Consider the following 57,671-nt stretch of genomic DNA (forward strand, 5'->3'; position numbering starts at 1 on the left):
AATCGACACCCCACCACACACCAGATCAACAAACTCCGTGCGGGTGTTCGGGGCAAACAACTTGACCATGAAACGCTCCATCTATCAGAGCGTTGCAACCACCATATGAATTTGCCTCGGAAACATCGACACCTAATGTACTTTCGGCGAAGGTGGATGAGATGGACTCCCCCGACGCGCAGGTGTGGGCCGATGTCAACGAGGAAGCCGGTGCCGCAACCGAGGCCCTTGATACGGCTCGTCGCGCCATTTACAAACTATTGGCCGACTGATCCAACGCTGAAAAGTCAGCGCTGAAACTACGCGCCCTACGAAAACTAAAGGCCCTACGAATCGCCAGAACGGCGAATCGTAGGGCCTTTTCGACGTCCAATCCGCGGTTTTATCCGCGGACGCGAGCTACGAACCGCTCCGTGCGCTCCCGCAGACCTTGGATCTGACGCTCGATCACGGCCTCCGGATCCGGCTCAATCTCGTTGACTGTCGGTTCTTTACGAACGTTGGCCGAACATAAGAACTCCGCACAGATGAGTGTCCCCACGGAGTTTCCGTCACGGCCGGATTGGCCAGCTCGTTTGCTGACCCACAGGTACACGTCCTCTTCCGAGTAGACATCCCGGCACAGTTCGCACAGCACCCTGCGCTTCTGACCGCTGCCGCCTTCCGGCGCCCGGAGCATGATCCCCACGAGCTTTTCGGCAGTGCGAATAACTAGGTAGCCGCGCATGGGCATTTTTTCGTCGCGCCACCCCAGGAAATCCAGTGATTCCCAATCCAGAGTCGCAAAATTTGCCGGCAAGTTCAGCTTTGCAGCTTCTGAACGGCTGGCGTTGATAAAGCAGGAACGAATTTGTTTGTCAGAGATTTTTTCCACAGCAATGTGTCCTCAAGTATGTGGGGGGCGCCTTCTCACCACTGCGATATACAACCGCAGGGCGACTTTTCGGGTGGGTGACTCACCCGAGACGCCAGCTGCCTGTGGCAGGGACGTGTCAGGGAGTGATTCGCGCCGCGAAGCAGGCCATGAGGGCCACCCCGCTTTCCGCAGGGGCGTGGGTCCGATGTGCTGTGGTCATCAGTGTCGCCCCTCATTTCCTCGTGTAAACCTCCTAGAAGTCTACACATTCGCACCCGAGCTAGCGGCCCTGAAATTCCCGCACGGCCATACGCAGGGCCCGTTCGGCGTCGAGCCCGCGCTCCTGCGCAACCCGTACGACGTCGAACAGCACCTTCCCGAGCTCATCCTCGCTCCGGATGTGCTCGCCTATGCTGCCGCGGCGCTCAGCTGGTGCGACGCCGGCCCGTTCCGCGCGCTCCACCGTTTTCTGTGCCATGGCCAACGCCGGCAACGTGGCGGGAATGCCCGAGAAGGGGTTCGTGGTCTTGGGCGCGTGCTGCTCGGCCGCCCGAGTAGCTTCGCCTACCGTTGCACGTTCCGCGGCCTTGACGCGTTCCCAGGTTTCTTCAATCTCGGCGATGGTGGCCGGGAAGGATTCCTGGAGCGTGCCGTCGGCGTGAAAAACGTGGGGGCTGCGGCGGATCATCTTCTCGGACAGTCCACGGGCCACATCAGCCAATTCGAAGCTGCCGTCTTCTTGCGCCAGTTGTGAATGAAGAACCACTTGGAGCAGGATGTCGCCCAGTTCGTTGGCCATCTCGCCTGTGTGCCCGGTCTCGATGGCCTCAATAAATTCGTAGGACTCCTCCAACAGGTACGTGGTGAGGGAATCGTGCGTCAGCGCGGCCGTCCAGGGGCAGTGCTCCCGGAGGGCTGCGATGACGCCAACAAGGCGGGCCATCTCCTCGTGAGAGGAAACGGCCCGCCTCTGCGGATCGTGCGGGGTGTTAGTGGTCAAGCTCGGTAGCGGCTTCGTCTGAATCGTCCGTGTCTTGGATGTCCTCGTGGCCGAAGGTTTCGAATTCCTCGGAGTCCTCGAAATCATCCATTTCTTCCATGGCGTCTTCGTAGTGCTCAATGATGAAGTCGGCCAGCTGCTCACGCGATTCCATCGGCAGGAATGACGCGTGGACAGCGTTCAAGGTCATTTCAAGAACCGTGTCCAGGCCATAGCCGAACGTCTCAACGAGCTGCCCGAACTCACTTGTCAGCGTCACGCCGCTCATGAGGCGGTTGTCGGTGTTGACGGTGACGTTAAAGCCAAGCTGGTGCAGCAGGTCGATGGGGTGTTCGCCCAAGGTGGTGCCATAGGCGGCAATGGCGCCGGTCTGCAGGTTGGAGGACGGGCACAGTTCGAGCGGGATCTGGCGATCGCGCACCCACTGGGCCAGATCGCCCAAGGTGACGGTGCCGACGTCGCGCCCGTCCACTTCCTGAACGTCCAGGTGGATGTCCTCGGCGATACGCACACCGTGGCCAAGGCGCAGGGCCCGGCCGTGGACTAGTGCGTCCTGGATGCTGTCCAGCCCGGCACCTTCGCCCGCATGAACCGTGGTGGGGAAATTGTTCTCGGCCAAGTAGGTGAAGGCCTCGGCGAAGCGGGACGGCAGGAATCCTTCTTCGGCACCGGCGATGTCGAAGCCAACCACGCCGTTGTCACGGTGGCGCACGGCGAGCTGGGCGATTTCGGAACCGCGGTCAGCATGGCGCATGGCTGTGATGATCTGGCCGACCTCGATGTAGCCACCGGCCTCGTCGACGGCATCCATGCCGGCTTCAAGACCTTCCTGAACGGCCTCGACGGCGTCGTCGAGGGAAAGCCCCTTGGTGAGGTGCTGTTCCGGTGCCCAGCGGACTTCACCGTAGACGACGCCGTCCTCGGCCAGGTCTTCGACGAATTCGTGGGCAACACGCACCAGCTCATCATGGGTCTGCATGACAGCAATGGTGTGCTCAAATGTTTCCAGGTAGCGCTCTAGGGATCCCGAGTCGGCCGATTCGAGGAACCAGTTGCGCAGTTCCTCGGGATCGGTGGCCGGCAGCTCATGGCCGGAAGCGGCCGCCAACTCGATGATGGTTTCCGGACGCAAACCGCCGTCCAAGTGGTCGTGTAGGGATACCTTTGGCAACGATTGCAGGTCCACAACGGGAATGGACGCAGCTTCGTACTCTTCAGTTGGGTTAGTCACATGCAACACTCTAGGGAGCTAGGCCCCGCTCGCGCCAGTCTTTTGGGTCTCGTGCGCTGTCGGCGTAGTCGAGACCGAAATGGGTGCATCCAGCTCCGATTCCACCAGCGGCTCCGCTAAAGTTCCCGACAACGGTCCCACCAGCGGCATAACAAGAGAACCGGCGGCCACGGCGGCGGCAAACTTCGCCTCTTCCTCAGCCAAGGCTTGGGCACGGACCCTGGCCGCGGCGGTGGCCGCAGCCAATCCTGGCTCCGGACGTGGTGCCAGCTTTCCGCGCTTTTCCAGAAGGTGGTGCACGTATTTCATGGCATGGTCCACCACGAATCCGATGACGATGGCAAAGGCCACCGCGATGCCGACTCCAAGCAAGGGGTTGTCATGTACCCAGCGTCCGGCAAAGGTGCCGACCGCCACCGAGTAGCTGGCCCACGTCAGGACGGCAACGCCGTCGAGCAGGACAAAACGGCGCCACGGGAAGTACGTGGCGCCGGCCGTAAAGTTCACGGCAACCCGGCCCACGGGAATGTAACGGGCCGTGAAGATCAGGATGGCGCCGCGTTTCTCCAGTTCCTTGCCGGCCCAGGCAAAAGCCTTGGCGCCTCGTGGACGGCGCATCCAGTTGAAACGCGTCGTGCCGAGTTTGCGGCCAAGGAAGTAGGCAATATTGTCGCCAATGATGGCGCCCGCGGACGCCCCCAGGATGAGGAACCAAATATTGGGGTCACCGGTCTTGGCCGAAATGGAGGCCAAAGCTACGATGGCTGTCTCGCTCGGAAGGAACAAGAAGAAGCCATCGATCAGACAAAACAGGCTGACCAACGGAATAATCCACCACTGGGCGGCAGAGTGCTCGATCAGGACATTGATTTGACCGATGAGATGCATAAAATCCACAGTGGAAGGTTCCTCTCCTGTGGTGGATGTCTGCTCCCAAGTCTCCCACCTCGCATGGCCGGCTGGTATCCACCTGCAGGACTACATTTCTGGGTCATGCTAGGGCAAAAGGACTAGGTCCGGGCGTCATCTCAATCGGCCGCACCTAGCTGATGCGGTCGATAATCAACTTGATGGCCGGGCGGGAGCCTTCCGGCGCAATCGTGACAGCACCTTCGAGCGCTTCCTTGGCCCGGCCAAACTTCTCCGGGGTATCGGTCAACAGGGTCATGAGCGGCTCACCGGCACGCACCAATGCACCGGGCTTGGCATGCATGCGGACGCCGGCTCCAGCCTGAACAATGTCTTCCTTGCGGGCCCGACCGGCGCCGAGGCGCCACGCGGCGACACCCACGGCCATCGCGTCAAGGCCCACCAGCACGCCGTCGGCCGGCGCGTAAATTACCTCAGATTCGCGGGCCACGGGCAGGGCAGCATCCGGATCTCCACCCTGGGCGGAAATCATCCGACGCCACACATCCATGGCCCGGCCATCTTTGAGCGCCGCGGCCGGATCGGCTCCGCGGACGCCTGCGGCTTCGAGCATTTCCTCGGCCAACTTCACGGTAAGTTCGACGACGTCTTCCGGACCGCCGCCGGCAAGCACCTCCACGGATTCCTCGACCTCGATGGCGTTGCCCGCCGTCAAGCCCAGCGGCGTGGACATGTCCGTCAAGAGCGCCACGGTGTTGACGCCGGCATCCTTGCCCAACGCCACCATGGTCTCGGCCAGTTCCCGGGCCATCTCCACACTCTTCATGAAGGCGCCCGAGCCAACCTTGACATCCAGTACCAGCGCACCGGTGCCTTCGGCAATTTTCTTGCTCATGATGGAGGAAGCAATCAACGGAATGGCTTCAACGGTTCCGGTGACATCACGCAGGGCGTAGAGCTTCTTATCGGCAGGCGCCAACCCCGCACCGGCGGCGCAGATCACGGCTCCCACCTCGGAGAGCTGGCGCATCATCTCCTCATTGCTGAGGTTCGCGCGCCAGCCGGGGATGGCCTCCAACTTGTCCAGTGTTCCACCCGTGTGTCCCAAACCGCGGCCCGAGAGCTGCGGCACGGCCACGCCGAAAACAGCCACGAGTGGAGCCAATGGCAAGGTTATTTTGTCCCCTACACCACCCGTTGAGTGCTTGTCGGTGGTGAGCATGCTGACTCCCGCAGGAGTGCGCAGGCTGGCGAAGTCCATCCGCTCCCCCGAGTTGATCATGGCGGTGGTCCACTGCGAGATCTCGGCCCGGTCCATGCCATTGAGCAGGATGGCCATATTCAGGGCAGCCATCTGCTCGTCCGCGATGGTTCCACGCGTGTAAGCATCAATGGTCCAGGCGATCTGATCGGCGCTCAGGGTGCCCTTGTCCCGCTTGGTGCGGATGATGTCTACGGCGTCAAAGGTTGGGCCTGCGTACGTTTCGCGGTTCATGGTGCGTCCGTCCAATTCGTCAGTGCTACTAGAGATGCGCTACTAGAGATGCTGGGTGGTGCGGCTAGGGACCTAGGTCAGGTCCCTAGCCTTCGGCTGGAGCAACCGCGAGCCGGCCCAAATCCCGTGGGCCAAAGGCATCGGGCAAAACCTCATCCATGGTCTTCACTCCAGATGAGGTCATCAGGCGCGTTTCAGCCGTGCTGAACTCAAACAGCAGCTGCCGGCAACGGCCGCAGGGCATGAGAATCGCCCCGTTGCCATCAACACAGTAAAACTCGGTGATGAGCCCGCCACCATTCATCCGTAGGGCGCCAACCATTGTGCATTCGGCGCACAAGGTGAGCCCGTAGCTGGCGTTTTCCACGTTGCAGCCGGCAACAATGCTGCCGTCTTCCAGCCGTGCCGCAGCCCCCACCGGGAACTTGGAATACGGCGCGTAAGCGCTGGCGAGTGCCGCGGTGGCGGCCAACCGCAGGGGTTCCCATTCGACGTCGGGCATGTCAGTGGTCATTCCCTATTCCTTTACGTACGGTTCGCCGTCGGCCGCGGGGGCCATGGCCTTACCAACAAAGCCGGAGACGGCCAGGATGGTCAGCGCGTAGGGCAGCATGGCCAGGAACTGCCCGTCGATCGGGGTACCGGCCAATGAGAGGATGCTTTGCAGGTTTCCAGCCACGCCAAACAGCAATGCGGCAAGCGCTGCGCCGATCGGGTTCCAGCGGCCAAAGATCAGCGCGGCCAGGGCAATAAAGCCCAGACCACCTGTCATGTCCTTGCTGAAACTGCTGACAGCAACCAGCGTGAAGTAGGCGCCGCCAATACCGGCCACGGCGCCACCGGCGAGCACATTCAAGACGCGGGTGCGGTTGACGTTGATGCCTACCGTGTCGGCGGCCTTGGGGTGCTCACCTACGGCACGCACGCGCAGACCCCAGCGGGTGCGGAACAAGCCAAACCACAGGGCCACGACCAGAATGATCATGAAGTAGCCAATCAGTGACTGCCTGAAAAAGGTGGGTCCGATGATCGGGATTTCAGACAAGAACGGAATGGGCAGATCCGGGAGGTGGGCCGGCTGGTTGTAGATGGTCTCCCCGTTGACCTTGGTCTTCATGATCTTCTCGAACAGGAAGCCTGTCAGTCCGGCGACCAGGACGTTCAAGACCACACCAACAATGATCTGGTTGACCACGTACTTGATGCTGAACAGGGCCAGCAGCACGGACACCAAAACGCCTGCAATGGCGGCCGCAAACAGTCCGGCAAAGGCGTTGTGGGTAATGGATGAGACTAGGGCGGCCGTAAACGCACCGGCCAACAGCTGACCCTCGATGGCGATGTTGACCACGCCGGCACGCTCGGAAAGAACGCCTGACATGGAACCAAACACCAACGGGGTGGTGATGAGCATGGCGCCGGTGAACAGGCCAACAAGTGTGATGTTTTGCGTTGTGGTTCCGCCAATGATCCACACCATCAAGCCAATAACGAACACCACGGTGAATGTCATGACCACCCATTTGGCGATCTTTCCGGTGGTCTTCGTCTGGCGATAGGCAAGGTAAGCCAGTGCCAGCGTGATGACGGAGACGATGATGCCGACAGCCTTCGCCGGTACCACCAGGTTCGGAACCTGCCAGGCGTCATTGTCCTGGGAGATGCGGAAAGTTGCCGTTCCATTGGGGCCCAGCACAATGAAGACGACGACGGCGAAAAGCGCCAGCACGCCCAACAGGATCGGCGTCTTCCAGCTGCGCACGGCAACGGCGTCAGCGACCTTCAACGGTTCAGTCTTAGCTGTGATGCTCATGCGTCAGACTCCTTCATGGCGAAGTGCCTTGATGCGGAATATGGACCGAATCAAGGGAGGGGCGGCAATGAACAACACAATCAAGGACTGCACCACGGCAACGATGTCGATGGACACATCGGCATTGATGGCCATTGATGTGCCACCTGCCTTGAAGGCACCAAAGAGGATTGCGGCGAAGAACGTGCCCCACGGCTTGGAACGGCCCAGCAGTGCCACGGTGATGGCGTCGAAGCCGATGCTGCCGGCAATGTCTGAATCAAGCAGTTTCTCGGTTCCAGCCAGCTGGGTTACGCCGGCCAGACCAGCCAAAGCGCCGGAGAACAGCATGACAGTGATGTATCCGCGGGACACCAGCATGCCAGCCGTGCGGGCGGCACGGGGGTTAGCGCCAATGGCACGGTATTCAAAGCCGAGCGTTGAACGGTTCAGCAGCCAGGCAACCGCGACAACTGCAAGGACGGCCACAACAAGACCCCAGTGCAGACGGTAGTTGGGGCCAAGCATCAACGGGAACATGGCGGTTTCGTGCATGCGCGGGCTGATCGGGTTGCTGCTGTTGGGATCGCGCAGCTGGTTCTTGAGCAGGTACAAAACCAGCGAGACGGCAATGTAGTTGAGCATGATGGTCACGATGACCTCATGCGCACCGGTCTTGGCCTTGAGGAAGCCGGCAATGCCACCCCAAAGCGCACCGCCGATGGCCCCGGCGAGGACCACTGCAACCAGGTGGATGCCCGGGGGCAGTTCAATCAAGAAACCAACGACGCCGGCAAAGGTGGCACCCAGGATGATCTGGCCCTTGGCGCCAATATTGAACAAGCCAACACGGAAGGCCAACGTCACGGCCAAACCGGAAAGGATCAGAGGTGTGGCAAAGGTCAGGGTTTCAAAAATGCCCAGCCGGCCCTGCCAAGTGCGGGCGCCGGGATCATAGGTGGCCCCTCGTAGCAGGGCTCCGTAGGCTTCCGAAACGGCAGCCCACATGGCCTTGAACGTGGCACTCGGGTCGCCGAAGAAGTAGCCCATTGCGGCTGTCACACGGGCGTCGGTAAAGGCGATGAGAATACCGCCAATGACAAGGGCAACCACAACTGCCAGTACCGAAATCATGGCGTTGCCGCTCATGATTTCACGCACGATCTGGCTGTTGTTGCTTTCCTTCGGAGGCGTAGGCTGCGCTGTCTGTGTTGCAGCTGTTGCTGGGGTGCCGCCTTCCTCGGCGGGCTTGTTCAATTCAGCTCCGCTCATGGCTGCTCCCCCTCGCCCTTGGCGTTCTGTGCATCCGGTGCATTCGGTGCATCTTGTGTAGTCATTTGTTCCTGTGCTTCTTCTGCGGTCAGCCCGGCCATCATCAAGCCCAGCAAGGCGCGGCTCGATTTTCCGGGGACAATGCCCATGAGTCGTCCGGCAAACAGGACGGCAATGCGATCGGCCAATTCAAGTACTTCATCCAACTCGGTCGAGACGATGACCACGGGGGTGCCGGCGTCACGTTCGGCAACGATCCGCTTGTGCAGGAACTCGATGGAACCCACATCCACGCCACGGGTGGGCTGCGAGGCGATAAAGAGTTTCAACGGGCGGGCGAGTTCACGGGCCAAAACCACTTTTTGCTGGTTTCCGCCGGAGAGCGTGTCCGCTGCGTCTTGGGGCGACTGGGCCCGGACATCAAATTCGGCAACCTTGGCCACACTGTTTTTTGCGATCACGGCCCGGTTCATCGTGCCACGGCGAGAATACGGCGCCTTCTTATAGAGGTCAAGGATCAGGTTTTCGGCGATGGACATCTCCCCTACGAGTCCGTCGTCCTGCCTGTCCTCGGGCACAAAGCCAACGCCGGCATCGAGAATCTGGCGGACGCTGCTGCCCAACAGTTCCTTGCCCTGCAAGGTAATGGAACCGTGAGCATGCTTGCGCAGGCCCAGGACAGCTTCTGTCAGTTCGGTCTGACCGTTACCCTGCACACCTGCGATCGCAAGGATCTCACCTTGAGCAACGCTCAAGGTGACGTTGTCGAGGAGCCGCACACCGGCGTCGCTCATGACGGTGAGGTTGGAGACCTTGAAGGTGACCTCGCCGGGTTCGGCGTCGGCCTTGTTCAGGGTCAGGTTGACGGCACGGCCAACCATCAATGCCGCCAGCTCGGTGGTGGAGGCGGTGGGCTCGGCGGAACCGACCACCTTGCCGCGGCGGATCACCGTGATGGTGTCCGAGATGGCCTTGACCTCACGCAATTTGTGGGAGATGAAGACGATCGAGGTGCCGCCGTCTCGCAGCTGGCCCATGATGTCCATGAGTTCGTCGGTCTCCTGGGGTGTGAGCACTGCAGTGGGCTCATCCAAGATCAAGATTTTGGAGTTTCGTACGAGTGCCTTGATGATCTCAACGCGTTGCTGCACGCCCACGGGAAGATCTTCCACGAGCGCGTCAGGGTCAACATCGAAGCCGAACTTGGCGGAGATCTCGCGAATCTTCTTTCGCGTCTCCTCGAGATTAAGTACGCCACCAAAGGAGGTTGATTCGGCACCGAGGGCCACATTTTCTGCCACGGTGAAGACCGGGACCAGCATGAAGTGCTGATGCACCATACCGATGCCGGCTGCCATGGCGTCCGATGGCCCGGAGAACTTCACGGGTTTGTCGTCGACAAGGATTTCGCCGGAGGTGGGTTCGTACAACCCGTAAAGGACATTCATGAGCGTGGATTTGCCGGCACCATTTTCGCCAAGGAGGCTATGGATCTGACCGGATTCCACCACTAGGTCGATGTGGTCGTTCGCCACCAGGGCACCAAAGCTCTTGGTGATGCCCCGAAGTTCTAGTTTCAACGTTTTAACCCGTCCGCGGATTGTTGGATTGTGAGTGTTGCTTGCTGATCTTTGCACGGTTTGCTTTGCCGCCCACCGAATTATATTGGAGGTCGGCGCAACCTTTGCATAGCCTGCGTCAAACTGGAAATGGGAGCATTGCGGTCAGACCGCAATGCTCCCTTCCTTAGTTTTTTGTTACTTGGGGCTGGCCTTGGATTCCACCTTGATGGAACCGTCGATGATGCCCTTCTTGATGTCGTCAAGCTGAGTCTTGGTATCGGCACTCACCGAGGCATCAAGATCGTGGAACGGGGCCAGAGCCACGCCACCATTATCGAGGGTGCCGATGTACGGAGCGGGATCGAACTTGCCGTCAAGATCTTCCTTCATGACGGTTTCCACAGCCGCACCCATGGTCTTGATGACCGAGGTCAGCAGCACGGACTTGTAGGCGGGTGCGGTCAGGAAGCCATCGGAGTCAACCCAAATGAGCTTGACATCCTTGCCACCCTTGTTAGCTGCCAGAACAGCATCTCCGGCACCCTTACCCAACGGGCCGGCAACGGGCATGACCACGTCAGCACCTTCGGAGATCAGGTTGTTGGTGATCTTGGTGCCTTCCTGGACGATCTCGAAGGTGTTGGCAAACGAACCCTGCTGGGTTGCAGCGTCCCAGCCAAGAACCTTCACGTCCTTGCCCTGCTTCTCGTTGAAGTAGTCCACACCAGCGGCGAAGCCATCCATGAAGATCGTGACGGTGGGGATGTTGATACCACCGAAGGTGCCAACCTTGCCGGTCTTCGAGGATGCTGCGGCAGCGTAGCCAGCCATAAACGCGGCCTGGGCGGTGTCATAGACGACCGGCTTGACGTTGTCAGCCTTGATGGAGTTGTCATCGATGATCGCGTAGTGCAGATCGGGGTTGTCCTTGGCCGCGGTGGCCGTGGCCTCGGCCAGCAGGAAGCCAACCGTGATCGTGAGGTTACAGCCTGCACTGGCCATCTGGCTCAGGTTCGGTGCAAAGTCGGCGGTGCTGGCGGACTGTGCTTCCTTCTTCGTGATGCCCAGATCGGCAACAGCCTTCGTCAGGCCTTCGTAGGAGGACTGGTTGAAGGACTGATCGTCGAATCCACCCGAGTCGGAGACGATGCAGCCGAGGAAATCGGCAGCTGCGGCATTCTTGGTGCCATCGCCGGATCCACTGGACGGCGGGGCTTCCCCACAGCCGGTGAGCAGCATCGCCACGGCGCTGACCGTAACGGTACCCACAACGGCACCGCGCTTTACTTTGTTCAAAAGCAGGTTCTTCAAGGTTCCTCCATAAGGTGTGTGGCCGCTTGGAAGGAATGCGTCAACACAAACACGGGCTTGCCTTGGCAACCGGAACAATGATTTCCAGCCATTCAAGACAACCCGCACGTTGTGACGCAGCTCTTACCTCGCGGTGCTACCCATCACACTAGTGGGCCAAAGCTACCCGCCGGTAGTGGAAAAGCGCTTGCGCAGACCATTGTTGAAGAACCGTTATAGAGCCGTGATTCTCTTCGGCAGGAACTTTAGAGAATCCTTATGGCACATGGCGTTAAGGGCTTGACGTTCGGAGCTTATTGAGCTGCTGGTCGCAGGGTGCGCAGGGCTGCCGCGCACAGCACCCGAATTCCTACCGAGAGTGCCCGCTCATCCACTATGTAGTCACCGCGGTGGAGATCGTATTCCTCACCACCGGGGACATGCGTTCCCAATCGCATGAGGGATCCGGGGATGCCCTGCAGGAACCAGGCGAAGTCCTCTCCGCCCATGGATTGGGGAGCAAGCACTACTGAGTCTTCGCCCAGCTCGGCCCGAGCTGAGGCCTCAATCACGGCGGTTTCATGTTCAGAGTTCACAACTGGCGGCACACCGCGGGTGTGCTCAAGGTGCACGTCCACACCAAAAGGTGCTGCGACCTGCTGCACTACATCGTCCAGCAACTCCCCTGCTGCGTGCCATGCTTCGCGGTCAAGGCAGCGCATGGTGCCGCTCATGACGCCGTGGCCTGGAATGGCGTTGGGAGCGGAACCGGCGTTGATTTGCCCCCACACAACGGAAACGCCGCTGCGGACATCCACTCGGCGCGACAGCACCGAGGGGACATTGATGGCGATTTGCGCAAGGGCAAACACCAGATCTTCCGTCAGGTGTGGGCGGGAGGTGTGTCCGCCACGGCCGGACAGCTCAATCTTGATGGTGTCGGAGGCGCTGGTGATGGGCCCGATGCGCGTGCCAATCTTGCCCACGTCAATACGCGGGTCACAATGCAGGGCCATAATGCGCGGCACACCGTCCAAGGCGCCCTGGTCGATGCATGCGAGAGCACCTCCCGGCAGGGTCTCCTCGGCTGGCTGGAAAATTATCCGCACCCGGCCGCCGAGTGGCTTGTGTTCATCCATCTTGGCGAGCACCAGTGCAATGCCGAGCATCGTGGCCGTGTGAAAATCATGGCCGCAGCCGTGAGTGACGCCGTGGTTGCGCGATGTAAAAGGAAGGCCGGTCTCTTCGACGACGGGCAGTGCGTCAATGTCGCCGCGTAGGGCGGTGGCGATCGGCCCTTCGCCTATGTCAACAATGACGCCGGTTCCCTCGAGCCGGCGCGGGGACAGCCCGGCAGCGACCAAACGGTCATAGATTTTGCCGGTGGTGCGGAATTCCTGAAAGGACAGCTCCGGGTGGGCGTGCAGGTCACGACGGAATTCAATGACCTCGTCCAGCAGGGGTTCGAGCCAGGGGCCTACGGGCTCGGTCGGTTCTGTTTCCAGTGAATAATTGCGCACAGCTCAAACTCTAGTCATGTCATTGCCGAGGGACGGCATTGGCGGCGCCGCGTTACTTTCTGCACTTCGTCCCCTTAAAAAACAAGTAGCCCGCAGTAGTGGCTGAAATATCGCGTTTTCGCGACGTTTTTCAACCACTACTGCGGGCTACCTGCAAAAGGACATGGGCCCATGCGCTTGGGCCCACAACTCCGAGGGGCCCGCTGCGAGGTACGAGCAGTGGGAGGAGTTGGGGACTAGAGGACGTCGGTGTTGCCCTGGGCTTTGAGGCCGTCGACGGCCTTTTTGACCAGCTGTGAATGTGCCAGCGTGGTGATCAGAAGGGCGTCGGGGGTGTCGACGACCACTACGTCTTGGATCCCCACGAGGGCGATGACGCGTTTGGTGTCAGAGACAACGATTCCGGTGCTGTCTTCGGTGAAGACGCGGGCACCATCACCAATGACCTTCACGTTCTTACTTTCTGTGGCGCTGCTCAGCCGTGCGATCGCGGCGAAGTCTCCGACATCATCCCAGCTGAAGTCTGCAGGAATCACGGCAACATCACCAGCATCGGCGGCCGGTTCGGCTACCGCGTAATCAATAGCGATCTTGGGCAGGGTGGGCCAGACACGGTTCTTCACGGCAACCCGCTCAGGGGTATCCCAAGCCAGAGCAATCTCCATCAGACCTTCATACAGAGTGGGCTCGTTGGCCTTCAAGTGCTGAAGCATCAATTCCACCGGGGCGACGAACATTCCGGCATTCCAGCTGTATTCACCGCTAGCAAAATACTGCTCGGCGATTTCCTCGTTGGGCTTTTCCACGAACTTTGCCACGGCATGGGCACGCGGGGCACCGGCAACCACTAACGGCTCACCGATACGGATGTACCCGAACCCGGTAGAGGCATGGGTTGGCTTGATACCAATCGTGACGATCTTCCCCGTCGCTGCCGTGTAAATAGCCTCACGCACAGCCTCTTGGAACTTCTCCACCGGGCTAATGACCTGATCGGCAGCAAAGGAACCCATGATCGCCGAGGGATCCCGGGTAAAGAGGATCGCCGCAGCCAAACCAATGGCCGCACCGGAATCCTTAGGTTCAGTCTCCAACACCAGGTTCTCATCAGCGATCTCCGGCAACTGACGACACACAGCCTCGCGGTGCGCATCCCCTGTCACCAACAGGGTACGGCTGCCGCTGAGAGGTTCAAGCCGGTCATACGTGGCACGAATCAAGGTACTGCCACTACCGGTGAGGTCATGCAGGAACTTCGGGGCAGCAGCACGGGACAACGGCCACAACCGCGTACCAACTCCACCAGCCGGGATCACAGCATAAAACCTGTTCAAAGGATCCGCAGCTACAAGCTCGGGCTCAACCATATTTTGCGTATTCATCATGACCACCATAGGCGATGGACATGTGCTACCACCCTCTCTCTCGGGTGATTATCGCCAAAGTTCCACCCACGGTCGTAGGCCGGGAACACGCCGTCGTGCCTTATTAAACGTGATTAAAAGGTGGCTTGAATGGCCTTTACACCATCAGATTGGGACACGCCTGTGATATGTCGCATAGAGCAAGGAGTGCCTAAGTTGAATATGCTGTTAGCGAAGCCTAAATTTAGGCTCAAGTATGAGTGCTTACGCCGTGTGCGTTTCCCCGCGTGGAACCACGCCAGCGCAACGGTGACGCAGGAAGGTTTATTCAGTGCCGACAAAACCAGCTGGCACTCTGTATCGCGGCCGAGAAGGCATGTGGTCCTGGGTGGGACACCGAATTACCGGTGTAGTTATCTTTATTTTCTTGTTGGTGCACGTTCTGGACACCTCTTTGGTGAGAGTCTCTCCAGAGGCGTACACAGCAGTTATTGGGGCGTACAAGAACCCCATCATGGGGTTGGGTGAAGCCGGACTCGTTGCAGCAATCGTGTTCCACGCCTTCAACGGCCTGCGCATCATTGCGATCGACTTCTGGAAGAAGGGTCCCAAGTACCAGCGCCAGCTGCTCTGGGGAGTTCTCGCCCTGTGGGCCGTGACGATGATCCCGTTCCTGATTCGCCACCTCACCATTGTCTTCTCTAATTTCTTCGGGGGGCACTAAATGAGCACCGACGCCATTGCCGCACCACGCTCCAACAGCGCACAGTCACCTAAGTACACGCGCAGCAAGGGATCCAACTCAAGCTTTGAGATGGTCGCCTGGCTGTTCATGCGCCTCTCCGGTGTTGTTCTGCTTGTGCTGATCTTCGGCCACCTCTTCGTCAACCTCATGGTTGGCGACGGCATCCACGCCATCGACTTCGGCTTCGTTGCCGGCAAGTGGGCAAGCCCGTTCTGGCAGATCTGGGACCTGGCCATGCTCTGGTTGGCCATCCTGCACGGCACCAACGGTGTCCGCACCATCATCAATGACTACGCCGAGCGCGCAGGCACCCGCATGACCCTCAAAACGGTCCTGTACGTTGCAAGTGCCGTCATCGTGGTTCTTGGAACCTTGGTCATCTTCACCTTTGACCCGTGCCCTCCCGGCGCCGTCATTGATCTCCCGTCCTTCTGCACCGTTCCTTAACTAGGGAACCTGCCCGGGAATTCTTGCCCGGGCGATGTACGAAGTGAACACCAGTATTTTGCGCAGTAAATGAGAGAAAGAGCATCCAGTATGCAGGTCCACAAATACGACGTCGTAATCGTCGGGGCCGGTGGCGCAGGAATGCGTGCCGCCATTGAATCCGGCCAGCGTGCCCACACCGCTGTCCTGACCAAGCTCTACCCCACCCGCTCGCACACAGGTGCAGCGCAGGGCGGCATGTGTGCCGCACTGGCCAACGTGGAAGAAGACAACTGGGAATGGCACACCTTTGACACCGTCAAGGGTGGCGATTACCTGGTTGACCAGGACGCTGCGGAGGTCATGGCCAAGGAAGCCATCGACGCCGTTATCGACCTGGAAAAGATGGGCTTGCCGTTCAACCGCACGCCCGAGGGCCGCATTGACCAGCGCCGTTTCGGTGGCCACACGCGTGACCACGGTAAGGCTCCGGTTCGCCGTGCATGCTACGCCGCCGACCGCACCGGCCACATGATTCTGCAGACCCTGTACCAAAACTGCGTCAAGCACAACGTTGAGTTCTACAACGAGTACTACGTTTTGGATCTGCTGACGGTTGAAGAGGAAGCCACCCGCGAGGATGGCTCGATCTACTTGCAGAAGAAGACCGCTGGCGTTGTCTCCTACGATCTGGCTACTGGCGAACTTCACATCTTCCAGGCCAAGAGCGTCATTCTTGCCACGGGTGGTGCGGGCAAGGTCTTCAAGACCACCTCCAACGCACACACCTTGACCGGCGACGGCATGGGCATCGCCTTCCGTAAGGGCATCCCCTTGGAAGACATGGAGTTCTTTCAGTTCCATCCGACAGGTCTTGCCGGTTTGGGCATCCTGCTCTCCGAGGCCGCACGTGGCGAAGGCGCCATCCTGCGTAACTCTGAGGGTGAGCGCTTCATGGAGCGCTACGCCCCCACCATCAAGGACTTGGCTCCTCGTGACATCGTGGCCCGTTCCATGGCCAACGAGGTTCGTGAAGGTCGCGGTTGTGGCCCGAACAAGGACTACGTTCTCCTTGACCTGACCCACCTGGAGCCGGCTCACATTGACGCCAAGCTCCCGGACATCACCGAGTTCGCCCGCACCTACCTCGGTGTGGAGCCGTACACGGAGCCCGTCCCCGTGTTCCCCACGGCCCACTACGCCATGGGCGGTGTTCCCACGAACATCACCACCGAAGTTCTGCAGGACAACGACACCGTCATCCCCGGCCTGTACGCCGCCGGCGAGGTTGCCTGCGTTTCGGTCCACGGTTCCAACCGTTTGGGCACCAACTCGCTGCTGGACATCAACGTCTTCGGTAAGCGCGCTGGTATTGCCGCAGCCGAATACGCCAAGACCGCCGACTTTGTTGAACTGCCGGAGAACCCGGAAGCTGACACGGTTGCACTTTTGGAGCATGTCCGCACGTCCGACGGCGGCGAAAAGGTTGCCTTGATCCGCAAGGCTCTGCAGGACACCATGGATGCCAACATGCAGGTATTCCGTACAGCCGAGTCCATCGACAAGGTGCTTGCTGATATCGCTACTTTCGAGGAGCGTTACTCACGCATCACCGTTCAGGACAAGGGCAAGCGTTTCAACCTTGACCTGCTCGAGGCTGTGGAGCTTGGCTTCCTGCTCGAATTGGCTAAGGTCATGACGGTTGCTGCCTTGCACCGCCAGGAATCTCGCGGCGGTCACTACCGCGAAGATTTCCCGGACCGCGACGATGAGAACTTCATGAAGCACTCCATGGCTTACTTGGACAACAAGGTCACCGTGGAAAGCTCCGCCGAGTCCATCGCTGGAATTCGTCTGGAAACCAAGCCTGTTGTTGTTACGCGTTACCAGCCGATGGTGAGGAAGTACTAATGAGCGCCGTAGAAACTGAATTGCCGGAGCCGGCATCAAAGATTGAATTGCCCGCACACCTCGGTGGCGGCGGAGAAATCCCCACGTTCGACGTCACCTTGCGTGTACGCCGCTACGACCCCGAAACCTCGGAAGAGTCGAAGTGGGAAGACTTCACCATGACCATGTACGGCACCGACCGCGTGTTGGATGCCTTGCATAAGGTCAAGTGGGAGCAGGACGGCTCGCTGTCCTTCCGCCGTTCCTGTGCACACGGTGTTTGCGGTTCCGATGCCATGCGCATCAATGGCCGCAACCGCCTGGCCTGCAAGACCCTGTTGAAGGACCTGGACACCTCCAAGCCCATCACGGTTGAGCCCATCAAGGGCCTGCCCGTTGAGAAGGACTTGATCGTGGACATGGAGCCGTTCTTCCAGTCCTTCCGCGAGGTCATGCCGTTCCTGGTGAACCGTGGCCACGAACCGGCCAAGGAGCGCCTGCAGTCCGCCGAGGACCGCGAGCGTTTTGACGACACCACCAAGTGCATCCTGTGCGCCGCGTGCACGTCATCCTGCCCCGTCTTCTGGACCGACGGCCAGTACTTCGGCCCGGCAGCCATTGTGAATGCTCACCGCTTCATCTTTGACTCCCGTGACGATGCCGGCGACATGCGTCTGGAGATCCTCAACGACAAGGAAGGCGTGTGGCGTTGCCGCACCACCTTCAACTGCACCGAAGCATGCCCCCGCGGCATCCAGATCACGCAGGCCATTGCTGAAGTCAAGCAGGCCATCCTGGGTCGCAGCATCTAGCATCTGCTTTACGTAAAAGCGCCGCTCCCCCGTGTGGGGAGCGGCGCTTTTGCGTTCCGCCGTCGATCAGTCCGTGTCGATCACGCCATATCGAACAAGTTATTGAGCTCCGCAAGGGTTGGTGGGTTCGCTCCGGGACGTTGTACAGTGATGGCCGCGGCTGCGGCCGCCGTGTGTCCAAGCTTCTCGAGGACTGCGGGTGTGAAACCGTCAATTCCCCGGCTGAGAAAGCCAAAGATGAGTGCCGACATGTAAGAGTCCCCCGCGCCAATTGTGTCGGCCACTGTGCACTTTACGGCCGGGATGCTGATGCTGGTTGCCCTGGTACTAAATTGGGAGCCGTCGCCACCTCTGGTGATGACCGTCAGTCCGGTACCCAAGCCGAGGATGTGGGCTGCGGTGTCGTCCAGGCTCTTTTGGGGGTAGAGCCACTTGGCGTCCTCGTCGCTGAGCTTGACGACGTCGGTAAGTGGCACGAGGTCCTCGAAAATTGCCTTTGCTTCGGAGTGACTGCCGAGGAGGGCAGGCCTGATATTCGGGTCATAGGTGACCATGCAATCGTCGTGGGCCTGTTCAATCAGGGATCGCACGACGCCGGCCCCGGGGCTTAGGAAGGTCGCGATCGATCCCGTGTGCAAGATTTTCGGAACGTAGGTGGGAACCGACGGGGCAGGGTCCCACGCGATGTCAAAAACGTAACTGGCCGAGCCGTCGGCTTCAATAACTGCCGAAGCCGACGCCGTCCGGGCGAGCGACCTTGCTCCGGGCAGCAGCGTTACGCCGGCCTCGTGGAGATGGCTTTCAATGGAATCTCCACGCGAGTCCGGGCCGATTGCCGTCAAGAGTGCCGTGGATACACCGAGTCGCCCCAGTCCGTAGGCGACGTTGGCGGGCGAGCCGCCGGGGTGTTCAACGATGCTGTCGACCTTAGTGACGACATCGATCAGAGCTTCGCCCACAACCATGACATCGAACTGCAAGTGATCGTCATTCCGGGCAGTATTGAGGTAATCCATGGCCTGTCTCTCGTGAAGGGTATTGTCCGGGCGTTGTTCCGGGGGAACGTTCCCCCGGAGAAGGCAAGGTCAGTCCCCGGACCGGCGGACCGGTCCGGGGACGTTCGTGGTGGCAACCGCTGCTTAGGCCGTGGCTGCACCTGTCATGATCGCGACGGCGTCGGTCATGCTGTGTGATTGCGGAGTGATGGTGGCGGCGCACTTGCCGAGCCGCTGGATGTGGATCCTGTCCGCCACATCAAACACATGCGGCATGTTGTGGCTGATCAGGATAACGGGCAGTCCACGGTCCCGGAGGTCCCGGACCAGCTGCAGAACCTGGTTCGACTCCCGCACACCAAGTGCCGCCGTTGGCTCGTCCAGCACAACCACCTTGGAACCGAACGCTGCCGCGCGGGCCACGGCCACGGCCTGGCGCTGGCCGCCGGACAGGTTCTCCACGGGTACCGTCACGTCCTGAAGCGTTGAGATGCCCAGCCGGGCCAACTCCTCCTTGGCCTTGCGGCGCATACCTTGCGTGTCCAGCATTCTAAAGATGGAACCCAAAGGACCGGGCAGCCGCTCTTCCCTGCCAAGGAACAAGTTAGATGCAACGTCGAGAGCCGGCGAGACGGCAAGGTTCTGGTAGACAGTCTCAATGCCGTGAACCCGGGCGTCCTGAGGGCGCTTGAAGTTGACCGGCACCCCGGAGACCTTGAGCTCACCTGAGTCTGGAATTTCGGCACCGGTCAGGCACTTGATCAAGGTGGACTTACCGGCACCGTTGTCACCGATGATGGCGAGAACTTCGCCCGGGTATAGGTCAAGGCTGACGCCGTCGAGCCCTACAACACGGCCGTAGGTCTTCACGAGGTTCCTGGCCTGCAGGATGGGCTGGCGGACTTCTGTCCCTTCAGACTCCAATTTCGTGTGAGTCATGATTTCGCCTTTCGGATCCACTGGTCGATAGACACAGCGAGAATGATGAGGACGCCCACGGCCAGGGTCTGGTACAGCACGTCAAGGCCTGCGAGCGAGAGTCCATTGCGGAAAACGCCGACAATCAAGGCGCCGAGGAGAGTTCCCCAGACGGAGCCGCGGCCACCAAAGAGGCTGGTTCCGCCAATGACGACGGCGGTGATGGAGTCCAGGTTCAGGTCGACGCCAGCGTTGGGGCTGGCTGCGTTGGTACGGCCGATCTGAATCCATGCGCCAATGGCCAGGACGGCTCCGGCAGCGAGGTAGACGCTCATAAGAACCTTGTTGACGGCGATGCCGGCCAGGCGCGCGGCTTCCTTGTCGTCACCCACGGCATAGACGTGCCTCCCCCAGGCGGTTTTCCCGAGGATGAACGCAACCACAATGTACAGCAGAAGCATCAAGACCACACCGGTGGAGATCCGCACGGGCCCCACCGGGAAGGTTGTTCCGGTGAAGGTGAGCAGGGCCGGCATGGCCGAACCGCGTACAGTCGCTCCGTGCGAGTAGAGCAGTGTCAGGGCGATGAAGATGTTCAGGGTACCCAGCGTCACGATGAAGGGTGGGAGCCGGAATCTGGTGACCAGGAATCCGTTGAGCGCCCCGGCAGCGAGTCCCACGAGCAGGCCTACCAACAACGCAATAGGTGCAGGGACGCCGTCGTCGACGGCGAGCTGGGCGATGACCATGGATGAAAGGATCATCACCGCTCCGACCGAGAGGTCGATGCCGGCGGTGAGGATGATCAGTGTCTGCGCGATGGCCAGTGTGCCGACAACCGCGACCTGCTGGGTGATCAGCGAGAGGTTTTCAATGCGCAGAAATCTGTCGTTCAGAAGGCCGAACACGATCACCGCAACGAGAAGCACGAGGGCCGGGCTGACGGCAGGGTAACGGTGGAGAATATTGCGTACACGGCTCAGCGGGGTCTGACGATCGAGGAATTCCTCTGCCAGATCGGAAGGTCCGGCGCTGGGCGGTCCGGCGCTCTGTTGTTGGGTCACGATTGATCCTGATCTTTGAAAGTGATTGCCAGGGAGGAACTGGCGCGATTGAAACGATGAGAGGAGGCCGATGGGGGCTCTTGGCCCCCATCGGAACTACGTGTTACTAGCCCCAGCAGATGTCCGCGGCAGCGTCGGTGGTGATGCTCTTAACACCGTCGGCCGGCTTGTCGGTCACGAGCTCAACACCGGTGTTGTAGAAGTCCAGACCTTCGGAGTTGGCCGGCTTCGTGCCGGACTTGGCCAGCTCAACGATGGCCTTGACGCCCAGCTCGGCCATCTTGACCGGGTACTGCTGAGCAGTAGCGCCGATGACGCCGGACTTGACGTTGTCCACACCTGCGCAGCCGCCGTCAACGGAGACGATCAGAACGTCCTTTTCCTTGCCCGCTGACTTCAGCGCCTCGAAGGCTCCGGCTGCAGCGGGTTCATTGATCGTGTAGACCACGTTGATGTCCGGGTTCGCGGAGAGGAGTGTCTCCATTGCGGTACGCCCACCGTCTTCGGCACCCTGCGAGGCTTGGCTACCGACGATCTCGTAATCCCCGCCCTTGCCACCGGTGTACTTGCCGGTCTTGGCTTCATCGCCGTTTTTTGTCTTGTCTGCGGTGTCGATTCCCATACCGGTGAGGAATCCTTGATCGCGGTTGTAGTCAACCGAGACGACCTTGTCATCGAAAAGGTCGATCAGGCCGATGGTTGCCTTCTTCCCGTCCAGCTGGGCTGCCGCCCACTTGCCGATGAGCTCGCCCGCTGCGAAGTTGTCAGTGGCAAACGTGATGTCGGCGGCATCGGCCGGGTCCGGAGGCGTGTCAAGTGCAATGACAAACAGGCCGGCATCCTTGGCCTTCTTCAACGCATCAACCACTGACGGGCCGTTCGGGGTGATCAAGATGCCCTTGTCGCCTTTGGAAATGGCGTTTTCAATGGCCTGGATCTGGGTGTCCTCGTCACCATCAGCCTTGCCGGCGGCGAGCTTCAGGTCCACCCCGTCAGCCTCGGCTGCCTTCTTCGCACCGTCCTGCATCGCGACGAAGAAGGGGTTGGTTGTCGTTTTGACGATCAGCGAGACACCGACCTTCTCCCCGTCCCCGCCGTTGGCCGCGGTATCGCCGGAACTGGAGCCACATGCCGAAAGGCTGAGCATTCCCAACGTCAAAGCCGCTCCCGCAGCAAAGAGGCGGATGGCGGTTGAACGGGGTGCCTTGGAATTCAGCATTGAATCTCCTGATGTTTGAGGCCCACAGTGGGCTAGACAACGATGTCAACATCGATGTAACCAGCGTCACATGTACTATGTCAATAGATAATTCGAATTAGGAGAGATGTTTTTGACAACGATGTCCAAAGATGACCGTTCGACCCTTTCCACCCCACGCCCGACAATGCGCCACGTAGCCGCGCTTGCTGGCGTGGGAATTAAGACCGTCTCCCGGGTCATCAATGACGAGTCAGGCGTATCCGAGGCCACCCGGCAAAAAGTGCTGAACGCTTCGCAGCAACTCAACTATCAGCTTGATATGGCGGCCGGGAGCCTTCGCCGTGCAGGCCGGCGAACTCTCTCCGCGGGTCTCTTGCTCCCCAGCGTCTCCAACCCGTTCAGCGGCGAAATAAACCGTGCAATGGAAGATGCGTTGGGCGCGCGAGGCATCGCGGTATTTGCGGCAAGCCTCGATGATGACCCCCAACGCGAGCAAACCATCATTGCGGCGTTTCTTGGTCGGCGTGTCGATGGGCTCATTCTCACGCCGATCGCCAAGAGCCAGGCTTATGCGATCCCGGAGCACTCCCGCGATCTGCCGATGGTCTTCATTGACCGGGAACCTGTTGGCATCGAGGCCGACGCCGTCGTGACCAACAACTCCGCGGGCGGCGCGACGGCGGCCGCGCACCTGCTGAGCCACGGCCATGTCAGGCTTGCCTATCTGGGAGACCGAACGGAGATCCAGACCGCTCGGTTGCGCCGTCAAGGATTCATTGAAGAACTCGGCCGGCAAGGCATTCCCACCTCAACGGTTTCCGTCCGCGAGGATCTTCATGACGAGGAATCCGCGAGGTTGGCGACCCTGGAACTGCTGACCGCAGCGGACCCTCCGACAGCCATTTTCTCCAGCCAGAACCTCGTCACCTTCGGGGCCATGCGGGCCCTGCGAGAACTAGGACTCAGCAAACAGGTGGCCTTAATCGGGTTCGACGACTTTACCCTTGCCGACATGATGGATCCCGGCGTGACGGTCATCGCCCAGCACCCGGAGCGGATCGGCAAGCTGGCAGCAGAGCGCTTGTTGGCCAGGATTGATGGCGATACGAGCGCTCCACACACCTACGTCGTCCCGTCCGAACTGATACAACGAGGATCCGGGGAAATCCGCCCCAGGGCCTGATGCGGCCGCTTCCCCAAAATTTTCCCTGTACCTGAAAACCCGAAGGAGAACACTATGTCCAAAACCCTCTATGCCGAGTTCACCGTCAAGGCCGGCAGTGAAGTCCGAGTGTCCGAAATGATGAACGAACTGACTCAACTCGTCCGCGCGGAACCCGGCAACGAGCTGTTTCTTCCCTACACCCGGGAAGAGAATCCCCGGGAGTACTTCGTTTTTGAGGTTTACCGGGACGAGGCCGCATTCCAGCAGCACATCAGCGCCGATTACGGCGCAAGGTTCAACCAAGAACTGGCCGAGCACATCGAAGGCGAAGGCTCTGAGCTGACCTGGCTCCTACCCGTCGAGTAGCGTGCACAAGCCTGCCGTCCACTGATCCCCCGAATGAACCCGTCAACCGTTAGTTGGCGGGCTTTTTTTGCTGCCCAGCCTCAGTTTGGACGTTGCCCAAAAAGGCGCGCAGGCACCTAGCTTTCCTGTTGCAGGAACCGTTGACTTGTCCAGCGGACATCCTTTAGAGTCCACGTACTGACAACGTTGTCAAAGGAGTTGTCATTGCTATTGATACGCGCAACGAAGGGCGAAAGCAGTCAATGAAGAAAACCACCACCCGCAGAACGCAGGCCATTTCTGCGCTAACAATCGCGGGCCTGACCCTGGCCGCCACCCTGGCTGGATCATTGCCGGCGTCGGCCGCGACAGAGCGCGGGGACGAAAGCTACCGGCCGGCCATCCACTACACGCCCATGAAGAATTGGATGAACGACCCCAACGGGCTCGTTTTCTACAAGGGCGTTTACCACATGTATTACCAGCACAACCCTTCCGGCAATACCTGGGGGAACATGTCATGGGGACACGCTACCTCCAAGGACCTGGTCCATTGGCAAGAGCAGCCCCTGGCGATCTCGACAGACGATCAGGAGGATGTTTTCTCCGGCAGCATCGTTGTCGACAAGGGCAACACCACTGGCTTCGGCACACCAGAGAACCCGGCACTCGTGGCCATCTACACCAGCGCCTACAAGGACGCTTCACCCCACAGAGGGCTGCAGGCACAGTCACTTGCCTACAGCCTCGATGATGGCCAGACCTGGACCAAGTATTCGCAGAATCCAGTCGTGAGCCGCAACACCGCCAACTTCCGTGATCCGAAGGTCTTCTGGTACACCACCCCGGACGGCGGCGGCTACTGGATCATGACGGCTGTCGAAGCCCAGGAACACAAGGTTGTCCTCTACAAGTCCGGCAACCTGAAGGACTGGACGGCGCTGAGTGAATTTGGGCCGGCCAATGCCACCGGCGGACAGTGGGAATGTCCGGACCTTTTCCCATTGGCGGTGGACGGCGACACGGCCAACATCAAGTGGGTCATGGTGGTCAACATCAATCCCGGCGGCGTGGCAGGTGGCTCGGCCGGCCAATACTTTGTGGGCAGCTTTGACGGCACCACCTTCACCTCCGAAACCACCAGACCAGCGGCCACACTTCCTGCCGGTACCGTCTTGGCTGGTTTCAACGACGGAAGCTACAACGGTTGGACCGTGAACAACGAGCCAGGCAACCGCTTCAACGGTCCCTTCGGCACGTCACCAGCTGCCGGAGCTCTCCCCGGGCAGCAAGGAGTATCCGGTTTCTCTGGGGCCGGGCTTGTCAATTCCTTCATCGACCATGACTGGGCCATTGGCACCATGAAGTCCCCGGCGTTCACCGTCTCAGAGGACTACCTCAATTTCCTCGTGGGTGGTGGAAACCACCCACACTCCGGGAGCAGGCTGGATAATTCGCCGCCGCCCGGCGAGCTGCTCTTTGACGGCTTCGAGGTTCCTGCCGGCGCAACATTGGCGGACTCCGGCTGGACCGGCGTTGGGGATCTTGCGCCCCAGTTCCAACCCTTTGGCGGGGGTAGCGATTACGCCATCGGTGCGCACCTGATCAACACTTTCGAGACCAACGGCGGTGGCGACGAGAAACAAGGCAGCCTCACCTCTCCGGAATTCACCATCACGAAAAGCAACCTCAGCATGCTGGTCGGCGGTGGCAAGCGGCTCAACGATCCGACCCAGGTCCTTGCCGTGGAATTGCTCGTCAATGGTGAGGTGAAACGTTCGGTTTCGGGTGAAAATGCCGGTGCCCTGAACTGGAAGTCCTGGGATGTTGCCGAGTTCCAGGGCCAACAGGCACGGATCCGGGTCGTTGACCAGGCCACCGGTGGATGGGGGCACGTCACAGTTGACCACGTCATGCAAACCGATGCTCCTGCCGTGCCCCGATCCGATGAGACTACTGTCAACCTGGAAGTCGACGGGCAAGTGGTCCGGACCGCCACAGGCTCCGACAGCGAAACACTGGATCTGGCCTCCTGGAACGTCAAGGAGTTCGCCGGGCGACAGGCGAGAATCAGCATCATCGACAACAACCGAGCTGGATGGGGCCACATCCTCGCAGATGAATTCATGCTGTCACCAGAGCCGGCCCACTCGACCCTGGAAAGCTATGACTGGCTCGACTACGGCCGTGACTACTATGCTGCCGTTTCCTTCGGCAATATGCCTGAGAATAAGAGGGTCATGCTCGGTTGGATGAACAACTGGGACTACGCCAATGACATCCCGACCAGTCCCTGGCGCAGCGCCACGGCACTGCCGCGCGAGGTGAAACTGACCCAGACCCCTGAGGGGCCGCGCCTGAGCCAAAGCCCTGTCAAGCAGGTAGACAAACTTGCAGCGAAAGCCTCGTACACCGACAAGGTTGGCGGCCCAATTCCCGCCGGGGCACAGCAACTACCTGCTGCAGCTTCAGGCCAGGTTCAGCGGGTGGACATCAAGTTCGCCCCGGGTACGGCGAAGAAATCCGGCATCACAGTGCTGGGCGATGGAAATTCTTCAACCCTGATCGGCTACGACGCCACAACGGGAAAGATCTTCGTTGACCGAACAAGATCCGGAAACACCGCGTTCAATGCCACGTTCGCATCCATCGAGGACGCGCCAGTCACCTTGGACACCAGCGGCAACGTCACCCTGCGGATTTATCTCGACCACTCCTCCGTGGAGGTGTTCACCCAAGACGGTCTGCAAACCATCACCGATCAGGTGTTCCCCACTGCCGGAGCAGACAAGATGGCCTTGTTCTCTGAAGGCGGGACCGCACAGTTGAAATCGTTGACGGTGACACCGCTGGACATGTGAGAGCTAAACACATGAACGTACTTTGTCCGCTTATGGGGTGTTGCCCAACTACCCATAAGCGGACAAAGTACGTTCAAGGGTGGAAGGTACCAGTTGTCAGCGCGGCTCGTGCGGACCTAGATCGGCGGCCCTGACGGCCGCGATGGCTGCCGAGACAAGGTAGACCTGACTGAGAAGGTAGAACCAAACGAACAGGCCAAGGATCACTGCAAAGGGCGCCAAGATCGCGTTGCTCGTGACACCGGCCAAGAGCATGGCGCTGAAAAACCGGAGCACGGTTGCACCGGCGCCGGAGAATGCGGCCGCCAAAAGCAGGACCCGCCGGGGCATGCGCACGCGCGAGGCCATGCTGAACATGATCATGGCCACCGCAACATCCAAGATGAACATCAGCGCCACCGAGCCGAGCTTTGTCACGGTGCCGGCCAGGAAACCGTTCCAACCCAGAAAATCGCTGAATGATCCCATCGCGGCAGTGCTCAGTACGCCCAGAACGCTGGTCAGAACCAGGGCAACGGCAAGCACCAGGAGGGTTCCGCCGTCGCGCATCTTAGAAAGCACAGGATTGGTGCGGTCCCGGGCCAAGCCCAGCACGGAGCGGATTCCCTCGCGAAGGCCATTGATCCATCCCATGGCCGTAATGAGCAAGGCGGCCAGCGAGATGAACAAGGTCAGCCCGAAGCGACCGGTGCCAAGGAGATCATCGGGCGTCGCCAACCCACCGTCGCCGGTGTCGATCAAACCGGGCGTGCTGCTGGCAACGAGGTCAATAACCGCATCGCGAAGCACCTGATTGTCGGAGACAATGATGCCAAAAATGGCAAACCCGGCCACGAGCATGGCACCCACCGAGAAGAACATCAGGTAAGCATTGCCAGCCGCCAGCAAGGGACCGCGACGGCGCGTGTACAAATTCCACACACGCAGAGGGAAGAGCCGGGCGGTCCACGCATTGAGCCATTGCATCAGCGCATTGGCCCGGCCGACCACCGTGCCACTTTGCCGCGCCGTGGTGAACGCCTCTCGCTTCGTGGCTGTCCAGACGGCCAGGGCATTGCGGTCCAAAGGGCTCGGCGGCGGCACAGCCGGGCCCCCGAGCGGCTTTCTGGCGCTCACACCCGGTGCCGTTGACCCATGAAGATGGACCGACTGACTATGGACCGACGCCGCCTTATGACTTTCCGTTTCCCCCAAGTTCAAGCTCCTCACGAAGTGCCCAACCACCAGCTAAAAAGTCAAAAAGACCAATACTGGTGACCTCAAAATCGGCCGTAAAATCAGCCATCTCATCCTTCGCCTGCTCCATGGCATCGGCATCCAGATCGTGCGCCACGGTCAAATGCGGGTGAAAATCGAAGTCCAGCAGATGTTCAACGGGACCCTCCAGCAACGCATCGTGCAACTTCGCACAATTCTCCGCGCCGGACTCCACATTCAGGTACACCACGGGCGACACCGGCTCAAAGGTGCCCGTTCCGCGTAGCGACAGTGTGAACGGCTCCCCTGCCGCCGCAACCTCGCGCACGTAGCTGGCAGCTTCGTCCCAAGAGTCCGCTGCCCGCCCCGACACCAAGGTGATATGGGGAGGTACGACGGCGGCTCCCGGGCCTGCGTAGCGGGCCCGCCTTGCGCCGATCTCGGCTGCAAGCTCGGCTGGGAGGGAGATAATTACGCCCAGACTGTCCTCATGCGGTGCGGGTGAACTCCCGCTTTGACCAATGCCTGGCACCGTTATCCGACCGCCCCAAGGGGAGGAAGGAAACCAACCTTGGCGTATACGTCGGCCAAGGTAAGGGAAGCTATTGCCCGCGCCTTTTCCGCACCGCGGGCCAACAGCCTGTCCAGCTCGGCCGGATCATCGAGGAGCTCGAGGGTGCGCTTGCGGATGGGATCCAGGCGTTCCACAACGGCGTCCGCTACATCCACCTTGAGGTGCCCGTACATTTTGCCTTCGTATTCGGCCACGAGCGTGTCAATGGGCTTCGCCGTCAGTGTCGACAAGATCTCCAGCAGGTTGGTCACGCCGGGCTTGTTCGCCCGGTCGTGGGCAACAACTGTGCCAGCATCCGTGACGGCCGACTTGATGCGCTTGGCCGTGACCTTGGGCTCGTCAAGAATGTTGATCAGACCGTTAGGACCAGACGCGGACTTGGACATCTTCGACGTCGGATTCTGCAGGTCATAAATGCGGGCGCCTTCTTTTTGAATGAAAGCCTCCGGCACCACAAATGTGTCACCAAAACGGAAGTTGAAGCGTTTGGCCAGGTCGCGGGCCAGCTCCACATGCTGACGCTGATCATCACCGACGGGGACGCCCTCGGGACGGTACAGCAAAATATCTGCCGCCATGAGGATCGGGTAGGTGAACAAGCCGACGCTTGCCGCGTCAGCACCACCCTTGGCCGACTTGTCCTTGAACTGCGTCATGCGGGCGGCTTCGCCAAAGCCTGTGATGCAGTTGAGCACCCAAGCCAGCTGGGCATGCTCGGGCACATGAGACTGCAAAAACAACGTTGACTTCTCAATGTCAATGCCGCCTGCGATGTACTGGGCCGCCGTCTTGCGGGTGCGGGCGCGCAGTTCTTCGGGATCTTGTGTCACCGTGATGGCGTGCATATCCGGGATGAAGAACAACGTTTCGTAGTCGTCCTGGCTCTTGACCCAGTTGACCAACGCACCGAGATAATTCCCTAGGTGCAGGGAATCGCCGGAAGGCTGCATGCCGGAAAGCACGCGTGGGCGGGAAGAGATTTCACTCATTGGTTCAAGGGTCCTTTAGAACTTGTAATCGACGACCAGTGGGGCATGGTCTGAGAAGCGGGATTCGTACGATTCGGCTCGGTCCACCACACACGTCAGCGCCTTGGACGCGAGTGCCGGGGTGGCCATGTGGTAGTCAATGCGCCAACCGGTGTCGTTGGTGAATGCCTGGCCACGGTTGGACCACCAGGTGTAGGGGCCATCAACTTCGCCAGCGAGTTCGCGAGCCACATCTTTCCAGCCAATTTCATCGCCAAAGAACCGGTCAAAGTAAGCGCGTTCTTCGGGCAGGAAGCCTGCACGCTTCACGTTGCCCTTCCAGTTCTTGATATCCAAGGTCTTGTGCCCCACGTTGAGATCGCCCACCACGAGTGCGTGATCGCTGGCCGTGGCAAGAGCTGGCAGGCGGCCGATCATGGTGTCAAGGAAGCGGAACTTGTCATCCTGCTTCGGTGTTCCCACCTCGCCCGAATGAACGTAGGCGCTGACAACGCTCAGAGTTGTGGGTGTGCCATCGGCTGCCGTGAGGGCGTAATCTGCCTCGACCCAGCGTCCGGTGGTAGCGAAGTAGTCCTCGCCAATGCCAACCCGTGTTGCAACGGGTTCAATGCGATCCTTGCGCGAAGCGATCAATACCCCTGCCCGGCCCTTTGCCTCGGCCTCGGCATGCAACAGGTGCCATTCCTCGCCAAGGAAACCCTCAACGATGGCATCAGGTGCACGTACCTCCTGCAGGCACAGGATGTCGACATCGCGGTCGGCTAGCCAAGCTGCCATACCGTTCTTGTAGGCGGCACGGATGCCGTTGACGTTGACGCTTGCGATCCTCAATTGACCGTTTTGAATACCGTTGCTCACTTGCTCCACCTTACCTGCATCGGGCTGCCGAATCCTTGTCCCGTGACGCGATTGCCAACCATGTCTTCGAGACGCCGCCAAGGGCGAATCAGTCGATAATGACGCCGCTGACGGGCTCGTCACCGTCGGTCTTGCCATTGGCTGAGCTCTGGGTGCCGTGGGTAGCGGCAGTATCCTGCGCGGCGGCGCGCTCGGCGTTCTTCTTAGCCATGGCGGCATCCATCTTGGCTTCCTGAGCTTCCCAGTCCGGATTGATCATGCCGCGACCGTTGGCTGCGGTGATGTTGATGGTTTCCAGCGCACGGGCCACCATCTCGGGATCCTTGCCAAGGTACTCGTTGACCACGCCAATCTGGACGTTGATGATCTTGAAGGAGTGGTCAAGCTTCAGATCGCGCGCCTTCTCGGCCGAGCGCGAACCGGAGTCCTGCGAGACCAGGCGAGTGCCGCCGTCGGCCGGGGCCTTTGCACTGTTCTGCTGGGCCATTTGGGCCTGCGCCAGCGCTACTTGGCGGGCGCCAAAGGCCGCGGCCTTGTGGACCCCGATATACACCACCGTGGAGAGCGCCAGCCAGCCGAACGCGATGATCGCGATGACCCAGCCGAGCACGGTGCTGTTGTTGGCGGCGAAAACCAGAGCCACCAGGAATACGATCGCCAGCACAATGGTGCCTAGCCCAGAGAATTTGCCAGATTTGGTCATTTTGCCGGTTCCAAGAGAAGTCATGGAACCATTCTCTCAAATGCGCGCGCACCCATTGACCGACTTCCACCAGCGGCGAACGGGACGCCCTCAAGTTCCGCGCCCGCCTCCCACAAACGCGCCCTGTAGACGGGGCTCATTTGTGGGAAGCGGTAGCGGAATCTGGAGGAGCTGACTAGAGCAGGTAGGGGCCCTCGGGAAAGGTGATGAAGTCCTCCGGATGCGTTACCGGGGCCGTCAACATGCCTGAGCACGAGTCGATGAAAAAATAGCCCACGCCACGCCAGTTGGGGATACGCTCACCATTCTGGATCTGCCCTTCATAGGATGCGCAGACGCCGAGGACCATGGGACCGAGGATCAGCGCCCTGCCGCGGACAACTTCCGGGGGAACATGGTCCAACGCTGCCTGCATGCGGTGAATCAGAGCCTCGACCTCGGGATTGGCCGTGAGAGAGCTTTCCAAAACCTCGGCCACTGACGGAACGCTGCGCACTTGGAACAGGAAACGCGCATGCCAGCTCGGCATGGGCCGGCTGGCCAGGTATTCGATCCATGGCAGGATCATGCAGGCAAGAATGTCCCGCACCCCGGCATCGTCAGGCAGCGTGGCGATCAGGTCAAGACGGCGCTTGCCCATCTCCCCGCGATGGCGGCTCAGCAATGCGCGCAGCAACTCGTCGCGATCACCAAAGTGGTACGCGATGGCCGAGTGGTTTGCCGTTCCTGCATGCTCGGTGATTCGACGGTTAGACACCGCGTCGATGCCGTGGAGGGCAAAGAGCTCCTCCGCCGCGTCCAACAGTGTCTCCCGCGCCTTGTCACTGTGTTGTCCCATGGAATGCTTCCCCTTCTTCAGCCTCCCACGGTACCGTGACGGCGTGGATTTCGCGGTGCCAGTCCCTTCATTTCTCATTTTTACGCCACGTGGCGTAAAATCGTTAAGTTGGCTATTCCAACCGCACACCAGGCGACACTTCTTCCACCTCACCGGAGGCGAACACCGCCTGATGTTCAAGCTACACACAGGAGCAGGACTTCAAGACGTTGAGCAGAAAATCTTCCAACCACAGATCAAGTCCCCCGGCCGGGGAGTCAGTGGAGATCGAAAAGGCTGAGCCCACCGAGGCAGAAATCGCGGCCGCCGCCGCAAAGCGTGCCAAGGCCGAGACCATCGGGCGTTACGTGGCCATGTTCTTCATGCCCCTGATCATGGTTGGCATGATGATTAGCGGTTACCTGGGCACCATGCATGCTCCGGCACCGAATAATATGCCGATCGCCATCGTGGCGTCGTCGACTCAGGCCGATGCCTTTGCAACCGCCGTCGAAGCTGCCACACCGGACGCCGTCGACCTGCAGATGGTCGACTCCGAGGCAGCCGCCCGTGAGCTGGTCATGAACCGCGAAGTCACTGCCGCCGTCAGCATTGTTGACGGTAAGGCAACGGTCATCACCGCTAGTGCCGCGGGTTCCACCCAGGCCTCAACCGTCACCGCCGTCCTCGCTCCGCAGGTGCTTGCCCAGGGCATGACCTTCGAAAGTGAGGACCTGGTTCCTCTCCCGAAGAAGGACGCCGCAGGTCTGGGCGCCATGTTTATGGCAACAGCCCTCGTCATGGCCGGCTACCTTCCCTTCAGCATGACGCTCTCCAACTCCCCCGAGCTGCTGCGCTTCCGCAGGGCCGTTCCGCTGCTCGCTGGCTGGTCGGCACTTGTTGCCGGCCTGATCTGGCTGGTTACCGGCCCAATTCTTGGCATGATCGATGGCAGTAATGCCGCCGGCGTTCTTGGCATTGCCTGGCTTGGTGTCTTTGCCATTGGCTCCGTCCAGCTGCTCTTGACGCGTTTCTTGGGCCCGATGGCAGTGATCGTCGGCATGTTCCTGCTCATGGTTCTGGGTATCCCCGCCTCAAATATGAGCTTCTCGGTCTATACGATGCCGAGCTTCTTCACGGTCTTGCACGGCTTCTTGCCCACCCCGGCCATTGGCGAGGCGTTGCGGTCACTGCTGTACTTCCAGGATGGCGACGTTTGGTCCCACCTGTTGGTCTTGATCATTGGCGCCGTCGTTGCCTTGGTCCTGACGTTGTTCGTTGATATTTCCAGGCGTCGGCGCAACCCGGACCACACGGGCCCGAAGGCTACAGTCCCCTCCTTGCACGGTGGACCTCGCCCGAAGACCAAGTTCTGGCGCTACTTCTCCCTGCTGATGTTCCCCCTCGTCATGGTCGGCATGATGATCTCGATCATGCTTGGCGCCATGCATTCCCCCATGCCCAAGGACATGCCCGTGACGATCGTCGGGGCAACTGTCGAGCAGGCACAGCAGGCCGTTGACGGTCTGGAGAAAAACATGCCGGGCATGTTCGATCTCCTCGCCACCGACTCAGCCGATGAGGCCCGGACCCAGGTCCAGGATCGAACCGCCACGGCGGCCTTCATCCTGCCCTCGGCTGAGGCACCCACGGCAACTCTCGTGACGAACCAGGCCGCGGGAACCAGTGCCCAGATGGTCGTCAAGGGCATCTTCGGACAGGTCGCAGCCGGCCAACAGCTTGAAATGCAGACCGAGGAGCTCGCTCCCTTGCACGACAACGACACCATGGGCACGGTGAGCATGTACCTGACGATGGGTTGGATCTTGTCCGGATTCATGATCATCATCGTTGGCGCCAACGCTCAGCCCAAGTCCCGTCCGCTCAAGATGCTGCTCCCCATTGTGGCTGGCTGGTCCGTCTTTATGTCGGCGGTGCTCTACCTGATCGCAGGGCCCTTTACCGGCAGCGTTGATGGAGACTTCTGGCCGCTGTTCGGCGTCGGCATCGTGGCGATCTTCTGTGTCGCAATGTTCTCCGCGGCCATTGAACGACTGATCGGCATGTTCGCCATCCTGCCGGTAGTGGGACTGCTGATCATGCTCGGCGTCCCTTCGTCGGGCGGTGCCCTGTCGGTCTTCATGGAGCCGGAAATCTTCCGCACGCTCCACGACATCATGCCCATGGCGGCCGGTGTGGAGTCCGTCCGCTCGATCCTCTACTTCGGTGGCGATGTAGTGGGCCATCACCTACTCACCTTCGCGATCTGGGGTGCTGTATCCCTGGTTGCGATGGTGATCATCGATGCGATCAAGCCCCCGCGCACCGAATCGCATCCCATCGATGACGACGTCGTCGAAGCTGTTGCTGTCGCGACGGAACCCGTCAAGGAGCTCGCGTCGGTCTAACTCCCACGCCATACTTTTGGGCAAAGTGCCGCCGTTCCCCTATGGGAGCGGCGGCACTTTGCGTTGACGCACTCCCTTGGGCGAATCATAAGCTGATGTTCCTTGCCTGAGGCATCGATCAAGGGCATCATGAAGGGACGGCTCCAAGGGGAGGAAATGGCATGGTCATCCGTCATAACCAAGCGCGTCATAACCGGGTGCATTGCAGGATCGCACCACCAGATCTGTTGGCCAGATTGGCTGTTGAGGGAACACCCAAGCAGCGTGAGGCCGCGGTCAGGGCGCTGGCCACGTCCGCGGCAATCCGGTCCCAGCGCGCCGTCATCGGCCAGCTGGGCCGCCGGCTCAACATGGATACGGGCGCATTGCTGGACGGTGCACGCGAAACGGGCGAACGCCTGAGTGTGTACGACAACCAGAAACAGGGCCGCCCCTTCCTTCCCGGCGTCTTAGTCCGGGCTTGGGGGAAACCGCCGGTGGAGGACAAGGCTGTCAACGAGGCCTATGACGGCAGCAACGCCACCTATGAGTTTTACCGCGACCTGTTCGGCCGGAACTCGCTCGACGGCGCGGGGCTGGAACTCGTCTCCTCCGTCCACTACGGCGTGGCCTTCGACAACGCCTTCTGGGATGGCACCCAAATGGTCTATGGGGATGGCAGCGGGCGCATTTTCCGCGTTGGCGGCCTGACCCAGTCCCTGGATGTGATCGCCCACGAATTGACCCACGGCATCACCGAGTACACCGCCGGGCTGGCCTACAGCAAGCAGTCCGGAGCGCTCAACGAATCCTTTTCCGACGTCTTCGGTTCCCTCGTCAAGCAGTACAGCCTGAAGCAGTCTGCGGCGGAGGCCAACTGGCTCATTGGCGAGGGGATTCTGGTGCCAGGACTCGGCACGGCCCTGCGTTCCATGCTCAATCCCGGCACGGCGTACTCCGGCGACAGGCAGCCAGGGCACATGGACAACTATGTGGATCTGCCGGATAACAACGATCCCCGCAACGACAATGGCGGCGTACACATCAACTCCGGCATCCCCAACCGCGCCTTCGCCCTCGCCGCGCTTGCTCTGGGCGGCAACGCCTGGGAGAAGGCCGGTCGAATCTGGTATCAGGCACTGACAACGCGGCTTCGCCCCACCACGCAATTCGATGCGGCCGCCCATGCCACGGTAGACGTGGCCGGGACGCTTTTCGGCGCAGCCGAACAGGAGGCGGTCCACGGCGCATGGAAAGAGGTCGGAGTCCTGACATGAGGCTCATCATCTTGAGAGGCGGCGGTCTGGCCGGCATCGTAGCCCGTACAGAACTCGATGCTCAGGCGCTGCCCAAATCGGAGGCCAAGGCCTTCGCCAGCGAGGTTGCCCGGGCCAACTTGGACGAACAGCCGCCTCCCCCGCCGGTCAGCCCGAGGCCAGATTCCCAGCTGTATGAAATCAGCCTGGAACGGACGCGGTCCTCAATCAGCGTTCGCTACACCGAGCAGAGCTTGCCCGAGAAGGTCCGGCTCCTGGTGGCCTGGGTGGACGCCCGCCCCGAGCGTGTGGAATCCATCGAAATGTAGCTCACGCGGCGGCTTGCACAACTCTGCACAACAAAAAGGAGGCCGACGGCGGAACTTAAGTTCCGCCGTCGGCCTCCCCACGCTAAGCCACGCGCTAAAAGCTAGACGCGCTCCGCGGCCTCAACCACGTTGGCGAGCAGCATGGCGCGGGTCATGGGACCGACGCCGCCCGGGTTCGGGGAAATCCAGCTGGCCACCTCGGCGGCCGCCGGCTCCACATCACCGGTGACAACGGCCTTGCCGTTGCCGTCGTCCACGCGGCTGACGCCAACATCCAGGACGATGACGCCCGGCTTCAAATCTGCTGCCTTGATCATGTGCGGCACGCCGGCTGCGGCAACCACAACGTCGGCCAGGCGCAATTCAGCGGCCAGATCCTGCGTTCCGGTGTGAGCCAGGACCACGGTGGCGTTGATGTCACGGCGAGTCAGCAGCAAGCCCATGGGCCGGCCGATCGTGACACCGCGGCCAACGACCACAACGCGCTTGCCGTTCAACGAGATGCCGTGACGTTCCAACAACACGATGCAGCCCTTGGGCGTGCACGGCAGCGGAGACGTCATGGGACGGTTCACGTTGGCGACCAGACGACCAAGGTTCATCGGATGCAGGCCGTCAGCGTCCTTGTCCGGGTCAATGGCTTCAAGCACCACGTCCTGGTCAATGTGCTTTGGCAAGGGCAGCTGCACAATGTAACCGGTGCAGGCAGGGTCCTCGTTGAGCTGGCGGACGGCTGCCAGGACTTCATCCTGGGTGGCCGTCTCGGGCAGGTCAATGCGGATGGAGTTGATGCCAACTTCGGCACAGTCCTTATGCTTTCCACCCACGTACCACTGGGAGCCCGGATCCGAGCCAACCAAAATAGTACCCAGGCCCGGCGTGACGCCGCGGGCCGCGAGGGCGGCCACACGTTCGGTCAGCTCGGCTTTGATGGCAGCGGCGGTAGCCTTGCCGTCAAGGATTTGAGCAGTCATGCGATTTACCATTCTTCCTGACCGGGGTAGAGCGGGAAGTTCGCTGCAAGTGCCTTGACGCGGGCGCTGAGGGCGTCAACATCTGCGCCACCCTTCAGTGCTGCGGCGATGATCTCGGCAACCTCGGTGAACTCCGGTGCACCGAAGCCACGGGTGGCCAGTGCCGGGGTACCGATGCGCAGGCCGGAGGTGACCATCGGCGGGCGGGGGTCGAACGGAACGGCGTTGCGGTTCACGGTGATGCCAACGCTGTGCAGGAGGTCCTCGGCCTGCTGGCCGTCCAACACGGAGTTGCGCAGGTCAACGAGGACCAGGTGAACATCGGTGCCACCGGTCAGCACGGACACGCCAGCCTCGGCAACATCGGGAGCGTTCAGGCGCTCGGCAATGATTTTGGCACCTTCCAAGACACGGGCCTGGCGTTCCTTGAATTCTTCGCCTGCGGCAATCTTGAAGGCAACTGCCTTGGCGGCGATGACGTGCATGAGCGGTCCGCCCTGCTGTCCCGGGAACACGGAGGAGTTGAGCTTCTTGGCCCATTCCTTCTTGGCCAGGATCACACCGGAGCGAGGGCCGGAAAGGGTCTTGTGCACCGTGGAGGTGACGACGTCGGAGTACGGCACCGGGTTCGGGTGCAGGCCTGCTGCAACCAAACCGGCAAAGTGGGCCATGTCCGTCCAGAGCAGTGCGCCAACCTCATCGGCGATGGAGCGGAACGCTGCGAAGTCCAGCTGGCGGGGGTAGGCGGACCAGCCGGCGATGATGACCTGCGGCTTCTCGGCGATGGCCTGGGCGCGCAGCTTGTCCATGTCGATGCGGAAGGTATCGGGTTCAACTTCGTAGGCGGCAACCTCGTACAGCTTGCCGGAGAAGTTCAGCTTCATGCCGTGGGTCAGGTGGCCACCATGAGCCAAGGACAGGCCCATGATCTTGTCGCCGGGCTTGATCATGGCAGCAAGGGCGGCGGCGTTGGCCTGAGCACCCGAGTGCGGCTGAACGTTGGCGTACTCTGCGCCGAACAGGTCCTTCACGCGCTCGATGGCCAGGTTTTCAGCGACGTCAACATACTCGCAGCCACCGTAGTAACGGCGTCCCGGGTAGCCCTCGGCGTACTTATTGGTCAGGACGGAGCCCTGAGCTTCAAGCACCGCACGGGGTGCAAAGTTTTCTGAAGCAATCATTTCCAGCGTGTCGCGCTGGCGGCCAAGCTCGTCCTTGAGGACGGCTGCAATTTCCGGGTCAAGCTCGGAGAGCGGGGCATTGGTCACGGACTGGGTGGGGGAAAAAGACACTACAGACTCCTGAGTGGACAGCACGAAAAAACTCTTCTAGGAAAGATTATCGCTAATGAGTTGCTTGCCGTATTCACGGAACCTTGTGGAGGAATGTTGCACAGAATTTGTCTCTGCGGAACATCACGGCTACTGGATTCCTGCTACCACGGCCAATCAACTTCATTGGCAAACGTGTCCTCGCGTCCCAGGCGTACGATCGTGAGGTCTTTGCTCGTGCTGCTCCCCGGTGGTGTCCCACCTCATCGCCAGTCGCAACTCCTCAATTGTAGTACAGGGTTGGAAATGGGCGGTAACGTTAAACGGGTGACTGACTTGAATTCCTCCGCCGTGACCACCCCGGCAGCCGTACATGGATACGTATTGACACTCTCCTGCGCGGATCAGCCCGGCATCGTCCACTCCGTCTCCGGTTCCCTCCTTGAAGCTGGTTGCAATATCACCGACTCCCAGCAGTACGGCAGCCCAGACACTGGCACCTTTTTCATGCGCGTTGCCGTGGAGACGTCCACCTCATTCAGCCGCCTTCGTGAACACCTCGACTCTGTTGCCGAAAAGTTTTCCCTCACGTGGACGCTGCACCGAGCCGGGGCACCCATCCGCACCTTGATCCTTGCTTCCAAGGCCGCCCACTGCCTCAACGACCTGCTGTTCCAACAGCGTTCGGGCACCATGCCGATTGAGATTCCGGCCATTGTCTCCAACCACCTGGATCTGAAGCCGATGGCTGATTTCTATGGGATTCCCTTCTACTACATCCCGGTCACCCCGGATACCAAGGCCGACGCCGAGGCGAAGCTGCTTGCGCTGGTAGCCGAGCTCGACGTCGAACTTGTGGTCCTGGCCCGCTACATGCAGGTGCTTTCGGACAACCTCTGCACCCATCTGGCCGGGCGTGCCATCAACATTCACCATTCCTTCCTGCCGTCTTTCAAGGGCGCCAAGCCGTACCACCAGGCCCATGCGCGCGGCGTGAAGATCATTGGCGCGACGGCGCACTATGTGACGGCCGTGCTGGATGAGGGACCCATCATTGAGCAGGAAGTCATCCGTGTTGATCACGCCCACTCCGTGGAGCAGTTCGTCTCCATGGGCCGCGCTGTCGAAGCACGCACTCTGGCGCAGGCTGTCCAGTGGCATGCCGAGCACCGGGTCCTGTTGGACGGACACCGCACGGTGGTCTTCAACTAACGCACCCTCCCGATTGGCTAGGCTGGGGTCATGCAAACTCACATCCTGGGGAAAACCAACCGATCGGTGTCCGGCGTCGGGCTTGGCACGTGGCAGCTTGGCGCCGATTGGGGCGAGGTCAGCGAAGCCGATGCACTGAACGTCTTGGCCGCGGCCGCGGATTCCGGCGTCACCTGCTTTGACACAGCCGACGTCTACGGCGATGGCCGCAGTGAGCAGGTCATTGGCACGTTCCTCAAGCAGCGCGGCCAGGGCCATGGCATCACGGTGGCCACGAAAATGGGCCGCCGCATGGATCAGCTGCCCGAAAACTACGTCCTGGAAAACTTCCGGGCCTGGACCGACCGTTCGCGCAAAAACCTAGGCGTGGACACCCTTGATTTGGTGCAGCTGCACTGCCCACCAACCTCCGTCGTCACCGCCGATGAGGTTTATGACGCACTGGACACGTTGGTGGCCGACGGCGCCATCGCCAACTACGGGCTCAGCGTGGAAACGTGCGATCAGGCGTTGGCCGCGATTGCCCGCCCCAACGTTGCCACGGTTCAGATCATTCTCAACGCCTTCCGACTCAAGCCCTTGGACGCCGTGCTACCCGCCGCCCTGGCCGCCAAGGTTGGCATCATTGCCCGCGTCCCGCTGGCCAGCGGTCTGCTCGCCGGCAAGTACACCTCGGCCACAACGTTTGCGGAAAACGATCACCGCAACTACAACCGCAGCGGCAGCCACTTTGACGTTGGCGAAACCTTCTCCGGCGTTGACTACGCTGTTGGTCTCGAGGCGGCAGGCCGGTTCACCACGCTGGCAAAGACGGTTGGCGCCGGCGTCACCACGGCGCAGGCCGCGATTGCCTGGGTTTCCCAGCTCGACGGCGTATCCACCGTAATCCCGGGCGCCAGGTCCGCGAAGCAGGCGCAGGCAAATGCCGCCGCTGGCTCGCTGGCGGATTTGGGCAGCGCCTTCGACTCCGGCGTCCACGAAATCTACGATTCCCTGCTGCGGGAAGATATCCACTCCCGCTGGTAGGCCGCCGCTTGCAAGCTGCTCGCCAGCCGATCCCCCAGCACCACTCCCCCACAACCGCAAAGAACGGACCCGCCATGCAGCAATTGATCACCCTCGACGGCCACACTCCCGTTGTCCACGAAAGTGCATTCGTAGCCCACACGGCTGTCCTCATTGGCCAAGCCTCGCTGGGCGCCGACTCCAGCGCCTTTTACGGTGTCGTGATGCGCGGAGACACCAACTCGATTTCCGTGGGACAGGGCAGCAACCTGCAGGACAACGTGGTTCTCCACGCCGACCCGGGGTTCCCCACGTCCGTTGGCAATGGTGTCAGCGTGGGCCACGGCGCCGTTGTGCATGGCTGCACGGTTGAGGACGACTGCTTGATTGGCATGAGCGCCACCATCATGAATGGCGCCGTCATTGGCGCCGGATCCCTTGTTGCTGGCGGTGCAGTGGTCCTTGAGGGTGCCATCATTCCGCCCGGCTCGCTCGTTGCCGGGGTTCCGGCCAAGGTCCGTCGGGAGCTGAGCGCCGAGGAGCTGGAACACGTCCGTGAAAATGCCAGCAACTATGTCCTGTTGGCCCGCAAACACAAGCAGGTCCAGTCCTAGCCGGTACCGAGTGGGTGTGCCCTCAGATAGTTCATAGATTGAATTTAGTGATTAATCTTGTGTTAACTTCTTGACTGCAGGATGAACTTAGGGCACTCTCGTTTGTATGCTCGACGACGAACAGCCCACCACGCCGGCCCACCGGCGAGCCCGTAACCCCGGCTCTCAGTCAGCGCTTCGAAGTCGAAATCAACAGCGGCTCACGCAACAGCTACTCAAGGGCGGCCCGGCAACCCAAGCCGATCTGGCCCGCAGCACAGGGCTCTCCACGGCCACGGTCTCCAATATCGTCAAGAGTATGGCCGCCGCGGATCTAGTGACACTCACTCCCGTCACGAGTTCTGGCCGCCGCGCAATGTCTGTTCGCTACAACGGTGACAGCGCCATCGCCGCGGGAATCGACTTTGGCCGCACCCACGTCCGTGTGGTGCTCGCCAACACTGGCTATCACGTGCTGGCCGAGGAAGAAGCTCCGCTGCCACGCGGGCACCAGGCTGCAGAAGGCATTCAAACTGCCTCACGCCTGCTGGATAAACTCCTGAAAAAAGCCAGCATTTCTCGTTCCCAACTCATCGGTGCCGGTGCCGGTATCCCGGGGCCAATCGATAGCCGCGATGGCAAGGTTATCCGGGGCTCGATCCTGCCCGAATGGGTCGGCATCAATCTGCACGATGAGCTGGAAAAGGCGCTGAAAATCCCCGTCTTTGTTGACAACGACGCGAATCTCGGCGCCCTCGCCCAACTCACCTGGGGCGATCAAGGCAACGTCCAAAACCTGATGTTCATCAAAATTGGTACCGGCATCGGAGCCGGCTTGATCCTCGGCGGCGCGCTCTTCCACGGCAGCTTCGGTGTCACCGGCGAAATTGGTCACGTGACGATCGACGAGCAAGGCCTGATTTGCCGCTGCGGCAATCGAGGCTGCCTGGAAACCGTTGCCTCAACGGCCACCATGGTGGAATTACTGAGCAGGGGGCACGATCGGCCTATTTCCACGGCAGAGATTCTCAGCCAGGCCATGGCAGGAGACCCGGCTACCCTGCGCGTGCTCGACGATGCCGGCATGGCAATCGGCCGCGCCTTGGCCAATATGGCCAACCTGATCAGCCCCGATGTCATTGTCATCGGTGGCCCTCTCACCGAACTGGGTGATCTGTTTCTTTCGCCAATTCGGCGAGGATTGCTCCGCCACGCCGTACCCGTCATTGGCGACAGCATTGGGCTCAAGATGTCTCAATTGACCTCCCGCGCGGAAGCTCTTGGCGCGGCCGCATTGGTGTTCCAGAATGAGCCCGGTTCCATCATTTCTTAAACCGTTACCTTCTCGTAGCGTTAAAGACTTGACCACAAGCGTGTGATCTAGTTTACTTTTCGAGTACCGGTTAATGCCGGTACTCCGCGAAGTCAGCAACTTCCGCGGGCAAAGAAGCCCCGCCGTCCAGTGCGAACCCTGGCGGGACAAAGACAAAGAAGTCAGTTGTGGAAGGCGTAAGCATTATGGTGTCCGCGAACCCCGTCATACTCGAGATGCGATCCATCACCAAGGAATTCCCTGGTGTGAAGGCACTTTCAGAAGTATCAATCACCGTTCGAGCCAGCGAAATCCACTCCATCTGTGGCGAAAATGGCGCCGGCAAGTCAACTCTCATGAAGGTCCTCTCCGGCGTCTACCCCTTCGGTAGCTACGACGGGGACATCGTGTTCCAGAGCTCCGTCTGCGAGTTCAAGGACATCCGCGCCAGTGAAAACGCCGGGATCGTCATCATCCATCAGGAACTTGCCCTGATCCCCGAACTTTCCATCACCGAGAACATTTTCTTGGGCAATGAACCCACCAAGTTTGGTGTCATCAACTGGTCCGAAGCCCGCATGCGAACCATGGAATTGATGGCCCGCGTTGGTCTGAGCGAAGATCCAGATACCCCGGTCAAGGAAATCGGTGTTGGCAAGCAGCAGCTCGTTGAAATTGCCAAGGCCTTGAACAAATCAGTCAAGCTCCTCATCCTCGATGAGCCCACTGCAGCCCTGAACGAGTCCGATTCCCAGCACCTGCTGGACTTGATCCGCGGACTCAAGTCCAAGGGCATCAGCTGCATCATGATCTCGCACAAGCTCAACGAGATCGAGCAGGTCTCGGACTCCATCACCATCATCCGTGACGGCAAGTCCATCGAGACCCTTGATGTGAAGGCCGACGGCGTGGACGAGGACAGGATCATCCGCGGCATGGTGGGACGAACCCTGGAATCCCGATTCCCGGACCACACGCCCAAGATCGGCGAGGTGTTCTTCGAGGTCAAGAACTGGACCGTTGCCCACCCGCAGATTGCGGACCGGCTCGTGTGCAAGAATTCCAGCTTCAATGTCCGGCGCGGTGAAATCGTTGGTATTGCAGGCCTCATGGGTGCTGGCCGCACCGAGCTGGCCCGCTCCATCTTCGGTCGCTCCTACGGCAACTACATCTCCGGGCAGATCATCAAGGACGGCAAGGAAATCACCTTGCGCAACGTTCCGCAGGCTATCAAGCACGGACTTGGCTACGTCACAGAGGACCGCAAGACGCTGGGCCTGAATCTTCTGGACGACATCAAGACAACCACCGTCTCCGCCAATCTTGCCGCCGTCTCCAAACACACAGTGGTGGATCGCGACAAGGAATACTCCGTGGCCGAGGACTACCGCAAGCAATTGCGCACCAAGGCGCCAAGCGTTGACGAAGGTGTCGGGAAACTCTCCGGCGGAAACCAGCAAAAAGTCGTCTTGGCCAAATGGATGTTTACCGATCCGGATCTGCTCATCCTTGATGAGCCGACCCGAGGTATTGACGTCGGCGCCAAATATGAGATCTACGGGATTATCCAAGCACTCGCGAACCAGGGCAAGGGCGTCATCGTCATTTCCTCGGAACTGCCAGAGCTGCTCGGCATCTCCGATCGGATCTACACAATCTTCGAGGGCGCCGTCACCGGTGTCCTGAACAAAAACGAGGCAAGCCAGGAATCGTTGATGAAACGCATGACCGCTGCCGCTAAGTCTGCCTAGATCCCGGGAAGAAAAAGGACATCCTCCAATGAACGCCATCAAACAACTCTTCGGCGGCAATACCCGCCAGTTCGGCATGATTTTTGCCCTGATAGCCCTGGTCGTCTTCTTCCAGATCCGCTCCGGTGGGCTGTTGCTGACCCCTGACAACGTCATTAACTTGATGAACGGCTACTCGTACATCTTGATTCTGGCCGTCGGCATGGTTCTAGTGATCATCGCCGGCCATATTGACCTTTCGGTCGGTTCCGTCGCCGCCTTCGTGGGCATCGTCGTCGCGCTTTCAATGCGGGACTGGGGACTGCCTTGGTACCTAGGCATCGTTGCCGGTCTGGTTCTGGGAGCCCTCATTGGCGCCTGGCAAGGTTTCTTCGTGGCCTATGTGGGCATTCCGGCCTTCATTGTCACGCTGGCGGGCATGCTGATTTTCCGCGGTGCCAACCAATTCTTCGGCAAGTCACTAACCGTTCCGGTGCCCGAAGATTTCCAGTTCATCGGTGCCGGATACCTGCCCGAGATTGGCCCGAACACCGGCTATAACAACCTGACTCTGCTCATCGGCTTCTTGGCCGTTGCTGCGATCATTTGGGGCGAGCTGCGCGGCCGCAGCAAATCACTGTCATTGGGCGCCGGCGTCAAGCCGCTGTGGGTCACCATCGTAAAACTGGTTATCCTGTGCGCCGTCATCCTCTACGTGACGTACCTCTTCGCCACCGGCCGCCCCGGCACCTCCTTCCCGATGCCGGGAATCATTCTCGGTGTTCTGGTCTTGGTCTACGGCTTCATCAGCTCACGGACAACCATTGGCCGCCACGTGTACGCAGTGGGTGGCAACCGCCACGCAGCAGCACTCTCCGGCGTCAAGAGCAAGCGCACTGACTTCTTGGTCATCATGAACATGGCCATCCTTGCCGCACTGGCCGGGATGATCTTCGTGGCCCGCTCCAACGCTTCCGGCCCGTCCGACGGCGTTGGCTGGGAACTCGACGCCATCGCCGCCGTCTTCATCGGTGGAGCAGCAGTCACCGGCGGTGTGGGCACAGTGGTGGGCTCCATGATTGGTGGCCTGGTCATGGCTGTTCTCAGCAGCGGCCTGCAGCTGTTGGGCGTCGGCTCTGACTGGACGCAGATCATCAAGGGCCTGGTCCTGTTGGCCGCAGTCGTCTTCGATGTGTACAACAAGAGCCAAGGCAAGCCCTCCTTCATTGGCTTCATGATGAAGAAACTTGGCGGCAACAACAACCCCGATCTTGAAGTGGCCGAACCGCTCAAGGACACCATCAAGACCGAGGCCTAAAACTTCCTCTCCTTCTTACAAATTTACAAACCAACAGAAAGCGAACCACCATGTTGAAACTCAACAAGACTCTCAAGTCGATGGCCGTTATCTTGGCCGTATCATCGCTGGCCCTTACCGGTTGTGGCCGTGCAGAGACGCCTGCCGCATCCGGGAGTGCCGCTGCAGGCTTCGCCGCAGATTCCCTCATTGGTGTGGCTCTTCCGCAGAAGACCAGTGAAAACTGGGTTCTTGCTGAGAAGCTCTTCAATGACGGTCTGACCGGGGCAGGCTTCAAGGCTGATGTTCAGTTCGCCAACGGTGGCGTTTCCGAACAGCAGAACCAGATCAGTGCCATGGTCACCAAGGGCGCCAAGGTCATCATCGTCGGTGCCATCGACGGCGCCCAGCTGGGAACCCAGCTGAAGCAGGCCAAGGATGCCGGCGCAACCGTTATCGCTTATGACCGCCTCCTGCTTAACACCAAGGATGTGGACTACTACGTGGCCTACGACAACTTCAAGGTTGGCGAACTGCAGGGCCAGGCCCTGCTGGACGGCATGAAGGCCAAGAAGCCCACAGGACCGTACAACATTGAACTCTTCGCCGGCTCCCCCGATGATGCCAACGCGAAGGTCTTCTTTGACGGTGCCATGAAGGTTCTCCAGCCCAAGATCGACGACGGCACTGTAGTTGTTGCCTCGGGCCAGAAGTCCTTCGAGCAGGCTGTTACCCAGGGCTGGAAGGCAGAAAATGCGCAGAAGCGCATGGACTCCCTCCTCGTTGGAAACTACAGCAGCGCCGAACTTGACGGTGTTCTCTCCCCGAACGACACCCTGGCACGCGCCATCCTGACCTCGGTCAAGGCTGCCGGCAAGGCTAACCCCACGGTGACCGGCCAGGATGCAGAAGTTGAGTCGGTCAAGTCCATCATGGCCGGAGTCCAGTACTCCACCATCAACAAGGACACCACCGCACTCGTAGAGCACGCGATCCAGATGGCCAAGGACCTCCAGGGCGGCAAGACCCCCGAGATCAACGACCCCACCTCCTACAACAACGGTGTCAAGGTTGTTCCGGCATTCCTGCTGGTTCCCCAGATCGTCACGAAGGAAAATGCTGCAGAGCAGTTCGCCAATGACAAGGTGCTTGGCCCGCTGACGAAGTAGTCACCAGCCAAGGCGAGTCAATCGCTCAAAGGCCCCGTTCGGCGTCGTACATTACGACGGCGGACGGGGCCTTTCGCATGTCCGGAACCAACAGCGCCAGCTACGCCTCTTTCCGCCGCACCAGTTCCGTGATCCAGATCGGCGCAAACGGAGACGTGCAATTGGGCGGCGTGGGGTAATCCTTGAGGACCTCCAAACGCTCACCGATCTCAATGGCTCGGGCGCGGAGGCCGGCGTCCTCGATCCCGATTTGAGCCAGGGTGTTATTCATGGCCCACTGCAGGCGCTCCTGAGCCGTCTTCATCTCAGCCTCGATGGTGTCCAGCAACGCGGGCAACTCAAGGCCCTCCGGCGACTTGACCACGCGATCGCTGGTCAGACCCCAGCCGGCACTGGCAACGATGGGATCCGGATCGGCAAACCAGGCAATGCGCAGCTCTTCAACGTGCGGGCTCTTCTTCACCACATAATTCACGAGCCAGTCCTGCACCTTGGGAATGCGGGCCTCACGCAGCATGGCGTCCAACTCGTCGCGCCCAAATGCCTTGGGCCGGCAGATTAAAAGCGCCACAAGCCGGGCCGCGGTGTCACCCGTTTCCCACAACTCCAGGGCGAGCTCCTGCTGGGTCTTCAGCCGCTTGGCGATGGCACGCAATTTACCCAGATTTACCCCGTGGTCATCGCCGTGTTTCTCGTTGATAGCACGGGCCTTCGGGTCCTCAAGGGAGGCCAGCTCGGCCAACACCTCGGCCACCGCTGTAGTTGTCTCAGTCATGTTCACCCTGTCATTCTCCCGTTCCAAAGCAGCTGCGATTCATCCTACGGGGCGGTGCCGACAAATTCCTGAGGGCGGAATCATCGAACCGCCTGTCATGTTCGCCGAACGGCGTGGTGATGCTGGCAGAATGTGCCAATGACCATTCCCCGTTTTGTCGGCCGTCCCGACTGGTACTCCACGTTCAACCCCGAAACCCTCGCCGCCACGGGCACTCCCCTGCGCTGGGGTGTTGTTGCCACGGGAGGCATTGCCAACACTGTCACCGCGGACTTGGCGCTCCTCGAAGATGCCGTGCTGCAGGCCGTGAGTTCCCGCAGCGAGAAGAGCGCAGCGGAGTTCGCTGGCAAGTTTGGCTTTGCCACACATTATTACGACGGCGGCCTCGACGGCTCGGGTGCCGCCGGTTACCTCCAGCTGGTTGCGGACCCGGACGTTGACGTGGTCTATGTGGCCACCCCGCACGCCCAGCACTACGACATCGTCAAGGCCGCTCTCGAGGCCGGCAAACATGTCCTCTGCGAGAAGTCCCTGACCATTACGGCTGCCGAGACGCGATCCCTGATCGCCTTGGCTCAGGCCAAGCAGCTGTTCCTCATGGAGGCAGTCTGGGCACGCTTTGTGCCGGGTTTCCAGCGGGCCTTGGAGATCATTGAATCGGGCGAAATTGGCCAGATTAAGTGGGTCCGCGCCGATCTTGGCTTCCCGGCCCCGCTAGATGACTCCGCCCGGCTCTGGGCTCCGGCTGACGGCGGCGGCGCGCTCCTGGACATCAGCGTCTATCCGCTCCTGTGGGCCTGGGGCACTCTTGGCAAGCCGGACGCTGTTGCAGCTACAGCTGAGTTGACGGCATTGGGCGTGGATGCGCAAAACACGCTGACGCTCAGCTACAGCAACGGCGCCCAGGCCCAGCTCATCAGCTACCTGTCCTCGCACGGGCCGCGCGTGGCCACCGTGTCCGGAACTTTGGGTCACATTGAGACCGTCGGATCCGTCAACAACCCCAAGGGCCTGCGGATCAATGTGGGCTGGGACTCCGAGCGTACGGAGATGTTTGGGCACCCCGGCAGCGGCTACACCTACCAGCTGCGTGAGGTGACCCGCTGCATCCAGGGTGGCCTGACCGAGAGCGCCACCATGCCGCTGGATGATTCGCTGGCCATCATGGAATTGTTCGACGACGTCCGCGCCCAGATCGGCGTAACGTACGCCAACGATTCCCGCACCGACCTCTAGCCGCCGCTGCTCGATCAAACGCCGCTGGTCGGCTAAACGCCGCTGGTCGAGCCTGTCGAGACCAACGACAACGGGAGGTCACCTTTTCATGAAAAGGTGACCTCCCGCCGTCGTACTTTGGAGCTGTCGTATCTTGGATCCGCAGTTCCTGGGAAGGCATCAGCCGCCCAGGTAGGCCTCCTTGATGGCCGGATTAGCCAGCAGCTCCTTGCCCGTGCCGCTGTGCGTGATCTCCCCAGTTTCGAGAACGAACGCGCGGTGGGCCCTAGCCAGTGCCTGGTTGGCGTTTTGCTCCACCAACAAGACCGTGGTGCCCTGCCCGTTGATCTCGGTGATGATCTTGAAGATCTGCCGGATGAACTGCGGGGCCAGGCCCATGGAGGGCTCGTCCAGCAGCAGCAGCTTTGGCCGTGACATCAAGGCGCGGCCGATGGACAACATTTGCTGCTCACCACCGCTCATGGTGCCGCCAAATTGCTTCTCACGTTCCTTCAGCCTCGGGAACAAGGTGAAGACACGTTCCAGATCGTCGCTGACACCGCTTCTGTCCTTGCGACCAAAGGTTCCCATGTCCAGATTCTCCAGCACCGTCATGGCCGGGAAAATGCCCCGCCCTTCAGGAGCCTGCGAAATGCCCTGAACCACCCGGATGTGAGCCTTCATCTTCGTGATGTCCTCCCCCATGAACTTGATGGTCCCGTGGGAGGGGTTCAGCAATCCGGAGATGGTACGCATGGTGGTGGTTTTACCGGCACCGTTGGCGCCGATGAGGGAGACAATCTCGCCTTCCTCCACGGTGAAGGACATGTTGTGAATGGCCTGGATCCGCCCATAATGGACGGAAACATCGTCCAGCTCAAGCAAAGTCATCTTCAGGCTCCCCTAGGTAGGCGGAAATGACCTTCGGGTCTTCCCTAATCACGCGCGGAATGTCATCGGCAATCTTCTTACCGAACTCCAAAACCACGATTCTGTCTGTCACTCCCATGACTAGTTTCATGTCGTGCTCAATCAAGAGGACCGTGTAGCCATCGTCCCGGATGGTCCGGATGAGGGCCATGAGGTCCTCCTTTTCGGCCGGGTTGAACCCAGCCGCCGGTTCATCCAGGCACAGCAACTTCGGATCGGTGGCCAAGGCGCGGGCGATCTCCAGCCTGCGCTGACTGCCGTAGGAGAGGTTGCGGGCCAGGGACCCGGCATGCTGGGAAATGCCAACAAATTCCAGCAACGCCATGCCCCGCTCAATGGCCGTCTTCTCCTCGCGCTGGTGCCGAGGAAGGCGCAACAACGCTCCCGGCACCGAGGTCTTATGGCGGGCGTCCAGGCCCACCACAACATTTTCCAAGGCAGTCATTTCACCGAAGAGCCGGATGTTCTGGAACGTCCTGGCCAGCCCGGCACGGGTGATCTTGTGCTGCTTCATGCCATTGAGGACGTTGCCTTCCAACAGGACCTGCCCGCTGGTTGGCTTGTACACGCCGGTCATGGCGTTGAAGCAGGTGGTCTTCCCGGCACCGTTAGGGCCAATGAGCCCCAAAATCTCACCGCGCTTGATGGTGAAGCTGACGTTATCCAAGGCAACCAGACCACCGAACTGAATGGTCAGATTCTTCACCTCAACGAGGTCGTCACCCACGGCAACGTCAATTTCACGTTCCGGCGCTGCCGCCTCAGCAACAGCTTCTGTCACCTCCAAAGCCTCCACCGTCTCGATGGGGGGCTTAGCCGTTCCGTCAACCGAGTCAGAAACAGGAGCCGGAACGGGTACGTCTTCACTATGTGCACCCAAGGCTAAACCTCCTTCTCAGTGACAGTGGCCGGTTTTCTCGAAGTATCGTTCCGCACCCGCGCATAAGCCTGCTGCCCATAGGCCAGCAACCTCTGCCGGGCCGGGATCAATCCCTTGGAACGGTAGATCATGATCAACACGAGTGCCAGACCAAAGATCAGGTACTTGTATTCTGCTATGGCCGTGAAACGCAGCGGGATGTACGCCACCAGCGCGCCACCAAAGACGGCACCAACCTTGTTGCCCACCCCACCAAGAACTACGGCGGCGACGAACAGGATGGAGGTGACGACGTCGAACTTTTGGTTGTTGACGAAGCCAACCTGCCCGGCGAACAGGGCGCCGGACATACCGCCAACACCTGCTCCGAGGGCGAACGCCCAGACCTTGTACTTGAAGGTTGGAACGCCCATGGTCTCGGCGGCGTCCTCGTCCTCGCGGATGGCAATCCACGCGCGGCCAACACGGCTGCGCTCCAGGTTGCCGGCAAGGAACAACACGATGATCAAGATGGTCAGGGTCAGCCAGTACCAGGGCGTGCCGTTGGAGTTGGCGAATAGCGGGATGCCGTCGGCACCTTCACCGGGCGGACGGCCAACGTTTTGGAAGCCGACCTGCCCTTTCATAGCCGGGATGAGCGTTGCCAGAATACGGATAATCTCACCGAAGCCAAGCGTCACAATGGCAAGGTAGTCACCACGCAGACGCAGGGTTGGAATACCCAAAATCACGCCAACACACATGGCCACGATGATCGCCAAGGGAATGGTCCACAGGTACGGAACCTTCACGAACGGTGAGTCCGGGCTGGTCAGCATGGCTGCCGTGTAGGAACCGACCGCGAAGAAAGCGATGTAGCCCAAATCCAAAAGCCCGGCATAGCCGATCACGATGTTCAAACCGACGGCGACGAGCGCGTAGACGGCCATGGAGAACAAAGCCAGCGGGAAGTCGTTGCCAGGTTCGGTGGATAGGATGGGCGGATTGAGCACCGGCAGCAGGTACGCCACGATGACAATGACAATGAGGAACAACCATTGCTTCTGGCGCGGCATGGACTGCCAGTTATCGCTCCATCGCCCGAACCAGCCATGCTTTCGTGTTGCATCGGCGCTGCCGCCGGGAATTTTATCGCCTACCTGACGATTGGCCGCGGCCTGGGCGGCCTTGGCGCCGGGCAGGGGTGTTGGCCCGTCTATTGTGCTCATGCCTTGCTCCTTCCCAGAGACGTACCCAGGATGCCTTGCGGGCGAACCAGCAGAACCAGCACCAGCACCACGAAGGCCACGACGTCGGTCCACTGCGAGCTGCCCAAAAGGATCTGACCGTAGTTGCCGATCAGGCCCAGAAGCAAGCCACCCAGCAGGGCACCGCGGACGTTGCCGATGCCACCGAGGACGGCTGCGGCGAAGGCCTTGATGCCGAGAATGAAACCACCGTTGTACTGAACGCCGGACGGAATCTTCATGACGTAAAAGAGTGCGGCGGCGCCGGCCAGGATACCGCCGATGATGAAGGTGGTGACAATGATCTTTTCCTTGTTCACACCCATCAGCGTTGCAGTATCGGGGTCCTGGGCCACGGCACGAATGCCGCGCCCGGTGCGGGATCGCCGGATGAACTGATCAACGAAGACCATCATGAGGACGGCTGCCACAACAATGATGATCTGCTGTGAGTCGATGATGGTTCCGAAAACCTCAAACACCGGCGAGGGAATGAACATTGTCAGTGCCGGTTCGGGCAACGGTCCACGCCAGAGGAAGATCAGGTACTGGATGACGAAGGAAGCACCGATGGCCGTGATCAAGTAGACCAGGCGGGGTGCATTGCGCTTTCGCAATGGTCTGTAGGCCAGTCGCTCCACAAGGAACGCCGTTATGGCCGATGCAATGATGGCCGCAATCAAGGCCAACACGATATTGACCAATATTTGGCCGAAGTTGAGGTTTGGCGCTGACGGGCCGAATCCCAAAAAGCTGAGGGTGAAGAAGACTGCGTAGCAGCCCATGATGAACACTTCGGAGTGAGCAAAGTTGATCAGGTTCAAAACACCGTAAACAAGTGTGTAGCCGAGGGCCACGAGTGCGTAGATGGCACCGAAGGTCAACCCGTCAAAGGTGGCGCTCCAGAAATTTTGTGCCAAAGCGGCAACATCGAAATTAATCCAGTCGCTGTCCGCGGGAACAGCCGTAAGAACTGTTAGGAGCATAGGTAGGTCCAGTTCCAGCCAGTCTCGGTGGTTTTTTGTGCCAAGACTGGCTCATTGAGCGGATAGGTGGTTCTGCAACCAAAGGGATGCTGCGGAGCACTTGGCTCCACAGCATCCCCCTTGGTGTCCTTACTCGCCGATGGCGCCGATCGGGACGATCTTGCCATCCTTGACGCGGTAGCCGTAGACAGCAGGTGCCTGCAGCTCACCCTTGTCATCCCACTTGTAGTGCTTGCTCAAACCGGATGCATCGTAGCTGTTGACGAATTCGAGCAGCTTCGCGCGATCCTGGTTGCCCTTGTCGATTCCTGACAACAGAACGGTGGCGGCGTCGTAGCCCTCAATGGAGTACGTGCCAGGCTCTGCGTTGGTCAGGGTCTTGTACGCGCTTGCGAAGGTGGGGATCAATTCACCAGGAATGCACGGGCAGGTGAAGAACGCATTGTTGGATGCGTCGCCTGCCTGCTTAATGAACTGGTCATCCTTGACGCCATCGGGACCAACAAAGGCTCCCTTGAAGCCCTTGGCTACGAGCTGCTGGTTGAACGGTGCACCTTCGGCGAAGTAGCCCGAGTAGAACACGGCGTCGGCCTTGGAGTTGATGATCTTGGAAATTGTTGCCGAGAAGTCCTTCTGGCCGGTGGTCACCTTGTCGGATCCAACCATTGCATCGCCCAGGGCCTCGGTGGTGGTGCCACCCAAACCGATTCCGTAATCGGAATCATCCTGAACCAGGTAGACCTGCTTGGCGCCGAGAGTGCCCGTCATGAACTTGGCAGCTGCCGGCCCCTGCACGGCGTCGTTGCCCAGACCGCGGAAGAACGTGGTCCAGCCGTTAGTGGTCAGGCCGGGGTTGGTTGCGGCCGGGGTGATGTGAACCATCTTGACCTGCTCGAAGATGTTACCGGTGGCCTTGGATTCGCCGGAGAACGGCAAACCAATCACGCCGATGATGTTCTCTTCCTTGGTGGCCTGGGTGACAGGGCCGGTTGCCTTGGTCGGATCGCCTTCGGTATCAAACTTCTTGAAGGCTACCTGGCAACCTGGATTTGCCTCGTTGTGCTGGTTGATGGCCAGCTGGACACCGTTGAAGATGTTAATACCGAGTTGGGCGTTGGCACCAGTTTCTGCACCGATGTATGCAAGCGTGGTGGTCGCGGCACAGGTGGCCTTGCCATCGCCGGCCGGAAGAACCGCATCCGCGGGTGTCTCAATGGATGTCAATACTGGGACGTCCAAGTTCAGGCTGGAGCCGCCTGCTCCCGCACTCGTTGATCCAGGTGTTGCAGCCTGGTTTGCACAGGACGTCATCAACAGGGCTACGGTTGCGGCCGTAGCAAGTGCCGTCATTACTTTCTTGCGGTTCATTATTCGCCTTCCGTAGTCAGCATCCATGGTTCGCCGAACCTCGTTGTCCGTCGAAACAATTGGCCTCACGTCAACTGACCCTACTATCCAGTAGTGACGTGGGGCACATTATCTGCGTTAAGATCTGGTAACAGATACGTTTCGCGCACGACGGCGGCACCCCCGGACACCCCTAACCCACCTTGCGCGCGGGGCCCGCGGGTAAGGGTTGCGGTCAATTTGCGGCTTCGGCATCGTCAGTCGAAACTGCTGCTGCATAAGCGCGTGAGAGCTTGCCATAGGAACGGGTGCACAGCGCGCCCAACCCCAGCCCGATTGTTACGAGCCCGGAGACCAAAAAGACGAGTGCAATGCCGCGCGCTTCACCGGTGCCGAGCAGCCATTCCCAGCGCTGAACCCCGGATGGCGACGCCATGTACGGAATGATCCAAAACTCGGCCAGTGGCGCGATCATGAATGCTGTCACCGGGGCTGCTGCCGCCTCGAAGGTCATGGCGAAACCAAAAACCCGGCCCTGGGTTTTCAGCGGAACCACCCGTTGGATCACGGTTTGTTCCGCAGCCTCGACGGCCGGCATAAGAATCATGAAGATCCAGATGCCGACAACAAAGAGCCAGCCCCATTCGCGCACCGCAAACGTTGCGCCCACCGCACCCGTCATGGCCACCAGAATCAGCAAGGTGCGGATCGGGTTGGCCCCCAGTCCGAATTTGGCAACTAAACCACCGCCGATGAGGAACCCGGTGGCGGTGATGCCCAGGACCACTCCCCACATCTCAACGGAGAAGAGGGTCAGACCGTAGGGGTCCATGAGTGCCATGAAGACACCGCCGGCGAGGTTGTTGAAGGTGGTGAACAGGATCAGGGCGAATAGGCCGGACGTGGCACGGACGGCCGCAATGCCCGCCCGCATTTCAGCAAGGCCAGCCCTGTCCTCGTCGCGAACCACGGAGGGTTCGGCAATTGAAATGGTCAGCAGATGCACCAGCACGGCCACACTGGCGCCAAGTGCAATGGCGATGGTCCAACCCATGCCCAACATTCCTACGGACAGTCCACTCAAGACGCTCGTAACAAGGAATGCCAGGCCCTGCACGGCCCCCACCAGACCGTTCGCTTTCGCTCTGTCATCGGGAGGCACCAACAACGTCACGGTGGTGGACAAGGCGATGTTGCGCAGTTGCTCAATCACGGCACCCACGAGCACCACCAAGGCAAACACCCAGAACCACGGCCCAGACAGGCTCAATAGTTGTGACTCCGGGATCAGCAGAAACATGACGCCGGCAATGCCGAAGAACGCCACGGAGCTGAGCGTTGAACCCAACATGACTGCATGCTTGCGGTACCTGTCCACCAGGACGCCGAAGAAGAGGCCAAAGACGGCAACCAAGAGCATGTAAGCACCGCCGATGAGCCCTGTCGCCAACACCGATCGTGTTTCCAGATAGACCCAGAAGGTCAAGGCGAACCAGAGGTAGCTGGTGATGATGTTGGCGAATGCCGTATTGACCAGAACATGCAGGAACGTGCGGTGTCGCCTCTGGGCGGTCGGTGCCAGCTTCGTTCCCATCGCCGTGGGCTCGGCGACATCAACTGCAGGAATGTCCTCTGAAGGCATGACCCCAGCCTAAGACCAGCGCCTGCGCCACGGTAGCTTTAGGGCAACAAAAAACCCGCCCCAAGAATGGGACGGGTTTCTGTTTACTGGGCCCAACGGTACTGGGCCCACGCGCCCGAGGGCCCCAAACGTCAGACGCGCCAGCGGCTGACGTTTGGGAGGGCGTGGGGATTATGCCAGTGTTGCGATGACCTTGTTCAGCGTTGCCGACGGGCGCATGATGTCAGCAACCTTGGCGGTGTCGGGACGGTAGTAGCCGCCCAAGTCAACGGGCGAACCCTGCACGGCAGCCAACTCGTTGATGATGGCATCCTCGTTGCTGGTCAGCTCAGCGGCGACAGCAGCGAAAGCCGCAGCCAGCTCGGCGTCGACCGTTTGAGCGGTCAGTTCCTGGGCCCAGAACTTGGCCAGGTGGAAGTGGCTGCCACGGTTGTCGATCTCGCCAACCTTGCGCTTCGGGGACTTGTTTTCCAACAGGAACGTTCCCGTGGCGCGGTCCAAGGTGTCGGCAAGGATCTGTGCCCGGGCGTTGCCTTCGGTCACTGCGAGGTGTTCGAAGCTAACGGCGATTGCGAGGAATTCACCCAGCGAGTCCCAACGCAGGTGGTTTTCGTTGATCAGCTGCTGGACGTGCTTGGGAGCGGATCCACCGGCACCTGTCTCGAAGAGGCCACCGCCAGCGATCAGCGGAACAACCGAGAGCATCTTGGCGCTGGTACCCAGTTCCAAGATCGGGAACAGGTCCGTGAGGTAGTCGCGGAGGACGTTACCGGTGACGGAGATGGTGTCTTCGCCGCGACGGATGCGCTCCAGGGTGAAGGCGGTTGCCTTTTCCGGGGACAGGATCTGGATGTCCAGGCCGTCGGTGTCATGGTCCTTGAGGTATTCGTTGACCTTGACGATGAGGTTGGCATCGTGCGCGCGGGTCTCGTCCAGCCAGAACACGGCCGGAGTTGCGGAGGCGCGGGCGCGGGTGACGGCAAGCTTGACCCAGTCGCGGACGGGGATGTCCTTGACCTGGCAGGCGCGCCAGATGTCACCTGCGGCAACCGTGTGTTCGATCAGAACGGTACCGGCAGCGTTGACGATCTGAACCGTGCCAGCCTCGGACAGCTCGAACGTCTTGTCGTGGCTGCCGTATTCCTCGGCTGCCTGAGCCATGAGACCAACGTTGGGAACGGTACCCATCGTGGTCGGGTCGAAGGCGCCGTTCTTGCGGCAGTCGTCGATCGTGACCTGGTAAACACCGGCGTAGCTGCTGTCGGGCAGAACTGCCAGGGTGTCAGCCTCGGCGCCATCGGCGCCCCACATGTGACCCGAGGTGCGGATCATGGCAGGCATGGAAGCATCGACAATCACGTCGGAGGGGACGTGGAGGTTGGTGATGCCCTTGTCGGAATCAACCATGGCCAAGGCCGGGCCTTCTTCATAGCCCTTCTTGACGGCCGCTTCAACGCCCGCGCGAACGTCCTCGGGCAGTTCGCCCAAGCCGTTGAGGATGGAGGCCAGACCGTTGGCCGGGCTCAAGCCGGCGGCGGCCAGTGCCTCACCGTAGTTGGCGAACAGTTCGGGGAAGTAAGCCTTCACCACGTGACCGAAGATGATGGGGTCGGAGACCTTCATCATGGTGGCCTTGAGGTGAGCCGAGAGCAGGATGCCCTCTTCCTTGGCGCGAGCAATCTGTGCTGTGAGGAACTCATCGAGAGCTGCTGCGCGCATGACGGTGCCGTCAACGATTTCGTCGGCCAGTACCGGGAAAGAATCCTTCAAGACCGTTACGGCGCCATCTTCGGCGACGAACTGGATCTTGATCTTGTCATCGGCTTCGATGAACACGGACTTCTCGTTGTGGCGGAAATCGCCGTCGTCCATGGTTGCAACGTTGGTCTTGGAATCTGCACTCCAGGCACCCATGCTGTGCGGGTTGGCCTTGGCGTAGTTCTTGACGGACAAGGGTGCGCGGCGGTCCGAGTTACCTTCACGCAGAACCGGGTTGACGGCGCTGCCCTTGATCTTGTCGTAGCGGGCGCGAACGTCTTTTTCCTCATCGGTGGAGGGATCGTCCGGGTAGCTCGGCAGTGCAAAGCCCTGGCCCTGAAGCTCGGCAATGGCTGCCTTCAGCTGCGGGATGGAGGCGCTGATGTTAGGCAGCTTGATGATGTTTGCATCCGGGCTCTTGGCCAGGGCACCCAATTCCGCGAGGGTGTCGGCAACGCGCTGGTCTTCGGTAAGGAAGTCACCAAAGGCGGCGATGATGCGGGCGGATACGGAGATGTCCCGAGTTTCTACGTCCACACCGGCTGTGGAGGCGAATGCCTCAACA

50 protein-coding genes and 1 riboswitch (1 of these 51 running past the window's edge) are annotated in these 57,671 nt (G+C 60.3%); of the genes, 18 read left to right on the top strand and 32 right to left on the bottom strand.

Translation table 11 applies throughout. The features are described 5' to 3' along the window. Window positions 1-382: 382 nt before the first annotated feature. The 12 genes from ACP7B9_RS14295 to ACP7B9_RS14350 all read right to left on the bottom strand — a co-directional run bounded on the left by ACP7B9_RS14295 (window position 383) and on the right by ACP7B9_RS14350 (window position 14,270). Complete coding sequence (locus tag ACP7B9_RS14295; protein ID WP_425864430.1) at window positions 383-874, bottom strand: FBP domain-containing protein; 492 nt, start codon at window positions 872-874, stop codon at window positions 383-385. 262 nt (window positions 875-1,136) lie between these two features. After that, complete coding sequence (locus tag ACP7B9_RS14300; protein WP_425864431.1) at window positions 1,137-1,856, bottom strand: MazG nucleotide pyrophosphohydrolase domain-containing protein; 720 nt, start codon at window positions 1,854-1,856, stop codon at window positions 1,137-1,139. Further along, window positions 1,846-3,087 carry an adenosine deaminase gene (locus ACP7B9_RS14305; RefSeq protein WP_425864433.1) on the bottom strand — a complete coding sequence of 414 codons (1,242 nt, stop codon included), beginning with the start codon at window positions 3,085-3,087 and terminating at the stop codon, window positions 1,846-1,848. The genes ACP7B9_RS14300 and ACP7B9_RS14305 overlap by 11 nt, the downstream gene beginning before the upstream one ends. 18 nt (window positions 3,088-3,105) lie before the next feature. Continuing rightward, window positions 3,106-3,975 (bottom strand): DedA family protein, encoded by an 870-nt coding sequence (locus tag ACP7B9_RS14310; RefSeq protein ID WP_425864665.1) that lies wholly within the window; start codon window positions 3,973-3,975, stop codon window positions 3,106-3,108. Window positions 3,976-4,129: 154 nt separating this feature from the next. Continuing rightward, a complete protein-coding gene (locus ACP7B9_RS14315) occupies window positions 4,130-5,452 on the bottom strand; it encodes a thymidine phosphorylase (protein ID WP_425864434.1) in 1,323 nt (440 codons plus the stop codon). An 85-nt stretch (window positions 5,453-5,537) separates the two neighbouring features. Beyond that, entirely contained in the window at window positions 5,538-5,966 is a 429-nt protein-coding gene (locus tag ACP7B9_RS14320; protein WP_425864436.1) for a cytidine deaminase, read from the bottom strand. A 3-nt stretch (window positions 5,967-5,969) separates the two neighbouring features. After that, the gene (locus tag ACP7B9_RS14325) at window positions 5,970-7,265 is read right to left on the bottom strand and encodes an ABC transporter permease (protein WP_425864438.1); all 1,296 of its coding nucleotides are present in this window, start codon (window positions 7,263-7,265) and stop codon (window positions 5,970-5,972) included. Window positions 7,266-7,268: 3 nt separating this feature from the next. Next, window positions 7,269-8,516 carry an ABC transporter permease gene (locus ACP7B9_RS14330; protein WP_425864440.1) on the bottom strand — a complete coding sequence of 416 codons (1,248 nt, stop codon included), beginning with the start codon at window positions 8,514-8,516 and terminating at the stop codon, window positions 7,269-7,271. Beyond that, window positions 8,513-10,096: an ABC transporter ATP-binding protein gene (locus ACP7B9_RS14335; protein ID WP_425864442.1), complete on the bottom strand. Its 1,584-nt coding sequence runs from the start codon at window positions 10,094-10,096 to the stop codon at window positions 8,513-8,515. Before ACP7B9_RS14335 ends, ACP7B9_RS14330 begins: the two co-directional genes overlap by 4 nt. 177 nt (window positions 10,097-10,273) lie before the next feature. Further along, entirely contained in the window at window positions 10,274-11,389 is a 1,116-nt protein-coding gene (locus ACP7B9_RS14340; protein ID WP_425864444.1) for a BMP family lipoprotein, read from the bottom strand. A 293-nt stretch (window positions 11,390-11,682) separates the two neighbouring features. Continuing rightward, window positions 11,683-12,888: an amidohydrolase gene (locus tag ACP7B9_RS14345; RefSeq protein WP_425864445.1), complete on the bottom strand. Its 1,206-nt coding sequence runs from the start codon at window positions 12,886-12,888 to the stop codon at window positions 11,683-11,685. A 236-nt stretch (window positions 12,889-13,124) separates the two neighbouring features. Then, window positions 13,125-14,270 carry a mannose-1-phosphate guanylyltransferase gene (locus ACP7B9_RS14350; RefSeq protein ID WP_425864447.1) on the bottom strand — a complete coding sequence of 382 codons (1,146 nt, stop codon included), beginning with the start codon at window positions 14,268-14,270 and terminating at the stop codon, window positions 13,125-13,127. Window positions 14,271-14,583: 313 nt separating this feature from the next. Between ACP7B9_RS14350 and sdhC the strand changes: the two genes are divergently transcribed. The 4 genes from sdhC (at window position 14,584) to ACP7B9_RS14370 (ending at window position 18,125) form a co-directional block, all read left to right on the top strand. Beyond that, window positions 14,584-14,976 carry a succinate dehydrogenase, cytochrome b556 subunit gene (sdhC, locus tag ACP7B9_RS14355; protein ID WP_074711603.1) on the top strand — a complete coding sequence of 131 codons (393 nt, stop codon included), beginning with the start codon at window positions 14,584-14,586 and terminating at the stop codon, window positions 14,974-14,976. Beyond that, window positions 14,977-15,444 carry a succinate dehydrogenase hydrophobic membrane anchor subunit gene (locus ACP7B9_RS14360; protein ID WP_425864449.1) on the top strand — a complete coding sequence of 156 codons (468 nt, stop codon included), beginning with the start codon at window positions 14,977-14,979 and terminating at the stop codon, window positions 15,442-15,444. It abuts the gene before it with no gap. A 90-nt stretch (window positions 15,445-15,534) separates the two neighbouring features. Next, window positions 15,535-17,334: a succinate dehydrogenase flavoprotein subunit gene (sdhA, locus tag ACP7B9_RS14365; RefSeq protein ID WP_425864451.1), complete on the top strand. Its 1,800-nt coding sequence runs from the start codon at window positions 15,535-15,537 to the stop codon at window positions 17,332-17,334. Beyond that, window positions 17,334-18,125 (top strand): succinate dehydrogenase iron-sulfur subunit, encoded by a 792-nt coding sequence (locus ACP7B9_RS14370; RefSeq protein ID WP_425864452.1) that lies wholly within the window; start codon window positions 17,334-17,336, stop codon window positions 18,123-18,125. The genes sdhA and ACP7B9_RS14370 overlap by 1 nt, the downstream gene beginning before the upstream one ends. A gap of 80 nt (window positions 18,126-18,205) precedes the next feature. Here ACP7B9_RS14370 and ACP7B9_RS14375 read toward each other — a convergent pair whose 3' ends face one another. The 4 genes from ACP7B9_RS14375 to ACP7B9_RS14390 form a co-directional block, all read right to left on the bottom strand. Next, window positions 18,206-19,141, bottom strand: coding sequence for a carbohydrate kinase family protein (locus tag ACP7B9_RS14375; RefSeq protein WP_425864454.1), 936 nt, complete (start codon window positions 19,139-19,141; stop codon window positions 18,206-18,208). Between the two features lie 123 nt (window positions 19,142-19,264). After that, entirely contained in the window at window positions 19,265-20,059 is a 795-nt protein-coding gene (locus tag ACP7B9_RS14380) for an ATP-binding cassette domain-containing protein (RefSeq protein WP_425864456.1), read from the bottom strand. Next, entirely contained in the window at window positions 20,056-21,102 is a 1,047-nt protein-coding gene (locus ACP7B9_RS14385; protein WP_425864457.1) for an ABC transporter permease, read from the bottom strand. Before ACP7B9_RS14385 ends, ACP7B9_RS14380 begins: the two co-directional genes overlap by 4 nt. A gap of 106 nt (window positions 21,103-21,208) precedes the next feature. Beyond that, window positions 21,209-22,321, bottom strand: a complete 1,113-nt coding sequence (locus ACP7B9_RS14390; RefSeq protein WP_425864459.1) for a substrate-binding domain-containing protein — start codon at window positions 22,319-22,321, stop codon at window positions 21,209-21,211. 166 nt (window positions 22,322-22,487) lie between these two features. Here ACP7B9_RS14390 and ACP7B9_RS14395 point away from each other — a divergent pair, with 166 nt between their 5' ends. The 3 genes from ACP7B9_RS14395 (at window position 22,488) to ACP7B9_RS14405 (ending at window position 26,674) form a co-directional block, all read left to right on the top strand. Next, complete coding sequence (locus tag ACP7B9_RS14395) at window positions 22,488-23,486, top strand: LacI family DNA-binding transcriptional regulator (RefSeq protein ID WP_425864667.1); 999 nt, start codon at window positions 22,488-22,490, stop codon at window positions 23,484-23,486. A gap of 54 nt (window positions 23,487-23,540) precedes the next feature. Continuing rightward, window positions 23,541-23,834 (top strand): putative quinol monooxygenase, encoded by a 294-nt coding sequence (locus ACP7B9_RS14400; RefSeq protein WP_425864460.1) that lies wholly within the window; start codon window positions 23,541-23,543, stop codon window positions 23,832-23,834. A 242-nt stretch (window positions 23,835-24,076) separates the two neighbouring features. Next, window positions 24,077-26,674, top strand: a complete 2,598-nt coding sequence (locus ACP7B9_RS14405) for a GH32 C-terminal domain-containing protein (protein ID WP_425864461.1) — start codon at window positions 24,077-24,079, stop codon at window positions 26,672-26,674. Between the two features lie 96 nt (window positions 26,675-26,770). Here the strand turns inward: ACP7B9_RS14405 and ACP7B9_RS14410 are convergent, their stop codons facing one another. The 6 genes from ACP7B9_RS14410 to ACP7B9_RS14435 all read right to left on the bottom strand — a co-directional run bounded on the left by ACP7B9_RS14410 (window position 26,771) and on the right by ACP7B9_RS14435 (window position 31,833). Next, window positions 26,771-27,790: a YihY/virulence factor BrkB family protein gene (locus ACP7B9_RS14410; RefSeq protein ID WP_425864463.1), complete on the bottom strand. Its 1,020-nt coding sequence runs from the start codon at window positions 27,788-27,790 to the stop codon at window positions 26,771-26,773. Between the two features lie 55 nt (window positions 27,791-27,845). Continuing rightward, window positions 27,846-28,403, bottom strand: coding sequence for a 2'-5' RNA ligase family protein (locus ACP7B9_RS14415; RefSeq protein ID WP_425864465.1), 558 nt, complete (start codon window positions 28,401-28,403; stop codon window positions 27,846-27,848). A gap of 2 nt (window positions 28,404-28,405) precedes the next feature. After that, entirely contained in the window at window positions 28,406-29,434 is a 1,029-nt protein-coding gene (trpS, locus tag ACP7B9_RS14420) for a tryptophan--tRNA ligase (RefSeq protein WP_425864467.1), read from the bottom strand. Window positions 29,435-29,449: 15 nt separating this feature from the next. Further along, window positions 29,450-30,292, bottom strand: coding sequence for an exodeoxyribonuclease III (locus ACP7B9_RS14425; RefSeq protein WP_425864469.1), 843 nt, complete (start codon window positions 30,290-30,292; stop codon window positions 29,450-29,452). Window positions 30,293-30,380: 88 nt separating this feature from the next. After that, entirely contained in the window at window positions 30,381-31,019 is a 639-nt protein-coding gene (locus tag ACP7B9_RS14430) for a hypothetical protein (RefSeq protein ID WP_425864471.1), read from the bottom strand. Window positions 31,020-31,170: 151 nt separating this feature from the next. Continuing rightward, entirely contained in the window at window positions 31,171-31,833 is a 663-nt protein-coding gene (locus ACP7B9_RS14435; protein ID WP_425864473.1) for a TetR/AcrR family transcriptional regulator, read from the bottom strand. Between the two features lie 260 nt (window positions 31,834-32,093). Between ACP7B9_RS14435 and ACP7B9_RS14440 the strand changes: the two genes are divergently transcribed. The 3 genes from ACP7B9_RS14440 to ACP7B9_RS14450 all read left to right on the top strand — a co-directional run bounded on the left by ACP7B9_RS14440 (window position 32,094) and on the right by ACP7B9_RS14450 (window position 35,784). Beyond that, a complete protein-coding gene (locus tag ACP7B9_RS14440) occupies window positions 32,094-34,220 on the top strand; it encodes an ABC transporter permease (protein ID WP_425864475.1) in 2,127 nt (708 codons plus the stop codon). A gap of 161 nt (window positions 34,221-34,381) precedes the next feature. Continuing rightward, window positions 34,382-35,476 (top strand): M4 family metallopeptidase, encoded by a 1,095-nt coding sequence (locus tag ACP7B9_RS14445; RefSeq protein WP_425864477.1) that lies wholly within the window; start codon window positions 34,382-34,384, stop codon window positions 35,474-35,476. After that, a complete protein-coding gene (locus tag ACP7B9_RS14450) occupies window positions 35,473-35,784 on the top strand; it encodes a protealysin inhibitor emfourin (protein WP_425864479.1) in 312 nt (103 codons plus the stop codon). Before ACP7B9_RS14445 ends, ACP7B9_RS14450 begins: the two co-directional genes overlap by 4 nt. A gap of 101 nt (window positions 35,785-35,885) precedes the next feature. Here ACP7B9_RS14450 and ACP7B9_RS14455 read toward each other — a convergent pair whose 3' ends face one another. Both ACP7B9_RS14455 and glyA read right to left on the bottom strand, forming a co-directional pair. After that, window positions 35,886-36,770, bottom strand: coding sequence for a bifunctional methylenetetrahydrofolate dehydrogenase/methenyltetrahydrofolate cyclohydrolase (locus tag ACP7B9_RS14455; RefSeq protein WP_425864480.1), 885 nt, complete (start codon window positions 36,768-36,770; stop codon window positions 35,886-35,888). After that, window positions 36,764-38,050: a serine hydroxymethyltransferase gene (gene glyA, locus ACP7B9_RS14460; RefSeq protein ID WP_425864481.1), complete on the bottom strand. Its 1,287-nt coding sequence runs from the start codon at window positions 38,048-38,050 to the stop codon at window positions 36,764-36,766. Before glyA ends, ACP7B9_RS14455 begins: the two co-directional genes overlap by 7 nt. 178 nt (window positions 38,051-38,228) lie before the next feature. Next, window positions 38,229-38,316, bottom strand: a riboswitch (ZMP/ZTP riboswitch). Between the two features lie 49 nt (window positions 38,317-38,365). Here glyA and purU point away from each other — a divergent pair. The 7 genes from purU to ACP7B9_RS14495 all read left to right on the top strand — a co-directional run bounded on the left by purU (window position 38,366) and on the right by ACP7B9_RS14495 (window position 46,347). Beyond that, complete coding sequence (gene purU / locus ACP7B9_RS14465) at window positions 38,366-39,241, top strand: formyltetrahydrofolate deformylase (RefSeq protein ID WP_425864669.1); 876 nt, start codon at window positions 38,366-38,368, stop codon at window positions 39,239-39,241. Window positions 39,242-39,271: 30 nt separating this feature from the next. After that, window positions 39,272-40,267, top strand: coding sequence for an aldo/keto reductase (locus ACP7B9_RS14470; protein WP_425864483.1), 996 nt, complete (start codon window positions 39,272-39,274; stop codon window positions 40,265-40,267). Window positions 40,268-40,341: 74 nt separating this feature from the next. Further along, window positions 40,342-40,860: a gamma carbonic anhydrase family protein gene (locus ACP7B9_RS14475; RefSeq protein ID WP_425864485.1), complete on the top strand. Its 519-nt coding sequence runs from the start codon at window positions 40,342-40,344 to the stop codon at window positions 40,858-40,860. Between the two features lie 106 nt (window positions 40,861-40,966). Then, the gene (locus ACP7B9_RS14480; RefSeq protein WP_425864487.1) at window positions 40,967-42,172 is read left to right on the top strand and encodes an ROK family transcriptional regulator; all 1,206 of its coding nucleotides are present in this window, start codon (window positions 40,967-40,969) and stop codon (window positions 42,170-42,172) included. Window positions 42,173-42,357: 185 nt separating this feature from the next. Continuing rightward, complete coding sequence (mmsA, locus tag ACP7B9_RS14485; RefSeq protein WP_425864670.1) at window positions 42,358-43,902, top strand: multiple monosaccharide ABC transporter ATP-binding protein; 1,545 nt, start codon at window positions 42,358-42,360, stop codon at window positions 43,900-43,902. Between the two features lie 28 nt (window positions 43,903-43,930). Continuing rightward, complete coding sequence (mmsB, locus tag ACP7B9_RS14490; RefSeq protein ID WP_425864488.1) at window positions 43,931-45,199, top strand: multiple monosaccharide ABC transporter permease; 1,269 nt, start codon at window positions 43,931-43,933, stop codon at window positions 45,197-45,199. Between the two features lie 50 nt (window positions 45,200-45,249). Then, on the top strand, window positions 45,250-46,347 hold the full coding sequence (locus tag ACP7B9_RS14495; RefSeq protein ID WP_425864489.1) for a substrate-binding domain-containing protein: 1,098 nt from the start codon (window positions 45,250-45,252) through the stop codon (window positions 46,345-46,347). 100 nt (window positions 46,348-46,447) lie between these two features. On the opposite strand, the gene ACP7B9_RS14500 is transcribed toward ACP7B9_RS14495, so the two are convergent. Continuing rightward, window positions 46,448-47,122, bottom strand: coding sequence for a DNA alkylation repair protein (locus tag ACP7B9_RS14500; RefSeq protein WP_425864491.1), 675 nt, complete (start codon window positions 47,120-47,122; stop codon window positions 46,448-46,450). Between the two features lie 138 nt (window positions 47,123-47,260). Between ACP7B9_RS14500 and ACP7B9_RS14505 the strand changes: the two genes are divergently transcribed. Next, window positions 47,261-48,358 carry a Gfo/Idh/MocA family protein gene (locus ACP7B9_RS14505; RefSeq protein ID WP_425864493.1) on the top strand — a complete coding sequence of 366 codons (1,098 nt, stop codon included), beginning with the start codon at window positions 47,261-47,263 and terminating at the stop codon, window positions 48,356-48,358. A gap of 159 nt (window positions 48,359-48,517) precedes the next feature. Here the strand turns inward: ACP7B9_RS14505 and ACP7B9_RS14510 are convergent, their stop codons facing one another. The 7 genes from ACP7B9_RS14510 to ACP7B9_RS14540 form a co-directional block, all read right to left on the bottom strand. Beyond that, window positions 48,518-49,228, bottom strand: coding sequence for an ABC transporter ATP-binding protein (locus ACP7B9_RS14510; protein ID WP_425864495.1), 711 nt, complete (start codon window positions 49,226-49,228; stop codon window positions 48,518-48,520). Continuing rightward, window positions 49,215-50,072, bottom strand: coding sequence for an ABC transporter ATP-binding protein (locus tag ACP7B9_RS14515; RefSeq protein ID WP_425864672.1), 858 nt, complete (start codon window positions 50,070-50,072; stop codon window positions 49,215-49,217). Before ACP7B9_RS14515 ends, ACP7B9_RS14510 begins: the two co-directional genes overlap by 14 nt. Before the next feature lie 77 nt (window positions 50,073-50,149). After that, complete coding sequence (locus tag ACP7B9_RS14520) at window positions 50,150-51,355, bottom strand: branched-chain amino acid ABC transporter permease (RefSeq protein WP_425864497.1); 1,206 nt, start codon at window positions 51,353-51,355, stop codon at window positions 50,150-50,152. Then, window positions 51,352-52,359 carry a branched-chain amino acid ABC transporter permease gene (locus tag ACP7B9_RS14525; protein WP_425864498.1) on the bottom strand — a complete coding sequence of 336 codons (1,008 nt, stop codon included), beginning with the start codon at window positions 52,357-52,359 and terminating at the stop codon, window positions 51,352-51,354. Before ACP7B9_RS14525 ends, ACP7B9_RS14520 begins: the two co-directional genes overlap by 4 nt. A 129-nt stretch (window positions 52,360-52,488) precedes the next feature. Beyond that, the gene (locus ACP7B9_RS14530; protein ID WP_425864500.1) at window positions 52,489-53,727 is read right to left on the bottom strand and encodes a branched-chain amino acid ABC transporter substrate-binding protein; all 1,239 of its coding nucleotides are present in this window, start codon (window positions 53,725-53,727) and stop codon (window positions 52,489-52,491) included. A gap of 214 nt (window positions 53,728-53,941) precedes the next feature. Beyond that, window positions 53,942-55,300: an MFS transporter gene (locus ACP7B9_RS14535; protein ID WP_425864674.1), complete on the bottom strand. Its 1,359-nt coding sequence runs from the start codon at window positions 55,298-55,300 to the stop codon at window positions 53,942-53,944. 219 nt (window positions 55,301-55,519) lie between these two features. Further along, window positions 55,520-57,671, bottom strand: the 3' portion of a protein-coding gene (locus tag ACP7B9_RS14540; RefSeq protein WP_425864502.1) for an NADP-dependent isocitrate dehydrogenase. 68 nt of this gene lie beyond the right edge of the window; only the last 2,152 of its 2,220 coding nucleotides appear in the window; its start codon lies beyond the right edge, outside the window; its stop codon occupies window positions 55,520-55,522.

The sequence above is a fragment of the Arthrobacter sp. TWP1-1 genome, from assembly GCF_049897845.1.
GTDB lineage: Bacteria > Actinomycetota > Actinomycetes > Actinomycetales > Micrococcaceae > Specibacter.

What these genes read in the sequence shown, in the direction of transcription:
- ACP7B9_RS14310 (WP_425864665.1), bottom strand. Translation starts at nt 3,975, where the DNA reads ATGCATCTCATCGGTCAAATCAATGTCCTGATCGAGCACTCTGCCGCC.
- ACP7B9_RS14380 (WP_425864456.1), bottom strand. Translation starts at nt 20,059, where the DNA reads ATGACTCACACGAAATTGGAGTCTGAAGGGACAGAAGTCCGCCAGCCC.
- ACP7B9_RS14475 (WP_425864485.1), top strand. Translation starts at nt 40,342, where the DNA reads ATGCAGCAATTGATCACCCTCGACGGCCACACTCCCGTTGTCCACGAA.
- mmsB (WP_425864488.1), top strand. Translation starts at nt 43,931, where the DNA reads ATGAACGCCATCAAACAACTCTTCGGCGGCAATACCCGCCAGTTCGGC.
- ACP7B9_RS14330 (WP_425864440.1), bottom strand. Translation starts at nt 8,516, where the DNA reads ATGAGCGGAGCTGAATTGAACAAGCCCGCCGAGGAAGGCGGCACCCCA.
- ACP7B9_RS14535 (WP_425864674.1), bottom strand. Translation starts at nt 55,300, where the DNA reads ATGGGAACGAAGCTGGCACCGACCGCCCAGAGGCGACACCGCACGTTC.
- ACP7B9_RS14375 (WP_425864454.1), bottom strand. Translation starts at nt 19,141, where the DNA reads ATGGATTACCTCAATACTGCCCGGAATGACGATCACTTGCAGTTCGAT.
- ACP7B9_RS14480 (WP_425864487.1), top strand. Translation starts at nt 40,967, where the DNA reads ATGCTCGACGACGAACAGCCCACCACGCCGGCCCACCGGCGAGCCCGT.
- ACP7B9_RS14520 (WP_425864497.1), bottom strand. Translation starts at nt 51,355, where the DNA reads ATGAGCACAATAGACGGGCCAACACCCCTGCCCGGCGCCAAGGCCGCC.
- ACP7B9_RS14470 (WP_425864483.1), top strand. Translation starts at nt 39,272, where the DNA reads ATGCAAACTCACATCCTGGGGAAAACCAACCGATCGGTGTCCGGCGTC.
- ACP7B9_RS14325 (WP_425864438.1), bottom strand. Translation starts at nt 7,265, where the DNA reads ATGAGCATCACAGCTAAGACTGAACCGTTGAAGGTCGCTGACGCCGTT.
- mmsA (WP_425864670.1), top strand. Translation starts at nt 42,358, where the DNA reads ATGGTGTCCGCGAACCCCGTCATACTCGAGATGCGATCCATCACCAAG.
- ACP7B9_RS14360 (WP_425864449.1), top strand. Translation starts at nt 14,977, where the DNA reads ATGAGCACCGACGCCATTGCCGCACCACGCTCCAACAGCGCACAGTCA.
- ACP7B9_RS14315 (WP_425864434.1), bottom strand. Translation starts at nt 5,452, where the DNA reads ATGAACCGCGAAACGTACGCAGGCCCAACCTTTGACGCCGTAGACATC.
- ACP7B9_RS14320 (WP_425864436.1), bottom strand. Translation starts at nt 5,966, where the DNA reads ATGACCACTGACATGCCCGACGTCGAATGGGAACCCCTGCGGTTGGCC.
- sdhA (WP_425864451.1), top strand. Translation starts at nt 15,535, where the DNA reads ATGCAGGTCCACAAATACGACGTCGTAATCGTCGGGGCCGGTGGCGCA.
- ACP7B9_RS14370 (WP_425864452.1), top strand. Translation starts at nt 17,334, where the DNA reads ATGAGCGCCGTAGAAACTGAATTGCCGGAGCCGGCATCAAAGATTGAA.
- ACP7B9_RS14500 (WP_425864491.1), bottom strand. Translation starts at nt 47,122, where the DNA reads ATGACTGAGACAACTACAGCGGTGGCCGAGGTGTTGGCCGAGCTGGCC.
- ACP7B9_RS14510 (WP_425864495.1), bottom strand. Translation starts at nt 49,228, where the DNA reads ATGACTTTGCTTGAGCTGGACGATGTTTCCGTCCATTATGGGCGGATC.
- ACP7B9_RS14455 (WP_425864480.1), bottom strand. Translation starts at nt 36,770, where the DNA reads ATGGTAAATCGCATGACTGCTCAAATCCTTGACGGCAAGGCTACCGCC.
- ACP7B9_RS14430 (WP_425864471.1), bottom strand. Translation starts at nt 31,019, where the DNA reads ATGACTTCTCTTGGAACCGGCAAAATGACCAAATCTGGCAAATTCTCT.
- ACP7B9_RS14505 (WP_425864493.1), top strand. Translation starts at nt 47,261, where the DNA reads ATGACCATTCCCCGTTTTGTCGGCCGTCCCGACTGGTACTCCACGTTC.
- ACP7B9_RS14450 (WP_425864479.1), top strand. Translation starts at nt 35,473, where the DNA reads ATGAGGCTCATCATCTTGAGAGGCGGCGGTCTGGCCGGCATCGTAGCC.
- ACP7B9_RS14495 (WP_425864489.1), top strand. Translation starts at nt 45,250, where the DNA reads ATGTTGAAACTCAACAAGACTCTCAAGTCGATGGCCGTTATCTTGGCC.
- ACP7B9_RS14530 (WP_425864500.1), bottom strand. Translation starts at nt 53,727, where the DNA reads ATGAACCGCAAGAAAGTAATGACGGCACTTGCTACGGCCGCAACCGTA.
- ACP7B9_RS14445 (WP_425864477.1), top strand. Translation starts at nt 34,382, where the DNA reads ATGGTCATCCGTCATAACCAAGCGCGTCATAACCGGGTGCATTGCAGG.
- ACP7B9_RS14525 (WP_425864498.1), bottom strand. Translation starts at nt 52,359, where the DNA reads ATGCTCCTAACAGTTCTTACGGCTGTTCCCGCGGACAGCGACTGGATT.
- ACP7B9_RS14400 (WP_425864460.1), top strand. Translation starts at nt 23,541, where the DNA reads ATGTCCAAAACCCTCTATGCCGAGTTCACCGTCAAGGCCGGCAGTGAA.
- ACP7B9_RS14405 (WP_425864461.1), top strand. Translation starts at nt 24,077, where the DNA reads ATGAAGAAAACCACCACCCGCAGAACGCAGGCCATTTCTGCGCTAACA.
- trpS (WP_425864467.1), bottom strand. Translation starts at nt 29,434, where the DNA reads ATGAGTGAAATCTCTTCCCGCCCACGCGTGCTTTCCGGCATGCAGCCT.
- ACP7B9_RS14435 (WP_425864473.1), bottom strand. Translation starts at nt 31,833, where the DNA reads ATGGGACAACACAGTGACAAGGCGCGGGAGACACTGTTGGACGCGGCG.
- ACP7B9_RS14395 (WP_425864667.1), top strand. Translation starts at nt 22,488, where the DNA reads ATGCGCCACGTAGCCGCGCTTGCTGGCGTGGGAATTAAGACCGTCTCC.
- ACP7B9_RS14390 (WP_425864459.1), bottom strand. Translation starts at nt 22,321, where the DNA reads ATGCTGAATTCCAAGGCACCCCGTTCAACCGCCATCCGCCTCTTTGCT.
- ACP7B9_RS14350 (WP_425864447.1), bottom strand. Translation starts at nt 14,270, where the DNA reads ATGAATACGCAAAATATGGTTGAGCCCGAGCTTGTAGCTGCGGATCCT.